At 72.3% G+C, this 54,191-nt stretch carries 55 protein-coding genes and 1 riboswitch (2 of these 56 only partly in view); of the genes, 28 read left to right on the top strand and 27 right to left on the bottom strand.

The features are described 5' to 3' along the window. Positions 1-60, bottom strand: the start of a protein-coding gene (locus ACZ6S8_RS01050; protein WP_469451287.1) for a CGNR zinc finger domain-containing protein. It extends 570 nt beyond the left edge of the window; only the first 60 of its 630 coding nucleotides appear in the window; the start codon lies at positions 58-60; the stop codon falls past the left edge of the window. Between the two features lie 81 nt (positions 61-141). Here ACZ6S8_RS01050 and ACZ6S8_RS01045 point away from each other — a divergent pair, with 81 nt between their 5' ends. Continuing rightward, the gene (locus tag ACZ6S8_RS01045) at positions 142-909 is read left to right on the top strand and encodes a methyltransferase domain-containing protein (protein ID WP_469451285.1); all 768 of its coding nucleotides are present in this window, start codon (positions 142-144) and stop codon (positions 907-909) included. 109 nt (positions 910-1,018) lie between these two features. On the opposite strand, the gene ACZ6S8_RS01040 is transcribed toward ACZ6S8_RS01045, so the two are convergent. The 3 genes from ACZ6S8_RS01040 to ACZ6S8_RS01030 are packed head-to-tail and all read right to left on the bottom strand — an operon-like array spanning position 1,019 to position 3,723. Beyond that, positions 1,019-1,783, bottom strand: coding sequence for an amino acid ABC transporter ATP-binding protein (locus tag ACZ6S8_RS01040; RefSeq protein ID WP_469451283.1), 765 nt, complete (start codon positions 1,781-1,783; stop codon positions 1,019-1,021). Beyond that, entirely contained in the window at positions 1,783-2,724 is a 942-nt protein-coding gene (locus ACZ6S8_RS01035; RefSeq protein WP_469451281.1) for an amino acid ABC transporter permease, read from the bottom strand. Before ACZ6S8_RS01035 ends, ACZ6S8_RS01040 begins: the two co-directional genes overlap by 1 nt. A gap of 39 nt (positions 2,725-2,763) precedes the next feature. Next, positions 2,764-3,723 (bottom strand): ABC transporter substrate-binding protein, encoded by a 960-nt coding sequence (locus tag ACZ6S8_RS01030; protein ID WP_469451280.1) that lies wholly within the window; start codon positions 3,721-3,723, stop codon positions 2,764-2,766. A 524-nt stretch (positions 3,724-4,247) separates the two neighbouring features. Between ACZ6S8_RS01030 and ACZ6S8_RS01025 the strand changes: the two genes are divergently transcribed. The 4 genes from ACZ6S8_RS01025 to ACZ6S8_RS01010 all read left to right on the top strand — a co-directional run bounded on the left by ACZ6S8_RS01025 (position 4,248) and on the right by ACZ6S8_RS01010 (position 7,472). Beyond that, positions 4,248-5,450 carry an NAD(P)-dependent malic enzyme gene (locus ACZ6S8_RS01025; RefSeq protein ID WP_469451279.1) on the top strand — a complete coding sequence of 401 codons (1,203 nt, stop codon included), beginning with the start codon at positions 4,248-4,250 and terminating at the stop codon, positions 5,448-5,450. A gap of 227 nt (positions 5,451-5,677) precedes the next feature. Further along, positions 5,678-6,640 (top strand): zinc-binding dehydrogenase, encoded by a 963-nt coding sequence (locus ACZ6S8_RS01020; protein ID WP_469451277.1) that lies wholly within the window; start codon positions 5,678-5,680, stop codon positions 6,638-6,640. 104 nt (positions 6,641-6,744) lie between these two features. Beyond that, positions 6,745-6,954: a helix-turn-helix domain-containing protein gene (locus ACZ6S8_RS01015; RefSeq protein WP_008741547.1), complete on the top strand. Its 210-nt coding sequence runs from the start codon at positions 6,745-6,747 to the stop codon at positions 6,952-6,954. Beyond that, positions 6,954-7,472: a Clp protease N-terminal domain-containing protein gene (locus tag ACZ6S8_RS01010; RefSeq protein WP_469451274.1), complete on the top strand. Its 519-nt coding sequence runs from the start codon at positions 6,954-6,956 to the stop codon at positions 7,470-7,472. The genes ACZ6S8_RS01015 and ACZ6S8_RS01010 overlap by 1 nt, the downstream gene beginning before the upstream one ends. Before the next feature lie 99 nt (positions 7,473-7,571). Here ACZ6S8_RS01010 and ACZ6S8_RS01005 read toward each other — a convergent pair whose 3' ends face one another. After that, positions 7,572-8,510, bottom strand: coding sequence for a PadR family transcriptional regulator (locus ACZ6S8_RS01005; RefSeq protein WP_469451272.1), 939 nt, complete (start codon positions 8,508-8,510; stop codon positions 7,572-7,574). Position 8,511: 1 nt separating this feature from the next. Further along, the gene (locus ACZ6S8_RS01000; RefSeq protein ID WP_469451270.1) at positions 8,512-9,453 is read right to left on the bottom strand and encodes a DUF4097 family beta strand repeat-containing protein; all 942 of its coding nucleotides are present in this window, start codon (positions 9,451-9,453) and stop codon (positions 8,512-8,514) included. Between the two features lie 150 nt (positions 9,454-9,603). Between ACZ6S8_RS01000 and ACZ6S8_RS00995 the strand changes: the two genes are divergently transcribed. Then, a complete protein-coding gene (locus tag ACZ6S8_RS00995; RefSeq protein WP_469451268.1) occupies positions 9,604-10,416 on the top strand; it encodes a hypothetical protein in 813 nt (270 codons plus the stop codon). Positions 10,417-10,516: 100 nt separating this feature from the next. Here ACZ6S8_RS00995 and ACZ6S8_RS00990 read toward each other — a convergent pair whose 3' ends face one another. Beyond that, positions 10,517-11,452 carry a LysR family transcriptional regulator gene (locus tag ACZ6S8_RS00990; protein ID WP_469451266.1) on the bottom strand — a complete coding sequence of 312 codons (936 nt, stop codon included), beginning with the start codon at positions 11,450-11,452 and terminating at the stop codon, positions 10,517-10,519. 214 nt (positions 11,453-11,666) lie between these two features. On the opposite strand from ACZ6S8_RS00990, the gene snpA reads away from it, so the two are divergent. Further along, a complete protein-coding gene (gene snpA / locus ACZ6S8_RS00985; RefSeq protein ID WP_469451264.1) occupies positions 11,667-12,323 on the top strand; it encodes a snapalysin in 657 nt (218 codons plus the stop codon). Positions 12,324-12,441: 118 nt separating this feature from the next. Here snpA and ACZ6S8_RS00980 read toward each other — a convergent pair whose 3' ends face one another. The 4 genes from ACZ6S8_RS00980 to ACZ6S8_RS00965 all read right to left on the bottom strand — a co-directional run bounded on the left by ACZ6S8_RS00980 (position 12,442) and on the right by ACZ6S8_RS00965 (position 16,372). After that, on the bottom strand, positions 12,442-13,026 hold the full coding sequence (locus ACZ6S8_RS00980; protein ID WP_469451262.1) for a dihydrofolate reductase family protein: 585 nt from the start codon (positions 13,024-13,026) through the stop codon (positions 12,442-12,444). 163 nt (positions 13,027-13,189) lie between these two features. Further along, positions 13,190-13,789 carry a GNAT family N-acetyltransferase gene (locus ACZ6S8_RS00975; RefSeq protein ID WP_469451260.1) on the bottom strand — a complete coding sequence of 200 codons (600 nt, stop codon included), beginning with the start codon at positions 13,787-13,789 and terminating at the stop codon, positions 13,190-13,192. 130 nt (positions 13,790-13,919) lie between these two features. Next, positions 13,920-14,975, bottom strand: a complete 1,056-nt coding sequence (locus ACZ6S8_RS00970; protein ID WP_469451868.1) for a family 2 encapsulin nanocompartment cargo protein polyprenyl transferase — start codon at positions 14,973-14,975, stop codon at positions 13,920-13,922. Then, positions 14,966-16,372 (bottom strand): family 2B encapsulin nanocompartment shell protein, encoded by a 1,407-nt coding sequence (locus ACZ6S8_RS00965; RefSeq protein ID WP_469451258.1) that lies wholly within the window; start codon positions 16,370-16,372, stop codon positions 14,966-14,968. The genes ACZ6S8_RS00970 and ACZ6S8_RS00965 overlap by 10 nt, the downstream gene beginning before the upstream one ends. A 227-nt stretch (positions 16,373-16,599) precedes the next feature. Between ACZ6S8_RS00965 and ACZ6S8_RS00960 the strand changes: the two genes are divergently transcribed. The 3 genes from ACZ6S8_RS00960 to ACZ6S8_RS00950 all read left to right on the top strand — a co-directional run bounded on the left by ACZ6S8_RS00960 (position 16,600) and on the right by ACZ6S8_RS00950 (position 19,168). Then, entirely contained in the window at positions 16,600-17,055 is a 456-nt protein-coding gene (locus tag ACZ6S8_RS00960) for an RrF2 family transcriptional regulator (protein WP_469451257.1), read from the top strand. Between the two features lie 171 nt (positions 17,056-17,226). Then, positions 17,227-18,423 carry a globin domain-containing protein gene (locus ACZ6S8_RS00955; RefSeq protein ID WP_469451255.1) on the top strand — a complete coding sequence of 399 codons (1,197 nt, stop codon included), beginning with the start codon at positions 17,227-17,229 and terminating at the stop codon, positions 18,421-18,423. Positions 18,424-18,577: 154 nt separating this feature from the next. Then, positions 18,578-19,168: an N-acetylmuramoyl-L-alanine amidase gene (locus tag ACZ6S8_RS00950; RefSeq protein ID WP_469451252.1), complete on the top strand. Its 591-nt coding sequence runs from the start codon at positions 18,578-18,580 to the stop codon at positions 19,166-19,168. Positions 19,169-19,188: 20 nt separating this feature from the next. Here the strand turns inward: ACZ6S8_RS00950 and ACZ6S8_RS00945 are convergent, their stop codons facing one another. Both ACZ6S8_RS00945 and ACZ6S8_RS00940 read right to left on the bottom strand, forming a co-directional pair. Next, on the bottom strand, positions 19,189-19,659 hold the full coding sequence (locus ACZ6S8_RS00945; protein ID WP_469451251.1) for an NUDIX domain-containing protein: 471 nt from the start codon (positions 19,657-19,659) through the stop codon (positions 19,189-19,191). Positions 19,660-19,663: 4 nt separating this feature from the next. After that, on the bottom strand, positions 19,664-20,404 hold the full coding sequence (locus ACZ6S8_RS00940; protein WP_469451250.1) for an XRE family transcriptional regulator: 741 nt from the start codon (positions 20,402-20,404) through the stop codon (positions 19,664-19,666). 310 nt (positions 20,405-20,714) lie between these two features. On the opposite strand from ACZ6S8_RS00940, the gene ACZ6S8_RS00935 reads away from it, so the two are divergent. Both ACZ6S8_RS00935 and ACZ6S8_RS00930 read left to right on the top strand, forming a co-directional pair. Continuing rightward, on the top strand, positions 20,715-20,942 hold the full coding sequence (locus ACZ6S8_RS00935) for a DUF7848 domain-containing protein (protein ID WP_469451248.1): 228 nt from the start codon (positions 20,715-20,717) through the stop codon (positions 20,940-20,942). Positions 20,943-21,074: 132 nt separating this feature from the next. Further along, positions 21,075-21,983: a 1-aminocyclopropane-1-carboxylate deaminase/D-cysteine desulfhydrase gene (locus tag ACZ6S8_RS00930; protein ID WP_469451246.1), complete on the top strand. Its 909-nt coding sequence runs from the start codon at positions 21,075-21,077 to the stop codon at positions 21,981-21,983. 64 nt (positions 21,984-22,047) lie between these two features. Here ACZ6S8_RS00930 and ACZ6S8_RS00925 read toward each other — a convergent pair whose 3' ends face one another. Further along, positions 22,048-23,631 carry a Na+/H+ antiporter gene (locus tag ACZ6S8_RS00925; RefSeq protein ID WP_469451244.1) on the bottom strand — a complete coding sequence of 528 codons (1,584 nt, stop codon included), beginning with the start codon at positions 23,629-23,631 and terminating at the stop codon, positions 22,048-22,050. Positions 23,632-23,686: 55 nt separating this feature from the next. Here ACZ6S8_RS00925 and ACZ6S8_RS00920 point away from each other — a divergent pair, with 55 nt between their 5' ends. From ACZ6S8_RS00920 to ACZ6S8_RS00910, 3 genes are all read left to right on the top strand, one after another. Beyond that, positions 23,687-23,947: a UBP-type zinc finger domain-containing protein gene (locus ACZ6S8_RS00920; RefSeq protein WP_469451242.1), complete on the top strand. Its 261-nt coding sequence runs from the start codon at positions 23,687-23,689 to the stop codon at positions 23,945-23,947. Between the two features lie 204 nt (positions 23,948-24,151). Next, on the top strand, positions 24,152-24,565 hold the full coding sequence (locus ACZ6S8_RS00915; RefSeq protein ID WP_033218654.1) for an ATP-binding protein: 414 nt from the start codon (positions 24,152-24,154) through the stop codon (positions 24,563-24,565). Positions 24,566-24,582: 17 nt separating this feature from the next. Continuing rightward, positions 24,583-25,590, top strand: a complete 1,008-nt coding sequence (locus ACZ6S8_RS00910; protein WP_469451867.1) for an RNA polymerase sigma factor SigF — start codon at positions 24,583-24,585, stop codon at positions 25,588-25,590. A 25-nt stretch (positions 25,591-25,615) separates the two neighbouring features. Here the strand turns inward: ACZ6S8_RS00910 and ACZ6S8_RS00905 are convergent, their stop codons facing one another. After that, positions 25,616-26,065, bottom strand: a complete 450-nt coding sequence (locus ACZ6S8_RS00905) for a hypothetical protein (RefSeq protein WP_469451240.1) — start codon at positions 26,063-26,065, stop codon at positions 25,616-25,618. Positions 26,066-26,149: 84 nt separating this feature from the next. Here ACZ6S8_RS00905 and ACZ6S8_RS00900 point away from each other — a divergent pair, with 84 nt between their 5' ends. Together ACZ6S8_RS00900 and ACZ6S8_RS00895 are read left to right on the top strand one after the other, a co-directional pair. Then, the gene (locus tag ACZ6S8_RS00900) at positions 26,150-27,115 is read left to right on the top strand and encodes a diacylglycerol/lipid kinase family protein (protein WP_469451238.1); all 966 of its coding nucleotides are present in this window, start codon (positions 26,150-26,152) and stop codon (positions 27,113-27,115) included. A 316-nt stretch (positions 27,116-27,431) separates the two neighbouring features. After that, positions 27,432-27,689, top strand: coding sequence for a WhiB family transcriptional regulator (locus tag ACZ6S8_RS00895; RefSeq protein ID WP_003953983.1), 258 nt, complete (start codon positions 27,432-27,434; stop codon positions 27,687-27,689). A 160-nt stretch (positions 27,690-27,849) separates the two neighbouring features. Here the strand turns inward: ACZ6S8_RS00895 and ACZ6S8_RS00890 are convergent, their stop codons facing one another. Next, on the bottom strand, positions 27,850-29,319 hold the full coding sequence (locus ACZ6S8_RS00890) for a sensor histidine kinase (RefSeq protein WP_469451866.1): 1,470 nt from the start codon (positions 29,317-29,319) through the stop codon (positions 27,850-27,852). A gap of 416 nt (positions 29,320-29,735) precedes the next feature. Then, positions 29,736-30,332 carry a TetR/AcrR family transcriptional regulator gene (locus tag ACZ6S8_RS00885; protein WP_469451236.1) on the bottom strand — a complete coding sequence of 199 codons (597 nt, stop codon included), beginning with the start codon at positions 30,330-30,332 and terminating at the stop codon, positions 29,736-29,738. Positions 30,333-30,417: 85 nt separating this feature from the next. Here ACZ6S8_RS00885 and ACZ6S8_RS00880 point away from each other — a divergent pair, with 85 nt between their 5' ends. Then, positions 30,418-31,179 carry an SDR family oxidoreductase gene (locus tag ACZ6S8_RS00880; protein WP_469451234.1) on the top strand — a complete coding sequence of 254 codons (762 nt, stop codon included), beginning with the start codon at positions 30,418-30,420 and terminating at the stop codon, positions 31,177-31,179. Positions 31,180-31,330: 151 nt separating this feature from the next. Beyond that, positions 31,331-32,116, top strand: coding sequence for a glucosamine-6-phosphate deaminase (gene nagB, locus ACZ6S8_RS00875; RefSeq protein WP_469451233.1), 786 nt, complete (start codon positions 31,331-31,333; stop codon positions 32,114-32,116). Between the two features lie 45 nt (positions 32,117-32,161). On the opposite strand, the gene ACZ6S8_RS00870 is transcribed toward nagB, so the two are convergent. Further along, a complete protein-coding gene (locus tag ACZ6S8_RS00870) occupies positions 32,162-33,367 on the bottom strand; it encodes an FHA domain-containing protein (protein WP_469451230.1) in 1,206 nt (401 codons plus the stop codon). A gap of 75 nt (positions 33,368-33,442) precedes the next feature. Between ACZ6S8_RS00870 and ACZ6S8_RS00865 the strand changes: the two genes are divergently transcribed. Beyond that, the gene (locus ACZ6S8_RS00865) at positions 33,443-35,353 is read left to right on the top strand and encodes a serine/threonine-protein kinase (RefSeq protein ID WP_469451228.1); all 1,911 of its coding nucleotides are present in this window, start codon (positions 33,443-33,445) and stop codon (positions 35,351-35,353) included. Positions 35,354-35,422: 69 nt separating this feature from the next. Here ACZ6S8_RS00865 and ACZ6S8_RS00860 read toward each other — a convergent pair whose 3' ends face one another. The 4 genes from ACZ6S8_RS00860 to ACZ6S8_RS00845 all read right to left on the bottom strand — a co-directional run bounded on the left by ACZ6S8_RS00860 (position 35,423) and on the right by ACZ6S8_RS00845 (position 40,242). Beyond that, complete coding sequence (locus tag ACZ6S8_RS00860) at positions 35,423-36,904, bottom strand: glycoside hydrolase family 3 protein (protein WP_469451227.1); 1,482 nt, start codon at positions 36,902-36,904, stop codon at positions 35,423-35,425. An 8-nt stretch (positions 36,905-36,912) separates the two neighbouring features. Beyond that, complete coding sequence (locus tag ACZ6S8_RS00855; RefSeq protein ID WP_469451865.1) at positions 36,913-37,716, bottom strand: carbohydrate ABC transporter permease; 804 nt, start codon at positions 37,714-37,716, stop codon at positions 36,913-36,915. 92 nt (positions 37,717-37,808) lie between these two features. Continuing rightward, positions 37,809-38,831, bottom strand: coding sequence for a carbohydrate ABC transporter permease (locus tag ACZ6S8_RS00850; RefSeq protein WP_469451225.1), 1,023 nt, complete (start codon positions 38,829-38,831; stop codon positions 37,809-37,811). A 127-nt stretch (positions 38,832-38,958) separates the two neighbouring features. Continuing rightward, the gene (locus tag ACZ6S8_RS00845) at positions 38,959-40,242 is read right to left on the bottom strand and encodes an extracellular solute-binding protein (RefSeq protein ID WP_469451223.1); all 1,284 of its coding nucleotides are present in this window, start codon (positions 40,240-40,242) and stop codon (positions 38,959-38,961) included. 287 nt (positions 40,243-40,529) lie between these two features. Between ACZ6S8_RS00845 and ACZ6S8_RS00840 the strand changes: the two genes are divergently transcribed. The 6 genes from ACZ6S8_RS00840 (at position 40,530) to ACZ6S8_RS00815 (ending at position 48,400) form a co-directional block, all read left to right on the top strand. After that, on the top strand, positions 40,530-41,294 hold the full coding sequence (locus ACZ6S8_RS00840) for a GntR family transcriptional regulator (protein ID WP_351279285.1): 765 nt from the start codon (positions 40,530-40,532) through the stop codon (positions 41,292-41,294). Between the two features lie 175 nt (positions 41,295-41,469). Further along, on the top strand, positions 41,470-43,689 hold the full coding sequence (locus ACZ6S8_RS00835) for a carbon starvation CstA family protein (RefSeq protein WP_469451864.1): 2,220 nt from the start codon (positions 41,470-41,472) through the stop codon (positions 43,687-43,689). Positions 43,690-43,784: 95 nt separating this feature from the next. Then, the gene (locus tag ACZ6S8_RS00830; RefSeq protein WP_469451862.1) at positions 43,785-43,973 is read left to right on the top strand and encodes a CstA-like transporter-associated (seleno)protein; all 189 of its coding nucleotides are present in this window, start codon (positions 43,785-43,787) and stop codon (positions 43,971-43,973) included. A gap of 137 nt (positions 43,974-44,110) precedes the next feature. Then, positions 44,111-44,608 (top strand): GNAT family N-acetyltransferase, encoded by a 498-nt coding sequence (locus tag ACZ6S8_RS00825; protein WP_469451221.1) that lies wholly within the window; start codon positions 44,111-44,113, stop codon positions 44,606-44,608. Between the two features lie 41 nt (positions 44,609-44,649). Continuing rightward, positions 44,650-44,783, top strand: a riboswitch (cobalamin riboswitch). A 165-nt stretch (positions 44,784-44,948) separates the two neighbouring features. Next, positions 44,949-47,384, top strand: a complete 2,436-nt coding sequence (locus ACZ6S8_RS00820; protein WP_469451219.1) for a ribonucleoside-diphosphate reductase subunit alpha — start codon at positions 44,949-44,951, stop codon at positions 47,382-47,384. After that, complete coding sequence (locus tag ACZ6S8_RS00815; RefSeq protein ID WP_405529153.1) at positions 47,384-48,400, top strand: ribonucleotide-diphosphate reductase subunit beta; 1,017 nt, start codon at positions 47,384-47,386, stop codon at positions 48,398-48,400. Before ACZ6S8_RS00820 ends, ACZ6S8_RS00815 begins: the two co-directional genes overlap by 1 nt. Positions 48,401-48,521: 121 nt before the next feature. On the opposite strand, the gene ACZ6S8_RS00810 is transcribed toward ACZ6S8_RS00815, so the two are convergent. Beyond that, positions 48,522-48,749, bottom strand: coding sequence for a hypothetical protein (locus tag ACZ6S8_RS00810; protein WP_469451217.1), 228 nt, complete (start codon positions 48,747-48,749; stop codon positions 48,522-48,524). Positions 48,750-48,830: 81 nt separating this feature from the next. Here ACZ6S8_RS00810 and ACZ6S8_RS00805 point away from each other — a divergent pair, with 81 nt between their 5' ends. Continuing rightward, complete coding sequence (locus tag ACZ6S8_RS00805) at positions 48,831-49,799, top strand: helix-turn-helix domain-containing protein (RefSeq protein ID WP_469451215.1); 969 nt, start codon at positions 48,831-48,833, stop codon at positions 49,797-49,799. A 183-nt stretch (positions 49,800-49,982) separates the two neighbouring features. Then, positions 49,983-50,183, top strand: coding sequence for a hypothetical protein (locus ACZ6S8_RS00800; RefSeq protein WP_469451213.1), 201 nt, complete (start codon positions 49,983-49,985; stop codon positions 50,181-50,183). A gap of 136 nt (positions 50,184-50,319) precedes the next feature. Here the strand turns inward: ACZ6S8_RS00800 and def are convergent, their stop codons facing one another. The 4 genes from def to ACZ6S8_RS00780 form a co-directional block, all read right to left on the bottom strand. Beyond that, on the bottom strand, positions 50,320-50,955 hold the full coding sequence (gene def / locus ACZ6S8_RS00795; protein ID WP_386522675.1) for a peptide deformylase: 636 nt from the start codon (positions 50,953-50,955) through the stop codon (positions 50,320-50,322). Positions 50,956-51,037: 82 nt separating this feature from the next. Further along, positions 51,038-52,045, bottom strand: a complete 1,008-nt coding sequence (locus ACZ6S8_RS00790; protein WP_383929199.1) for a tetratricopeptide repeat protein — start codon at positions 52,043-52,045, stop codon at positions 51,038-51,040. 105 nt (positions 52,046-52,150) lie between these two features. Then, the gene (locus tag ACZ6S8_RS00785) at positions 52,151-53,401 is read right to left on the bottom strand and encodes an HD-GYP domain-containing protein (protein WP_469451860.1); all 1,251 of its coding nucleotides are present in this window, start codon (positions 53,399-53,401) and stop codon (positions 52,151-52,153) included. Between the two features lie 89 nt (positions 53,402-53,490). After that, positions 53,491-54,191, bottom strand: the final stretch of a protein-coding gene (locus ACZ6S8_RS00780) for an HD-GYP domain-containing protein (RefSeq protein WP_469451210.1). Its footprint extends 889 nt past the window's final position; the window shows 701 of its 1,590 coding nt (coding positions 890-1,590); its start codon lies off the right edge, out of view — the gene reads right to left on this strand; the stop codon is at positions 53,491-53,493.

The raw sequence follows: 54,191 nt of genomic DNA, 5'->3' as shown, positions 1-54,191 counted from the left end.
GGCCGGCTCCTCGGTGTTGACCAGGCGCACGGCGTAGTCCGAGTAATGGGCCAGTTCCACTTGTAGTCCTTACGGCTGCGGATTATTGTCTCGGTAACAGCTGAGACGGATACGAGGGTATTACGTACGGAGGGGTTCGTGATGGCTGGAACGACGAAGAGCGGCACCGACTGGCAGGCCTGGCAGGACAGCTGGGACCGGCAGCAGGAGTGGTACATGCCCGACCGCGAGGAGCGGTTCCGGGTGATGCTGGACATGGTCGAAGCGGTCGTGGGGCCGGCTCCCCGGGTGCTGGACCTCGCGTGCGGTACGGGAAGTATCACGGACCGGCTCCTCAAGCGGTTCCCGGAAGCCACCAGTACCGGTGTCGACCTGGATCCGGCGCTGCTGGCGATCGCCCGCGGCCACTTCGCGGGGGACGCGCGGGTCTCCTTCGTCACCGCCGACCTCAAGGACCCCGACTGGCGCGCGGCCCTGCCGCACGAGGCGTACGACGCGGTCCTGACGGCGACGGCCCTGCACTGGCTGCCGAGCCGGGACCTCACCGTCCTGTACGGGCAGCTGGCTCCCCTGGTCCGTCCGGGCGGGGTGTTCATGAACGCCGACCACATGCCCGACCCGGCCACCCCGGGCATCGACGCCGCCGAGCACGCCCACCGGCACGCCGGGATGGACCGGGTGCGGGCCGCGTCCGGGGTGCCCGACTGGCGCGAGTGGTGGGCCCTGGCGGCCGCCGACCCGGAGCTGGCCGGGCCGGTGAAGGAGCGGTTCGCCCTCTACGGGGAGCACGCCGACGGCGATACCCCGCCCGAGGCCTGGCACGTCCGCACCCTCCTCGACGCGGGCTTCGCCGAGGCCCGCGCGGTCTGGCGCTCCCCCTCGGACGCCCTGGTCCTGGCCCTGCGGTGACCCGTCCGGCCCGGACCTGAGGACCGGCCCCGGGCGCGCGCCCGCCGCGGCATGACCGAGGGGCGGTACGGGAAACCCGTACCGCCCCTCGCCCGCCCGCCGGTGCCGCCTACAGCACCTTGGACAGGAACGCCTTCGTGCGGTCGTGCTGGGGGTTGCCCAGCACCTCGCGCGGGTGGCCCGACTCGACGACCACGCCGCCGTCCATGAAGACGAGGTTGTCGCCGACCTCGCGGGCGAAGCCCATCTCGTGCGTGACCACGATCATGGTCATGCCGTCCTCGGCCAGACCGCGCATGACGTCGAGGACGTCACCCACCAGCTCCGGGTCGAGCGCCGACGTGGGCTCGTCGAAGAGCATCAGCTTCGGCTCCATGGCCAGCGCGCGGGCGATCGCCACGCGCTGCTGCTGGCCGCCGGAGAGCTGGGCGGGGTAGTTGCCGCCCTTGTCGCCGAGGCCCACCCGGTCGAGCAGCTTGACGGCGCGCGCCCGGGCGACGGCCTTGCTCTCGCGCTTGACCATGACGGGGGCTTCCATGACGTTCTCTATGGCCGTCATGTGCGGGAAGAGGTTGAAGCGCTGGAACACCATGCCGATGTCCTTGCGCTGCGCCGCGACCTCGCTGTCCTTCAGCTCGTACAGCTTGTCGCCCTTCTGGCGGTAGCCGACGAGCTGGCCGTCGACGGAGAGCCGTCCGGCGTTGATCTGCTCCAGGTGGTTGATGCACCGCAGGAAGGTGGACTTGCCGGAGCCGGACGGGCCGACCAGGCAGAACACCTCACGCGGCGCGACCTCCAGGTCGATGCCCTTGAGGATGTGCGCGGCACCGTAGGACTTGTGGACGCCCTCGGCCTTCACCATGGGGGTCGTCATCAGGCCACCGCCTTGCGGTTCGAGAAGCGGGAGAGATTCGCCTTGATCTTCTGCAGCGGGGTGGGCGGCAGGGATCGCAGCGAGCCGCGGGCGTAGCGGCGCTCCAGGTAGTACTGGCCGACGCTGAAGACGCTGGTCAGGGCCAGGTACCAGATCGACGCGACGATGAACATCTCCATCACCGCGAAGGAGGTGGCGGCGATGTCCTGCGCGGCGCGCAGCAGGTCGGCGTACTGGACCGCGACCACCAGCGACGACGTCTTGAGCATGTTGATGAACTCGTTGCCCGTCGGCGGGACGATCACGCGCATCGCCTGCGGGAGCACGACCCGGCGCATCGTCTTCGTCTGGGTCATGCCCAGCGCGTGGGACGCCTCGCTCTGGCCCTCGTCGACGGACTGGATGCCGGCGCGGACGATCTCCGCCATGTATGCGCCCTCGTTGAGGCCCAGACCCAGCAGCGCCGCCAGGAACGGCGTCATGACCTGGGTCATCTCGTCCTTGTAGAACCCGAGGTTCAGGATCGGGAAGATCAGGGCGAGGTTGAACCAGATGAGGAGCTGTACGTAGACCGGGGTCCCGCGGAAGAACCAGATGTAGAACCAGGCGATGGTGCTGGTCACCGGGTTCTTCGAGAGCCGCATCACGGCGAAGAGCACGCCGAGGACCAGGCCCAGGAGCATCGAGCAGACGCTGATCCAGACCGTGCTCAGCATGCCGCTGATGATGCTGCTGTCGAACAGCTTGTCCGGGATGGTCTGCCAGCGGACGTTGCCCTGCGAGAAGGCGAACGCGAGGGCCACGACCAGGCCGATGACGACGATCCCGCTGACCCAGCGGCCGTAGTGGCGGACCGGGATGGCGCGGATGGCCTCGGGGGGGAGGCCCCCGGCCGGCGGGGTTGCCGCCGGCCCGGGGACCTTGTCGAGCTTGTCAGTCACAGTGACTGCCCTTCAGAGTGCTGCGGTGTCGCGCGGGAATCACTGACCTGCGTTGGTCTTGGCCTCGGTCACGGCGCCGGAGCCCGCGTTCCACTTGTCCAGGGCGGCCTTGTACGTGCCGTCCTTGATGGTCGCGTCGAGCGCGGCCTTGAGCGCGTCGCGCAGCTCGGTGTTCTTCTTGTCGACGGCGATGCCGAAGAGGCCCGCGTCACCGGGGTTGGCGATGGCCTCGAAGTCGTTGCCGCCGCCCGCGGTCTGCGCGATGTACGCGGCGACCGGGGAGTCGTTCAGGTCGGCGACGGCGCCGCCGGCCTTCACGCGGGTCTGCGCCTCGGCGTCGGTCGGGAAGGACTCGATGGAGATCTCGCCCTTGCCGGCCGTCTTGCACTTCTCGGACTGGTCCTTGGCCGACTGCTCGTAGGTCGTGCCGCGCTGGACGGCGACCTTCTTGCCACAGAGGTCGTCGAGGGTCTTGATGCCGTCCGGGTTGCCCTTCTTGACCAGGATGCCGGTCGACGCGGAGAAGTAGTCGACGAAGTCGACACCGGTACCGGTCTTGGCGCCCTTGTCGTCGAGGCCCTCCTGGCGGGCCTTGGTGTCGGTCAGGGAGGACATGACCATGTCGCTGCGACCGGTGGGCAGGCCGCCGAGGAGGGTGTCGAAGGTGCCGGAGGTGAACTCGAACTTCACACCGAGCTGCTTGCCCAGGGCCGCGGCGATGTCGGGGTCGACACCGACGATCTTGCCGCCCTCGGTGAACTCCATCGGGGCGTAGGTGGCGTCCGTGCCGACCTTGATCACACCCGCGTCCTGGATCTTCTTCGGCAGCTTGGAGAACAGCGGAGCGCTGTTCGCCTCACCCGACGGGGTCGTGGTGGAGCCCTTGTCGGTCTGGTCACCGCAGCCGGTGAGGATCAGGGCGCCGGCAACCGCGATGGCGCCGACCGCCGCGATCCGGGACCGGGCGGCGGTCGTACGACGAGTGGTGCTAGCGGTCATGAGCTGGTTCCTCCGGCAGGTGGAAAAGCATCCGAAAACGGTCGAGCACGCACCATCGAGTGTCGCGACCTTGTGTGATTACGGCATCTTGCCATTCGGACTGGCGCATTCAGGCTGCCCATCAGGTCAAAATCGCATAACGGGCGACCCCCGACACCGAACAGGACTGCGGGCAGGGCCCCTCGGGGCCGCACGATGCGCCGCCGCATCCCCTGTTTGGCGGACTATTTGCGGTCCGTCTCACCTACCGGGCTCAGCCTTTTGGACTTTTCGCCAAAACTAGGACAAGAGGCTTATGGTCGAGCTGGAATCGACTCGTCTGGGCGAGTGTTCTTCCGGTAGAACAGATCCTTACACCCCTCATCCGGGGCTCAGGGCGCGCGTGCGGCGCGCCCGCGCGTACGAACCTCCCCTCCGCGGAGACGGGCCAACCGTCGATGCGGAGCACGGACGCGGTGCCCGCCCACCCCTTAACCAGGAGTGGCCACCCTCAACGATTCAAAGGACTTAAGGGGTCACACAAAGTGGCAGCGGAGATCGTCAACCCTCGCAGTGACAGTGCGACGGACAACAACCCCGATGCGGTGTTCGCACTGCACCGGGGCGGCAAGATGGCCATCGTGGCCACGGTGCCCGTCCACGACAAGGACGACCTGTCCCTCGCGTACACCCCCGGCGTGGCGAAGGTGTGCAGCGCCATCGCCGAGCAGCCGGAGCTGGTGAACGAGTACACCTGGAAGTCGAACGTGGTCGCCGTCGTCACCGACGGTACGGCCGTGCTCGGCCTCGGTGACATCGGCCCCGAGGCCTCCCTCCCCGTCATGGAGGGCAAGGCCATTCTCTTCAAGCAGTTCGGCGGCGTCGACGCGGTTCCGATCGCGCTCGCCACCAAGGACACGGACGAGATCATCGAGACGGTCATCCGTCTCGCCCCGTCCTTCGGCGGGGTGAACCTGGAGGACATCTCCGCCCCCCGCTGCTTCGAGATCGAGCGCAGGCTCCAGGAAGCCCTGGACATCCCGATCTTCCACGACGACCAGCACGGCACGGCCATCGTCTCGCTGGCCGCGCTGCGCAACGCCGCGAAGCTCACGGGTCGCACCCTCGGCGACCTGCGTGCGGTGATCTCGGGTGCGGGCGCGGCGGGCATCGCCATCGCCAAGATCCTCGTGGACGCGGGCATCGGCGACGTCTGCGTCACCGACCGCAAGGGCGTCGTGTCCGCGGACCGCTCCGACCTGACGGACGTCAAGGCGGAGATCGCGGGCCTGACCAACAAGACCGGGCAGACCGGGTCCCTGGAGAACGCCCTCGCGGGCGCGGACGTCTTCATCGGCGTCTCCGGCGGCACGGTTCCCGAGTCCGCGGTCGCGACGATGGCGAAGGACTGCTTCGTCTTCGCCATGGCCAACCCGAACCCGGAGGTGCACCCCGACGTCGCGCACAAGTACGCGGCCGTCGTGGCGACCGGGCGTTCGGACTTCCCGAACCAGATCAACAACGTGCTGGCGTTCCCGGGCATCTTCGCGGGCGCCCTCAAGGTCCGGGCCACCCGGATCACCGAGGGCATGAAGATCGCCGCCGCGGACGCCATCGCCGGCGTCGTGGGCGACGAGCTCGCCGCCGACTACGTGATCCCCTCGCCGTTCGACGAGCGCGTCGCCGAGGCCGTCTCGGCCGCGGTCGCCGCGGCGGCGAAGGCCGACGGCGTGGCCCGCCTGGCCTGACCGTCACACCGCAGTACGCGCAGAGGCCCGGCCGGAGCGATCCGGCCGGGCCTCTGCGCGTCCGGGCGCCGTGGCCGCGGTCCCGGGGCGCGACGGCCGCGATCGGGGCGGCGGTGCGGCGCCGCGGCCGCGGTCGGGCGGCTGCGGGCCGGCGGTGCGGCGAAGACCTCACTTCCGGAGGGCCGGAGGGGCTGGAACCCGTACCTACCGAGCGGTAGCGTCGCGGCATGTTCGCTGCCTACGCCGCCAGAATCGACCGAGACCAGCCGCTGAACGGCCTCGTGCTGGGCGACCGCCCGGCCCCCGTGGCCCGCCCCGGCTGGGTGACCGTCAACGTCCGGGCCGCCTCCCTCAACCACCACGACCTGTGGTCGCTGCGCGGGGTCGGACTCGGCGAGGACAAACTGCCGATGATCCTCGGCTGCGACGCCGCCGGGACCGACGAGGACGGCAACGAGGTCGTCCTGCACTCCGTGATCGGCCAGAGCGGCCACGGGGTCGGCCCCGACGAGCCCCGCTCCATCCTGACCGAGCGCTACCAGGGCACCTTCGCGGAGCAGGTGACCGTCCCCGCCTGGAACGTCCTGCGCAAGCCCGCCGGGCTGTCCTTCGAGGAGGCCGCCTGTCTGCCGACCGCCTGGCTGACGGCGTACCGGATGCTGTTCACCAACGCCGGGGTCCGGCCCGGCGACTCCGTCCTGGTGCAGGGCGCCGGCGGCGGGGTCGCGACCGCCGCGATCGCCCTCGGCAAGGCCGCCGGTCTGCGCGTCTTCGCCACCAGCCGGGACGAGGCCAAGCGGGAGCGGGCCGTGGAGCTGGGCGCCCTGGAGGCGTACGAGCCGGGCGCGCGGCTGCCGCAGCGGGTCGACGCGGTGATCGAGACGGTGGGCGCGGCCACCTGGTCCCACTCGGTGAAGTCCCTGCGCCCGGGTGGCACGCTGGTCATCTCCGGCGCCACGAGCGGCGACCGTCCCGCGCACGCCGAGCTGACCCGGATCTTCTTCCTGGAGCTGAAGGTGGTCGGCTCGACCATGGGCACCAAGGACGAGCTGGAGGACCTGCTGGCGTTCTGCGCCACGACGGGCCTGCGGCCGGTCATCGACGAGGTCCTGCCGCTGGACCGGGCGCGGGAGGGCTTCGAGAAGCTCCAGTCGGGCGACCTCTTCGGGAAGGTCGTCCTCACCCCCTGAGCTCCCCGAGACTCCCTGCCCCCCGAGGCCCTGCCACCGGACCGAGCGGCACCGTCGTCAATCAAGGTTGACAACCCTCCTCGCGTCAACCTAAATTGACACACATGACGGAAGCTACCGATCTCGCCGAACGGGCCGGTGACCGCGACCCCCGCGTGGGCCTGCGCGCCGTGGCCGCCCTCCGCAGGCTGCTGGAGCAGCTGGAGGCCGTACAGGTGCGCAGTGCCCGCGCGCAGGGCTGGTCCTGGCAGGAGATCGCGGCCGAGCTCGGCGTCAGCCGGCAGGCCGTGCACAAGAAACACGGGAGGGTCTGATGTTCGAACGCTTCACCCGGGACGCCCGCTCCGCCGTGACGGGGGCGATGGACGAGGCCCGGCGGGCCGGGGCCGCCACCATGACCGAGGAGCACCTGCTCCTCGCGCTGCTGGCCCTCGGCGCCCTGGACCCGCTGGGCGTGGACCGCGCCTCCGTGGCGGCCGACCTCGCGGCGGCCCGCCGCCGGGGCGGCATGTCGCGGGCCGACGAGGAGGCCCTCGCCGGAATCGGCATCGACGTCACCGAGATCGTCGCCCGCGTCGAGGAGGCGCACGGGGAGGGCGCCCTGGCCGCCCCGGCACCGCGCCGGCGCGTCCTGGGCGGCTCCGCCCGCCTCACCGAAGGGGCGAAGAAGGTGCTGGAGCAGTCCCTGCGCATCGCCGTGGGCCGCCGCGACCGGCAGATCGGCACCCTGCACCTGCTGCTGGCCCTGCTCTCCCGCCCGGGCACGGTCTCCGAGGTCCTCGCGGACCACGGAGTCTCGTACGGCACGGCCGAATCGGGCCTCGCGGCCTGAGCCCGCGGCCCCGCACCCGGCCACCCCTCCGGGCGGCCGGGCAGCCGACCCCTCCGGGCGGCCGGGCAGCCGGCACTCGGGCACCCGGGCAGCCGATGCCTACGGCGTGCCCAGTGCCCCGGTGAGGCGGGAGGCCGCCGCCGCCAGGTGGGCGCGGGCCTCGGCCAGCCGGGCCGGGGTCACGCCGTGGTCGCGGGCCGCGTCCCGCACCTCGTCGCGGAACCGGTCCAGCAGCCGGTCCAGATCGCGCGCCGGGTCGGCGGTCGGCTCCAGGTCCCCGGCCCAGTCGGTGCCGTCGGCCGGGGCCGCGGAGCCCGCCGCGGGCCCGGAGGACCGCTCGGACCCGGCCGGCGGGCCGGACGGGCCGCCCGGTCCGGCGGCGGAGCCGCCGCTGCCGCCGAGCCAGGCTCCGGCCAGGCTCCCCAGCACCCCGCCCGACTTGGCGAGCTGGTCCTGCAGCTGGCCGGCGATCCGCTGGACCTCCTCGCGGGCCCGGTCCTGGGCCTCCTTCGCCTGGCGGCGGGCCTGCTGGGCCTCCTCGCGGGCCCGGCGGCTCTCGTCCTTCGCCCGGCGGGCCTGCTCCTTCCAGTCCTGCCGCGCCTTGCGCAGCTCCTCCTTGGCCGCCTGCCAGGACTCGTCCTGGACCTGCGTCGCCGACGCGGAGGCCGCGGCCCGCATCTCGCGCCGCAGGTCGCCGGCGGCTCCCCGGACGTCGTCGCGGATCTCGGCGGCCAGCTCGGTGACCGAGTCCCGGATCTCCAGCTCCAGGTCGGCCAGCTCGCCGCTGCGGTCGGCCAGTTCGGCGCGGCCCGCCTCGGTGATGGAGTACACCTTGCGCCCGCCCTCGGTGGCGTGCGTGACCAGCCCCTCGGTCTCCAGCTTCGCCAGCCGCGGGTACACGGTGCCCGCGGAGGGCGCGTACAGGCCCTCGAAGCGCTCCTCCAGCAGCCGGATCACCTCGTAGCCGTGGCGCGGGGCCTCGTCCAGCAGCTTGAGCAGGTAGAGGCGGAGGCGGCCGTGGGCGAAGACGGGCGGCATGTCAGAGCACCTTCTTGTCGAGCGTGAGGGGGGCGTCGGCGAGGGGGGCGTCGGCGTCGGCCTGCGGGCGGCGGAGCAGCGCGATCCCGCCCGAGACCGTGGTGGCCCGCAGGGTGCCGGTGCCGGAGCCGAGGGTGCCGGTGATCCGCTTGGCGCCCATCTGGCCGGAGACCCGCAGGTCCTCGAAGGCGTTGGACACGCCGCCGGTGGCGGTGTTGGCCTCGACGCGGGCGTCGGCGGGGTGCGGCAGGCGGATGGCGACCTGGCCGGATACGGAGTTCAGGGCGATGTCCACCGGACGGGCGGCGGCCGGGTCGAGGTCCAGGTCGATGAGCATGTCCCCGCTGACCGAGTCGGCCCGCACGGAGCCGCCCGCGCCGTCGACGACCGTCAGGCCGCCGGACACCGAGTGGAAGCCGAGGTCGCCCGTGACGGACTGGGCCTCGACGCTGCCGGAGACCGTGTGCGTCTTGACCCGGCCGGAGAGCCCGACGAGGGTGGCGTCGCCGGAGACCCCGTTCACGTCGGTGCCGCCGGAGATGCCGGAGACGAAGGTGGTGGCGCCGACCGCGCCGACGTGGACGCGCGTCGCGGCGGGGACGGTGAGGGTGACGGAGGCGCTGCGCTCCCAGGCCTTGCGGCCCGCGGAGGAGGAGCCGGACCACGCCTTCCACGGCTTGGCCTCGAACCACGCCTTGAATCCCTGGGAACCGTTCCAGGGCAGGTCCTCGTAGGAGACGGTGAGGACGCCGCCCTCCTGGACCACGTACAGCGGGGGCCCGTCGATCGCGGACGCCTCCAGGCGGGCCGGGCCCTCCTCGGCGGCGACGACGTTGACCGTGCCGCCCACGAGGCGGACGCGGAGCTCGGTGACCGGCTCCTCGAAGGTGAGCTTCTGCGGTTCGGCGATGTGCCACGTCGACGGTGACGCCTGCTCTGCCATGGTGCTGATCCTCCTCGTGCGTTCACGGACACGGGTCTCGACGCACGCAACATATCGCGTCTTCTCCAGAACACGATATATCGCGGTCGGGGGAAGTCAAGCGCGTGGTCCGAATCATCGGTATGGGGTGGTTTGCCTTAGCGTGTGGGCATGCCGATCCCCCAGAGCACCGCCGGCGGCCTCCTGCTCTGCCGCGCCGAACCCCTCGCCGCCCGCCCCGCGGCGCACCTGCTGCGCGTACGCCTGCTGCTGGCCCCGGCGGGCGGGTGGAGCGTCCTCGTCCCCGAGGGCAAGCCGTGGCTGGACGGCGAGGAGGACGTGGCGGAGGTGCTCGCCGGCTGGGGCGCGGCGGTTGCGGTCGGCGTCGGCTGGCCCGTGCTGAGCCTGTGGTGGGAGGACGGCCGGACCGGATTCTCCCTGGCGAGCGGGTTCCGCCGGCCGGTGGTCCACGCGTGGGACGCCGACGGCGGCCCGGTCGGCGAGCCCGACGCGATGCGGACCCTGGCGGCCCGGCTGGGTCTGGACCCCGTACTCGACCTGGAGGAGCTGGAGCGCCTGACCCGCCCCGACGCCGCGGCCGACGGGAACTCCCGGCTGCTCGGGCTGATCGCCCTGCTGTCCCGCGCCGGACTGACCCTGCCCCCGGGGCTCTCCCCGGGCGAACCGGCCGACCGGCTCCGCGAGGCCGCCCGGTACGCGCCGGGCGCCGGGACGGTGGAGTGGTCCGGCTGGCGCGACGCGGTGCGGGCGGAGCTCGACGTGGTGGAGGAGGGGCCGCTGGGGCCCTGGGTCCTCGGCCCGAAGGCCCGCCTGCTGGGCACGGCCCAACTCGCGGCGGGCGCCCCGCTGCTGCTCTGGGGCGCCCGGCACCGCAGCCCGGGCTGGCTGACGGCCGGCGCCGTCCTGGCGGCGCACGGGGCGCTGGCCCTGGCGTACGACCGCGCCCGGGCCCGCCGCGGCTGAGACCCGCAGGCCGTTCCGGGGGCGCGGCCCCCGGACCCCCGCGGGCCGCGTCAGGCCGCCTGGGACTCCCCCGGCGCCCCGCGCGCCCCGCGGTGAATCGTTACGCCACCTCCAGCAGCGGGCTCGCGTGGTGCCGCAGCCACGCCCGGTACGGCGGCGTGCTCATGGCCGCCTCGCGGTAGGCGGCCCGGAGGTCCGCGTAGACCTCGGCGTGCGCCCCCGGCCGGGTGGCCAGTAACAGCCGTACGGCGAGGGGGTCTCCGCACAGCGGGCGGATCGCCATGTCGTCGCGCTGACCGGAGGTCGGCTGGCAGGGGGCCACCGCCTCGCCGGACACGATCAGCGAGGTGGCCGTGTGGTAATCGGCGTGCAGCACCGGCGGATCGAGCCCCGCCCCGGCGAAGACGCGGCGCAGGCCGTCCCACTCGCCGTCGACCGACGGATCGACCGTCCAGCGGTCGGCGGCCAGGTCCCGTAAGGACACCACCGACTGACCCGCGGCCGGATGGTCCCGCGACATCGACACGAACTGCGGCTCCCGCTCCATCAGCACGTGCACCTCCAGCCCGGGCGGCACCCGCAGCGGGCTGCCCTCGACCTCGTGCACGAACGCCACGTCGAGCTGCCCCGAACCCGCCATCCGCAGCAGGGCGTTCGCCGAGACGTCCACCACCAGCGAGGTCTCCGTGTCCGGGAGCCTGCGGTGCAGCCGCCGCAGCCATCCCGGCAGCGCCCGGCTGGCCGTGGAGCCGATCCGCAGCCTCGGCCCGTGGGCCAGCGCGTGCGCCTCCGCCACCAGGGCGGCCATCTCGGCCAGCAGCGGCCGCGCCCGGCCCAGGACGGTGCGCCCGAACGGCGTGGGCCGGCACCCGGTCCGCTCGCGCAGGAACAGCTCGCCGTCCAGGGCCCGTTCGATCCGGCGCAGCTGGGTCGTCAGGGAGGGCTGGCTCACGCCGAGCTGCCGGGCGGCCTTGTGCAGGCTTCCGGCGTCGGCGATGGCACACAGCGCGCGCAGGTGCCTGACCTCAAGCTCCATGCCCCGAGAGTAGGCCGGGCCGGGTCGCCCGCACCAGCCGCCGATAGCCCCCCGAATCCCGCCATTCTCACTCCTGTTGGGCAACCGAAAACTTCCCGATAGGGCCGGGCTATCGGGGAGTGACATCATCCCCCGGCCCCGTCCGCTCCCCCAGACTCCGGTACCGAACGACCCACCCCCCACCGCATTACCGGACGAGTAGGAGCTCCCCCACATGCGCCACTCCCGTAAGGCCATGCTGTCCGCCGGCATCGGTCTCGGCCTCGCCGTCGCCCTCGGCGGCGTCGTCCCCGCGGCCGCCGCACCCTCCCCCGTCGGCAGTTCCGCCACCTTCGCCGCGTACGAGCGTTCCCAGGAGAACCAGGCCGCCACCAAGGCGTTCTTCGAGGCCGTGCAGCGCTCGGTCACCGAACAGCGCGCCGCGAACCCGGGCGCCCTCGCCGTGACCGTCACGTACAACACCCGCAGCGCGCCGAGCTTCCGCACCCAGATAGCCAGCTCCACCCGGATCTGGAACAGCTCGGTGACGAACGTGAAGCTCCAGGAGGTGTCCTCGGGCGGGAACTTCTCCTACCGCGAGGGCAACGACTCCCGCGGCTCGTACGCGAGCACGGACGGCCACGGCCGCGGCTACATCTTCCTGGACTACCGGCAGAACCAGCAGTACAACTCCACCCGCGTGACGTCCCACGAGACCGGCCACGTGCTGGGCCTGCCCGACCGCTACTCGGGCCCGTGCAGCGAGCTGATGTCGGGCGGCGGCCCGGGCACGTCGTGTCAGAACGCCACCCCGAACGCCACCGAGCGCGCGCGGGTGAACCAGCTGTGGGCGAACGGCCTGGTCGCCTCGGGTCTGGACGCGAAGGGCTAGTCCCACCGGCCCGGCCGGCCGGTCCGCCGGCCGCCGGGCCGCTCCTCGGCCTCCCCGTACGCCGGGCACGTCTGCTGCTCGTGCCCGGCCTGCGGGGCGCCCGTGCGTCCGGCGGGGGTCAGCGCCTGACGTCGTACGAGGTGACGACCTGCCCGCCGCCCAGGACGGTGCAGCCGGTCAGCTCCAGCGGGCGCACGCCGAAGCCCGCGCGGGACATCGGCATGCCGGTCCCCGCGACGACCGGGTAGGTCTTCACGACGTACTCGTCGATCTCGTCGGCCAGCTGCCCCGCGAGGTCGGCGCCGCCGCACAGCCAGATGCCGAGCCCGTCCCGCGCCTTGAGTCCGCGGACCGCGGCGGCCACGTCCCCGCCGATCAGCCGGACCGCCGGGTCGGGCGGGACGGTCAGGGAGCGCGAGACGACGTACTGCTCGCGCAGGTGGCCGTAGGGACTGGCCATGCCCGCCTTCAGGCCCGGCTCGTAGGTGTTGCGGCCCATGAGGACCGTGTCGAAGCGCCGGGGGGCGAGGTCCTCGATGCCGAGCTGCGCCCGGCCCTGGGAGGAGATCGTCTCCGGGTACTCGGCCACCAGGTGGCCGATGAACTCCGGGTCCAGGAAGGCGTAGAGGAAATCACCGTCGCCGTCGGGGGCGCCGATGAAGCCGTCGACCGTCGTGGCGATGAAGTACGTGAGCTTGCGCAAGCGGGTCTCTTCCGTCGGACAGTGCCACCGCACCGGGGCACGCCAGGCAAACTACTTCACTTGCAGTGGTTCGCCAAGCCCTTTACCGCCGCGCCCCGTTCGCGCCCCCGCGGACCGCCGGGGCTCGCTCCCGCACCCCCGTCCCGCACCTCACCCCCGCGCCTCACCCCCGCGGCTTGCGCCACATCGGCCACATCAGGGGCCCGTCGGGCAGTCGCACCGGCTCACCCGTCAGCTCCCAGCCCAGGCGCTCGTACAGCCGCATGCTGCGCTCGCTGCTCGCCTCCAGGTACGCCGGGACGCCCTCGCGGTCGCAGCGCTCCAGCACCGGCCGGATCAGCTCGCCGCCCAGCCCCTCGCCCTGGCGGTCCGGGGCGACGGCGATCATCAGCAGGTACTCGTGCTCCTCGGACGTCGGGTGCACCGCGCCCGTGAGTCGGCCCACCAGCTCGCAGCGCTCGTTGTCGGGGTCGGCCACCGCCCGCATCTTCGCCGGCACGTCGTCCTCGGCCCCCTCCTCCGGCTCGCCCGCCGGGATCCGCAGCCAGAGCGCGGCGGCGGAACCGTCCGCCGCGCAGTCGATCCGCCCCTCGGACAGCGCCACGTCGACGAAGACGCCCAGGAACTTCGCGTGCACCGCGGCCCGGTGCTCCGGGTCGGGGAAGACCCAGCTGCTCACCGGGTCGGTACGGAAGGCCTCGTCGAGGAGGCGCGCCACGGCGTCCCGGTCCGACTGCTCCGCTTGACGTATCTCCAGAACCACTGGTCACACCCTTCGCCCGAGCATCAACAACCTTGGGCGATCCTAGAGTTGGCCCCCACATGCGGAAAGGCCTGTTCCGGCACCATCCGGTGCCGGAACAGGCCTCCCCCCGAAGCCGCTCCCTACGGGGTCACCGCGTACGGCGCGTGACGAACTCCGCCAGCGCCAGCAGCCCGTCGGCCGCCCCCAGGTCCGGAACGGCCCGGGACAGCTGCTGCACCGCCCGGCCCATCCGGTCGGCGGCGTGGGCCTGCGCCCAGTCGCGGCCGCCCGCCCGGTCGACCGCGGCGGCCGCCTTGTGCACGTCGTCCCCGGTCATGGGACCCGCGTACAGGGCGGCCAGCTCCTCCCCCGCCGTGGTGCCCGAGGTCAGGGCGGCCACGACCGGGAGGGACTTCTTGCGGGCGATCAGGTCGGCCCCGGCGGGCTTGCCGGTGTGACCCGGATCCCCCCAGATGCCGATCAGGTCGTCGATCAGCTGGAAGGCCAGCCCGGCCTCCCGGCCGAAGGCGTCCATCGCGTCGACCTCGTCCGGCCCGGCCCCCGCGTACAGCGCGCCCAGCGCGCACGCGCAGCCCAGCAGGGCGCCGGTCTTGGCCGTGGCCATGGTCAGGCACTCGTCGAGCGAGACGTCCGGCCGCTGCTCGAACGCGCAGTCCGCCTGCTGGCCCGCGCACAGCTCGATGACGCAGGCCGCGAGCCGGGCCGAGGCCGCCGCCGAGGCCGGGTGCGGGTCCTCGGCGAGCAGCCGCAGCGCGAGCGCCATCATGGCGTCGCCGGTGATGATCGCGTCCGGTGTCCCGAAGACGGTCCAGGCGGTGGCCCGGCCGCGGCGCCGGGCGTCCTTGTCGATGACGTCGTCGTGCAGCAGCGTGAAGTTGTGCGCCAGCTCCACGGCGACCGCCGCCCGTACGGCGTCGTCCGCCCGCCCGCCCGGACCCTGCAGGGCCTGGGCGGAGGCCAGCACCAGCGCGGGCCGGATGGCCTTTCCGGCGTTGCCCGCGGCCGGCGTGCCGTCCGCGTGCTCCCAGCCGAAGTGGTACATCGCCACGCGCCGCATCGAACCGGGCAGGCTCTCGACCGTCCGGCGCAGTTCCGGGTTGACCGTTTCCCTCGTCCGTTCCAGGAGGACCGCGGCCTCCTGGCCCTCGCCGGTCGCGACGGTGCTCACCGCGCTCAGCGCCAGCGGCCGATCTCGACGTTCTCCAGCACGCCGAGCGCGTCCGGCACGAGCACCGCGGCGGAGAAGTACGCGGTGACCAGGTACGAGATGATCGCCTGCTCGCTGATCCCCATGAAGCGGACCGACGTGCTCGGCTCGATCTCGTCCGGGATGCCCGGCTGGTGCAGGCCGATCACGCCCTGCTCGTCCTCGCCCGTGCGCATGCAGAGGATGGAGGTGGTGCGGGCGTCGCTGATCGGGATCTTGTTGCTCGGGAAGATCGGCACCCCGCGCCAGGACGGGACCCGGCTGCCGCCGATGTCCACCGACTCCGGGTACAGGCCGCGCCGGTTGCACTCGCGGCCGAAGGCGGCGATGGCCTTGGGGTGCGCGAGGAAGAACTTGGAGCCGCGCCGCATGCTGAGCAGCTGGTCCATGTCGTCGGGGCTCGGGGCGCCGTCGTGCGGCTGGATGCGCTGGTCGTAGTCGGCGTTGTGCAGCAGGCCGAAGTCGCGGTTGTTGAGCATCTCGTGCTCCTGGCGCTCGCGCAGCGCCTCGACCGTGAGCCGCAACTGCTGCTCGGTCTGGTTCATCGGCTGGTTGTACAGGTCGGCGACCCGCGTGTGGACCCGCAGAACCGTTTGGGCGATGGAGAGTTCGTACTCGCGCGGGTGGGCGTCGTAGTCCACGAACGTGCCGGGGAGGACGGCCTCGCCCTGGTGGCCGGCCGAGAGGTCGATGGCGGCCTCGCCGTACTTGTTGGTCCGCTGCTCGGGCTGGGTCCGTACGTCGTCGACGTGCGCGCGCAGCGAGTCGACCCGGTCGGCGAGCAGCTGGAAGTCCTGCCGGGACAGGACGAGCGCGGTGCCGGAGGTGGCGGCGCGGGCGGTGTACTCCCAGATGGCCTCCTCGTCGACGAGGGCGTCCTCGCCGAAGTAGGCGCCGTCGGCGACGGTTCGCAGGACGGCGTCCTCGCCGTAGGGGCCCGGGCCGACCTGGTCGATGCGGCCGTGGGCGAGCAGGAACACCCGGTCGGAGGTGTTGCCGAAGGAGGTCAGCTCCTGGCCGGCCTCGAAGTCGATCTGCTGGCAGCGCTGGGCCAGCTCGCCCAGCACGTCGAGGTCCTCGTAGTCGCGCAGGAGCGGGAGCTCGCCGAGCTCGGCCGGAATGACCTGGACCTGGGTCCCCGTCTTGATGAACTCGATGCGTCCGTCACCGACCGAGTAGCTCAGGCGGCGGTTGACGCGGTACGTGCCGCCCTGCACCGACACCCACGGCAGCATCTTCAGGAGCCACCGCGAGGTGATCTCCTGCATCTGCGGCGCGGACTTGGTCGTGGTTGCCAAGTTCCGCGCGGCCGATGTCCCCAGACTGCGCTGCGGTGCCTGGGTCTCGGATTCGGAACCTGCCTGGACCGACATGTATTTCCCTTTCGATCACTCCATGGATCTGCGGGATGCAGCCTTCCAGTACGGAACGTGGTGGGACCATTACACAAAAGGGTGGGACTACTCCGTACGAGTGTGGGGAACCCTCTGAGGTTCAACTCCTTCACCACCCGCCTCCCCCACCCCGCCGGTTTCGGCCATCACCGCCTCCGACGCGCTTTTAATTTGCACATAAGATGCAACTTACCTACGGTGATCCCATGAGGCTGACCCGGTTCACCGATCTGGCACTGCGCGTCCTGATGCGCCTCGCCGTCGAGGAGACGGACCTCCCGACGACCCGGGACGTGGCGGCGACCATGGAGGTCCCGTACACCCACACCGCCAAGGTGGTGGCCCGGCTGCAGCACCTCGGCCTGGTCGAGGCGCGGCGCGGCCGCGGCGGCGGGCTCGCGCTGACCGCCGCCGGCCGCTCGGCGTCGGTGGGCGGGCTGGTGCGCGAGCTGGAGGGCGCCGGCGACGTCGTGGAGTGCGAGGGGAGCACCCCGTGTCCGCTGCGGGGGGCCTGCATCCTCCGCGGCGCGCTGCGCCGGGCCCAGGAGGCGTTCTTCGCCTCGCTGGACCCCCTGACGGTGAACGACCTGGTGGCGGCCCCGACCGGCCCCGTCCTGCTGGGGATCTCGGGAGGTTCCGGCACCCGGCCGGGCGGGCCCTGACCCCCGGGGGCCGGTGGCCGGTTCCCGCCGGGGACAGATCACCCCGTACCGCCCCGGCCCGCTTGACCGAACCTATGTACGAATAATTCCAGGGCCTCGCGCCCCTTGCGTTCCCCCGCACCCAAAAATACGCATCTCACATACCAATTAACCGACCGAGGAGTCCCGCCCATGCTGTCCGAGAAGTCGACCGCGACCGTACGCGCCACCCTGCCCGCCGTCGGGGCGGCGATCGGCGACATCACGGAGCTCTTCTACGCGAAGCTCTTCGCGGCCCACCCGGAACTCCTGCGCGACCTCTTCAACCGCGGCAACCAGGCCGCCGGCATCCAGAAGCAGGCCCTCGCGGGCTCGATCGCCGCCTTCGCGACGCACCTCGTGGACCGGCCGGACCAGCGACCGGACGTGATGCTGCACCGCATCGCCCACAAGCACGCCTCCCTGGGCGTGACCCGCGCGCAGTACCCGGTCGTCCACGAGCACCTCTTCGCGGCGATCGCCGAGGTCCTCGGGGACGCCGTCACCCCCGAGGTCGCCGCGGCCTGGGACGAGGTCTACTGGCTGATGGCGAACGCCCTCGCCGCCATCGAGGAGCGGCTCTACGCCGGCCGGCAGGTGGCCGCCGGCGACGTCTGGCGGGAGTGGACCGTGACCGGCCGGACCGAGGAGACCGCCGACTGCGCCACCTTCCGCATCGCCCCCGCGGACGGCTCCCCGCCGCCCGCGCACCTGCCCGGCCAGTACGTCTCCGTACAGGTCGAACTCCCGGACGGCGCCCGCCAGATCCGCCAGTACAGCCTGACCACCGCACCCGGCGCCCCGACCCGCGCGATCACCGTCAAGCGGGTCCACGGCCCGGCCGCCGGCGGTCCCGACGGCGAGGTCTCCCACCACCTGCACGCCCGCGTCCGCGCCGGCGACTCCCTGCGCGTGTCGGTCCCGTACGGCGACCTGGTCCTCCACGACGCGGCCGCCCCGGTCCTGCTCGCCTCCGCCGGCATCGGCTGCACCCCGATGCTCTCGATGCTGGAGCACCTCGTCGACACCGGGCACGCCGCCCCCGTCACCGTCCTGCACGCCGACCGCAGCCCGGCCGACCACCCGCTGCGCGACGACCACCGGACCCTGACCCGCAAGCTCGCCGACGCCACGGCCCGCTTCTGGTACGAGGAGTCGGCCGGGCCGGGCGACGGCGAGGGCCGCCTGGACCTCGGCGGCGTCCCGGTCGCGCCCGGCACCCGGGCCTACCTCTGCGGCCCGCTGCCCTTCATGCGGTCGGTGCGCGAGCAGCTGATCGCCAAGGGCGTCGCGGCCGCGGACATCCACTACGAGGTCTTCGGCCCCGACCTGTGGCTCGCCTCCGCGTGACGCGTGGTGCGCCTGATCCGATCCGGACGTGTCCGGATCGGATCGCACACCGTACGAACGCACTAGCCGCGGAAGGCCCGCCTCCACTAAACCGGAGCGTAACGAGTCGGACACACAGGGTGCCCGGCCGTGCACCGCAACGAAGGAGGCGGCCATGGCCGCACCCATGTCCGCGGACCGATTCCTCACCTCCCTGCGCGCCGAGGGCCTGACCGTCGTCGAGGTCGGCGCCTGGCGCACCCACAACCGCAACCACAAGGGCCCCTGGGGCCCGGTGCACGGCGTGATGATCCACCACACCGTCACCCGCGGCACCGCGTCCACCGTCCGGCTCTGCCGCGACGGCCGCTCCGACCTCCCCGGCCCGCTCTGCCACGGCGTCATCGCCAAGGACGGCCGGGTCCACCTGGTCGGCTACGGCCGCGCCAACCACGCGGGATCCGGCGACTCCGACGTCCTGGCGGCGGTGATCGCGGAGAAGCGGCTCCCCCCGGACCACGAGGCGAACACCGACGGCAACCGGCACTTCTACGGCTTCGAGTGCGAGAACCTCGGCGACGGCGAGGACCCGTGGCCGCCGGCCCAGCTCGACGCGATCGCCCGCACCGCGGCGGCCATCTGCCGCTTCCACGGCTGGACGGCCCGCTCGGTCATCGGCCACCTCGAATGGCAACCGGGCAAGGTCGACCCCAGAGGCTTCACGATGTCCGCACTTCGCACCCGCGTGACGGAGCGCCTGAAGTAACCCGGAGCCGGCCACCCCCCTCACCCGAGGTACGGCACGGGACGGCACTCCAGGAAGTGGCGGAGACGCAGGCGCTGCGTGTGGTGCAGGGGCAGCGCGTCGAGATCGGCCGGCGCCACGAACCGCAGTTCCGTGCTCTCGTCGGACAATGACAGCTCACCGCCCGTGATCCGGGCGGTGAAGCAGACGTTGAACTGTCGCCTGACCTCGCCGTCGCTGTACTCGATGATGTGCCGGGGGTCCGTGTACGTGCCGACCAGTCCCGTGATCTCCACGTCGAGCCCGGTCTCCTCCTTGACCTCGCGGACAGCCGTGCCGGGCAGCGAGTCGCCCAGGTCCATCCCTCCGCCGGGCAGCGCCCACAGGCCGTTGTCCCGTCGCCGTTGCAGCAGGATGCGGCCCTCGGCGTCGGTGACCACCGCCGATGCCGCCACGACCATGCTGTTCGGCTCGGGCGCATGGGGATCGTCGTAGTACTCGGTCCGGGCCATCCGGTCATGCCTCCACGGGGAGCGCTGTCTCCCACACGGCATCGAAGCTGTCCGCGTAGGTGTCGAACATGCCGCCGGAGCCGTGGCGGCGAAGGTGCCACACGGGCGCACCGTACGCGTTCACACCCCAGACGTGGGCATTGACCAACACCTGATCATCGGCCCGGTACGAGCTGTTGTAGAGCGTCGTGCCATGTGTCCGAAGCTCGATGCCCGGCACGCTCGCCAACGGCCGATAGTGCAGGAGAGCGAGGCGACAGCGGGATTCGATGCCGTGCCCGAACTTCTCTTCCTGTCCTCGCTGCCGGACGTTCTCGCTGTCCGCGTCGCCGACTGCGATGCGTACCGCGCACCCGTCGGCAGCACGCTCCCGCAGGAGATCGTTCAGCCGGGGATACGCCTCGTGCAGGAACACCGCCGCGTAGACCAGGACGTCGATGCGCTCGCGCGCCGCCGAGAGGAGATCCGCGAACACGGATACGGGAAGGTCTGCCCGCTGGTCGTACAGACCGACCAGTTCCGGACTGACGGCCCGCGCTGCCCGTGCTTGCCGGAGCGCCGGCCACAGGGCGTGGATGTCCTCGCCCAACGTCTCCGCCGCCTTGAGTGCGGTTGCCCGCCTTGGGGTGCGCCCGAGGTTGACCCAGCGTTCCACGCTCTTCGGGTCCACGCCGGTCACGCTGGCCAATGAGGCATGAGTCCAGCCGCCGGATGCCATGACAGCCCTTAACCGCTCGTTCTGCATGGGGACGTTCTACAGGCTGTGGGACGTCCCGAAGTGCCGAACGTACGAGGTTCCCCCGTCCTGATCATCGGCGGGACGATCGCGGCACCAGCGGACGGTGAAGGGGAATCGGAATGGTGCGGGGACTGTGGCAGCAGGTCGAACAGCGTGATCCGTTCCCGGTGCCCGACCCCGATCCTGCGGACCCCGACTGCGACGTGTGCGGGGCGCTGGTCACTCAGCGCACTGAGTGCCACCGGCGCCGGGACCTCTCGGGGGTCGTGGACTGCAACGTGGAGATTCGCCAGCACCCGCACACGGAGGTGAGTCGATGACCCGCGCCGTGATCCGCTACGTCCCCCACACGATCCGGCACGCCCCCGAAGGCGGGGTGACGTACGAGGCGTTCTGCGTCGCCCAGGGCTGTGGAGCCGAGTCCGGCGCTCACGACGAACAGGCGGACGCGCAGGACTGGGCGCTCCGGCACGCCGGGCGGACCGGGCACGAATTGTTCAGGCGGGTGTTCACGGATCACGCGCGGGTCACCCGCGAGGCATAGGCCCCGGCCCGCTGGGCGACGGCGTGCAAGACGGGCCAGCGCGCCGGCTCCGGCCCCGCTCACACCACCCGAATGGCGTGAGCGGGCCTCTGACGTGCGACGGCACGGGCAGGAGCGCCCCACAATGGACGGGTGAATCGCCCCGCGAACGTTGACGTGCTCTTGGAGCCGCGCCCGCCGTCCCCCTTGCAGGAGATCCGCGACGACAGGTTCGAGCGGCACGGCGTACGGCTGCTGCTGAAGCGGGACGACCTCGTGCACCCCGAGCTTCCCGGCAACAAGTGGCGCAAGCTCGCGCCCAATCTGCGGGCGGCGCTGGCGGCCGGGTGCGGGGTCCTGGTGACCTTCGGCGGCGCGTACTCCAACCACCTGCGCGCCACCGCGGCCGCCGGGCGGCTGCTCGGGCTGGAGACCGTCGGCATCGTCCGCGGCGACGAACTCGCCGCCCGGCCGCTGAACGACTCCCTCGCCCGCTGCGCGGCGGACGGCATGCGGCTGCACTTCGTCTCCCGCGCCGACTACCGGCGCAAGTCCGAACCCCAGGCGCAGGCCCGGCTGCTGGAGGCGGCCGGCGCCACCGGCGCGTACGTGATCCCCGAGGGCGGCAGCAACGCCCTCGCCCTCCTGGGCTGCGCCGAGCTCGGCCGCGAGCTCCGCGGCGGGGCGGACGTGGCCGCGGTGGCCTGCGGTACCGGCGGCACGCTCGCGGGCCTGGCCGCCGGGCTGGCGCCCGGGCAGCGGGCCCTGGGCGTTCCGGTGCTGGCGGGCGGCTTCCTGGAGGCGGAGATACGTTCCCTCCAGGAGTGCGCCTTCGGCGCCCCGGCCGGCGACTGGGCCCTGGCCGAGGGCTTCCACCACGGCGGCTACGCCCGCGTACCGGCCGCCCTGGAGGCCTTCGCCGCCGACTTCGGGACCCGTCACGGGCTCCCCGTCGAACGGGTCTACGTGGCCAAGCTCCTCTGGGCCCTGACGGAACTCACCGCCGCCGGCACCTTCGCCCACGGCACCACCCTGGCCGCGGTGGTCACCGGCCGACCCTGAGCCGCCCGCCCGTGAGCCGCCCGCCCCGGAGCCGCCCGCCCGGCAGGGGCCGCCCCGCGCCGGGTCAGGCCGCCTCCTCGCGGTAGGCCGCCGCCTCCTCCAGGTCCAGGCGGCGCAGCAGCACCCGCAGCATCTCGTCGTCGATGCGGCGCTGGTCGCGCAGGGCCACGAACACCTCCCGCTCGGCCTCGATCATGTCCCGGGCCAGGCGCCGGTAGACGTCGTCCGCCGACTCGCCCGTCTCCGCGTTGACCTCGCCGAGCCGCTCCCACACCGCGTTGCGGCGCCGTTCCAGGACCGTGCGCAGCCGGTCGGCGAGCGGCGGGGGCAGGGTCCGGTTCTCCGGCTCCTCCAGCAGCTCCCGCAGCCGTTCCTCCGCCGCCCGCGAGGCCTCGCTCTGCGCCTGCGCCTCCGCCAGCGTCTCCGCGTGCAGGTCCCGGGGCGGCAGCCGCAGCAGCCGGATCAGCGGGGGCAGGGTCAGCCCCTGCACGACCAGCGTGCCGATGACCGTGGTGAACGTCAGGAACAGGATGAGGTTGCGGTGCGGCACGCCCATCGGGATGGAGAACGCGATGGCCAGCGAGACCACCCCGCGCATCCCCGCCCAGCCCACGATCACCGGAGCCTTCCAGGTGGTGTCCGGCTCCCGCCGGCGCACCCGCTCCGACAGCCACCTCGGTACGAAGGTCGCCGGGAAGACCCACAGGAACCGGGCCGCGACCACCGCGAGGAAGACGAAGACCGCGTACCAGGCCAGGGCCCCGCCCTCGTACTCCCCGAGCCCCTTGAGGACCACCGGCAGCTGGAGCCCGATCAGCGCGAAGACCACCGATTCCAGGACGAAGGAGATCACCTTCCACACCGCCTCCTCCTGGAGCCGGGTGGCGAAGTCGACCTGCCAGTTCCGGTGGCCCAGGTACAGGGCCACCACGACCACGGCGAGGACTCCGGACGCGTGGACCCGCTCGGCCGCCGCGTACGCCACGAAGGGGATCAGCAGCGAGAGCGTGTTCTGCAGCAGCGGCTCCTTGAGCCGCGTGCGGAGCTGGTGGATCGGGACCATCAGCAGCAGTCCGACGCCGATCCCGCCCACCGACGCGAGCAGGAACTCGGCGATGCCGCCCGCCCAGCCCGCGCTCACCCCGACCGCCGCCGCGACGGCCACCTTGTAGGCGGTGATGGCGGTGGCGTCGTTGACGAGGGACTCGCCCTGGAGGATGGTCGTGATCCGGTGCGGCAGCCCGAGCTTGCGCGCGATGGCGGTCGCGGCGACGGCGTCCGGCGGCGCGATGACCGCGCCGAGCACCAGCGCCACCGTCAGCGACAGGCCCGGGACCACCAGGTAGGCCGCGTAGCCGACGGCGAGCGTCGCGAAGAGCACGTACCCGACGGAGAGCAGCCCGATGGGGCGGATGTTCGCCCGCAGGTCCAGGTACGAGCTGTCCACGGCGGCCGTGTGCAGCAGCGGCGGGAGCAGCAGCGGCAGCACGATGTGCGGGTCCAGAACGTACGCCGGCACGCCCGGGACGTACGCGGCCACCAGCCCGGCGGCGACCAGCAGCAGCGGGGCCGGCACCGGGGTCCGGCGGGCCAGCCCCGCCACGACCGCACTGCCGGCGACCAGCGCCACCAGCGGCAATACCTCCATGGAAGATCCATCCTCATCCGTCGCGCGCGCACGCCCTGGTCGTACGCTGGCCATCATGAGCGAGTGCACCCACGTTGCCGAACTGCCGCGCCCCGAGCCCGCCCCCTCTGCCCTGACCTGCCCTGAATGTCTGGCGGTCGGCAGCCATCCCGTGCAGTTGCGGATGTGCCTGGGGTGCGGTCATGTGGCCTGTTGCGATTCCTCCCCGTTTCGGCACGCCTCGGCGCACCACCGGGAGAGCGGCCATCCGGTCATGCGGAGCTTCGAGCCGGGCGAGACCTGGCGCTGGTGTTTTGTCGACGGTTCGATCGTCTGAGGTGGGGTAGGTCAACCCTCCGCCGGTTCCCCCGATTTGACCCCGCAGACCCCTAGCCACTGTGCGTACCCGTGGGCTTACCATCAGTCACTGGCCGTGCACGAGGGTGCTCACAGCGGGCGCCGCGAGGGGTGCCGCGACACGATCACCCGGATCGCGATAGCGTCACCGGCGAACAGAGCTCGTACCACCTTGGAGGTGAGGGTGTCCCAGATCGCAGGCGAGCCCGGGACCCAGGACTTCGTGGAAGTCCGGCTGCCCGCTGCGGGTGCCTACCTGTCGGTGCTGCGAACGGCCACGGCCGGCCTCGCGGCACGTTTGGACTTCACCCTCGACGAGATCGAGGACCTCCGCATCGCGGTGGACGAAGCCTGCGCGATCCTGCTCCAGCAGGCCGTGCCCGGCTCCGTCCTCAGCTGCGTCTTCCGGCTGATCGACGATTCGCTGGAAGTGACCGTCTCCGCACCCACGACGGACGGGCGCGCTCCCGAGCGCGACACGTTCGCGTGGACGGTCCTGTCGGCCCTGGCCGGCAAGGTCGAGGCCACGGTCGAGGAGAACAAGACAGTGAGCATCAGCCTCTACAAACAACGCGGCGCGGGACCAGGACCGGCGTGAGCGGCGGGGAGATCCCGGTGCGGGGCGGGGATCGGCCCCGGGTACGGCACGAGGTCGACGGCGGCATCCCGGAACAGCAGCACGCCCGGCCGCACCCGGCGGAGACGGATGCGGAAGACGGCTTTTTGGACTCGGCGGAGCGACGGGCGGGCCCTATGAGCGACAACCAGCACGAAGAACCACAGGCATCACAGCCACCCGAGGCCGCTGCCACGGCCCCGGAGGCCCCTCCGGCACCGGTGTTCCACGCGGCACCGGCCCTGCCGGACCCGCGCGACCGCAGCGGTGCGCGGGCCCTGTTCATCGAACTGCGGGCGCTGCCCGACGGGTCGGTGGAGAAGGCGGAGCTGCGCAACCGGCTGGTGCGGATGCACCTGCCGCTGGTCGAGCACCTGGCGCGGCGGTTCCGCAACCGCGGCGAGCCGCTCGACGACCTGACGCAGGTGGCGACGATCGGCCTGATCAAGTCGGTGGACCGGTTCGACCCGGACCGCGGTGTCGAGTTCTCCACGTACGCCACGCCCACCGTGGTCGGCGAGATCAAGCGCCACTTCCGCGACAAGGGCTGGGCGGTACGGGTGCCGCGGCGCCTGCAGGAGCTGCGGCTCTCGCTGACGACCGCGACGGCCGAGCTGTCCCAGCAGCACGGCCGCTCCCCCACGGTGCACGAACTGGCCGAGCGGCTGGGGATCTCCGAGGAGGAGGTGCTGGAGGGGCTGGAATCGGCCAATGCCTACAGCACGCTCTCCCTGGACGTCCCGGACACCGACGACGAGTCGCCGGCCGTCGCGGACACCCTGGGCTCGGAGGACGAGGCCCTGGAGGGGGTCGAGTACCGGGAGTCTCTCAAGCCGCTGCTGGAGGGGCTGCCGCCGAGGGAGAAGCGCATCCTGCTGCTGCGGTTCTTCGGCAACATGACCCAGTCGCAGATCGCCCAGGAGGTCGGCATCTCGCAGATGCACGTCTCCCGGCTGCTGGCCCGCACCCTGGCCCAGCTCCGGGAGAAGCTCCTCGTCGAGGAGTGACCCGCGCCACGGGAGGTCGTACGGGTTATCGGGCCTCTTCCCGGGGCCCGATCCCGAGGGCCTGCGTGGCCGTCGGGTTCACCAGCAGTACGACGACGGCCACGGCGGCCACCGCCAGGGCGGCCGCGGCGGCGATCATCGCGCCGCCCGCGCCGTACAGGGTCCAGGCCACCGGGAACGCCAGCAGCTGCGTGATCAGCGCCGGGCCGCGGCTCCAGCGGCGGCCCAGTCGCAGCCCGCGGGCCGCCACCAGCGGCAGCGCGGCGAGCGCGAGCAGCGTGATCCCGCCCGTCTCGGCCTGCTGCGGGGAGTCGGGGTCGCCGGCGATGCCCACGAACAGCATGTAGACGCCGAGGCCGGCCAGGGCCAGGCCCTCCAGGGCGGTGAGCGCGGCGGCGGCGGTCAGCCGCCCGGGCGGCGCGGGGCTCTCGGCGGCGGCGGTGGCGGGGGCGCTCTGGGGCTGCTTCGTACTCACCCCAGCAGCGTAGCCGCGGGCCGGCGGACCCGGAGGGGACGGCCAGTAGGCCCGGCTTGTGAAGGGGTGGGTAGTCTGGCGCTCATGCGTGCACTTCTCGTGGCCAACCCAGCAGCGACGACGACCAGTGCGCGCACGCGTGACGTCCTGACCCACGCCCTGGCCAGCGAGATGAAGCTGGAGGCGGTGACGACCGAGTACCGGGGCCACGCCCGGGACCTGGGCCGCAGGGCGGCCGAGAGCGGCATCGACCTCGTCGTCGCCCTCGGCGGCGACGGCACGGTCAACGAGGTGGTCAACGGGCTCCTGCACAACGGGCCCGATCCGGATCGGCTGCCCGGGCTGGCGGTGGTCCCCGGCGGTTCCACCAACGTGTTCGCCCGGGCCCTCGGGCTCCCCAACGACGCGGTCGAGGCGACCGGCGCCCTGCTGGACGCACTGCGGGAGCAACGCGAGCGGACGGTGGGCCTGGGCCTGGCGGCCGGCACCCCCGGCACCGAGGACGAGTCCGTTCCGGCGCGCTGGTTCACCTTCTGCGCGGGCTTCGGCTTCGACGCGGGCGTCGTGGGCCGGGTCGAGCAGCAGCGGGAGCGGGGCAAGCGTTCGACACACGCCCTGTACGTACGACAGCTGCTGCGCCAGTATCTGGAGGAACCGAACCGGCGGCACGGCACGGTCACCCTGGAGCGCCCCGGCGCGGATCCGGTACCGGACCTGGTGCTGTCGATAGTGTGCAACACCTCCCCGTGGACGTATCTGGGCAATCGTCCGCTTTACGCCTCGCCGGAGGCGTCGTTCGATACCGCGCTTGACGTATTGGCACTCAATCGTTTGTCAACTCCGGCGGTCGCCCGGTACGCCACGCAGCTCCTGACCTCGACTCCTGAGCGGGGTCCGCACGGCAAGCACGCGGTGTCTCTGCACGATCTGACGGACTTCACCTTGCATTCGAAGGTGCCACTTCCGTTCCAGATGGACGGTGACCACCTCGGCCTGCGGACCAGCGTTCAGTTCACAGGCGTACGCCGCGCACTGCGTGTGATTGTGTGAGTGGAAGGGCCTAAAGTCCTTTCACTCGAACGTTTACACGCTGGTCCACCCCTAGGAACTAGGGCTGTGACCTAGTAGACACCGACGAATCAAAAAAAACTTTCCGGAAGGGGTTGTATCCCCGTCCGAGGTTTGCGAATCTCTACATGGCGGTTGGGACAGCCCGCACAACCCGGCACCCACACAGACCGCCAGAACCCCTCCACGAATCCCTGACTCCGGGCAACCGGGCGGTCGACCTTCCCTCACGGGGGGATTCGTGAAAGCGTTCACATTCACAAGCAACCTGCCCGCAATACAAGGAGATGGAGCAGCCATGGACTGGCGTCACAACGCCGTTTGTCGTGAGGAAGACCCGGAACTCTTCTTCCCCATCGGCAACACCGGTCCTGCGCTGCTGCAGATCGAGGAAGCCAAGGCCGTCTGCCGCCGCTGCCCCGTCATGGAGCAGTGCCTGCAGTGGGCGCTCGAGTCCGGCCAGGACTCCGGTGTCTGGGGCGGTCTGAGCGAGGACGAGCGCCGCGCGATGAAGCGCCGCGCCGCTCGCAACCGGGCGCGCAACGCAAGCGCCTGACAACGACTTTCGAGCCTCGACGCGCAGCGCGTAGTACCTGCCACAAGCGCTTAGCAACGTGCTCTTGAGCCCCGGACCGGGAAGATTCGGTCCGGGGCTCAGTGCTGTCCGGAGTCCGGCCGGGGGCCCGGGGCCGTCACCCAGGGTGACGGTCCCGGCGCTACTTCTGCGGGCTGGACGGCAGGTCGAGCACGACCTTGGTGCCGCGCGGCTCGACCCGGAGCATGTCGAACGTTCCGCCGAGCTCCCCCTCCACCAGGGTGCGCACGATCTGCAGCCCGAGGTTGCCGGCCCGCTGCGGGTCGAACCCCTCGGGCAGGCCGCAGCCGTCGTCGAGCACCGTGATCAGCAGCCGGCCGTCCTTGCGGCCGACGCCGGTGCGGGCCGCGGACACCTCCACGGTGCCGCCCTCCCCCTGGGTGAAGGCGTGCTCCAGGGCGTTCTGCACGACCTCGGTCAGCACCATCGACAGCGGGGTGGCGACCTCCGCGTCCAGGATCCCGAACCGCCCGGTGCGGCGGCAGTCGACCCGGCCCGGCGAGATCTCCGAGACCATCGCGATCACCCGGTCGGCGATCTCGTCGAACTCGACCCGCTCGTCCAGGTTCTGAGACAGCGTCTCGTGCACGATCGCGATCGAACCCACGCGGCGCACCGCCTCGTTGAGCGCCTCGCGCCCCTGCGGCGAATCCATCCGGCGGGCCTGGAGCCGCAAGAGGGCGGCCACCGTCTGGAGGTTGTTCTTCACCCGGTGGTGGATCTCCCGGATGGTCGCGTCCTTGGTGATCAATTCACGTTCGCGACGGCGCAGTTCCGTGACGTCGCGGCAGAGCACCAGGGAGCCGATGCGGGTCCCCTTCGGCTTCAGCGGGATCGCCCGCAGCTGGATGACCCCGCCGTTGCCCTCGACCTCGGTCTCCCGGGGCGCCCAGCCGCTGGCCAGTTTGACCAGGGCCTCGTCGACGGGGCCGCGGGAGGGGGCCAGTTCGGTGGTCGTGTCGCCCAGGTGCTGGCCGACCAGGTCGGAGGCGAGGCCGAGCCGGTGGTAGGCGGACAGGGCGTTCGGGGACGCGTAGGTCACCACGCCGTCGACGTCGACCCGGATCAGGCCGTCGCCGACCCGCGGCGAGGCGTCCATGTCGACCTGCTGGCCGGGGAACGGGAAGGAGCCCGCCGCGATCATCTGGGCCAGGTCGGAGGCCGACTGGAGGTAGGTCAGCTCCAGCCGGCTCGGTGTACGCACGGTGAGCAGGTTGGTGTTGCGCGCGATGACGCCCAGCACCCGCCCCTCGCGCCGCACGGGGATCGACTCGACGCGGACCGGCACCTCCTCGCGCCACTCCGGGTCGCCCTCGCGCACGATCCGGCCCTCGTCGAGCGCGGCGTCGAGCAGCGGGCGGCGGCCGCGCGGGATCAGGTGGCCGACCATGTCGTCCTGGTAGGAGGTCGGACCGGTGTTCGGGCGCATCTGGGCGACCGAGACGTACCGGCTGCCGTCGAGGGTGGGGACCCACAGCACGAGGTCGGCGAAGGACAGGTCGGAGAGCAGCTGCCACTCCGAGACCAGCAGGTGGAGCCACTCCAGGTCGGTTTCACTGAGAGCGGTGTGCTGGCGTACGAGGTCGTTCATGGAGGGCACGTGGCGAGCGTACCCCGGGTACGGCCGATGACTTTCCCCGCGGGAAATCCCAGGAGTACCCAGGAGCGGGCCGAGCGGCGTAGTGTTGGAGGAAGTGACGGGATGACCGGTGCCGTCATTGGATGGACAGAACAGAATGGTCTAGTCCACAATTGCCTTAAGCTTCCGCCCTCCCCGCACAGGAGGACGGATCGAGGTAACCCGCGCGCTCTGCCCTGACCGCGCAGGCTCCTCCCACCGGCCGCCGGGAACCGCACACCCGACGGCCGTAAGTACTCCGGGCTACGGTGCCGGATGGGCTGAGGGTCCCGTCCTGCACCGTGGCCCAGAGGAACGTGCGGCACGAAGCGCCGCAGGAAGTGCCCGGCGAACGCGCCGCGAGGGCGTCGCCGCCCGGCCGCTCGGGCCTACTGCCCCGGCCAGGCCCGCAGGGCCAGCGCCGCCACCGCCTCCAGCTCCTCCCGCGTCGCGCCGTCGCGCGACTGCTGGGACATCCCCTGAAGCACGGCCCCCGCGTAGCGGGCGAGCGCCCGCGCGTCCGTGTCCGCGGGGAGGGCCCCCGTGGCCACGTCGGCCCGGATGCGGCTCTCGAACAGGGCCAGGTTGGCGTCGCGCCGCTCGCGCAGGGCCTGCGCGACCTCGTCCGACGTGGTGTTGACCGCGGCGCTGATCACCATGCAGCCCGGAGGGTGGGCCGGATCGGTGTAGACCTCGGCGGCCTCGTGCAGGACCCGGCCGACGGCCGCGCGGGCGGTGGGCTCCTCGGCGAGCGCCACGGCCGCGAAGTCCGCGTACCGGCTGCCGTAGACCACCACGACCTCGTCGAAGAGCTTGCGCTTGTCCCCGAAGGCCGCGTAGAGGCTCGGCGCCCCGATGCCCAGGGCCCGGGTCAGGTCGGCGATGGAGGTCGCCTCGTAGCCGCGCTCCCAGAAGGCGAACAGGGCTTTGTCGAGGGCCGCGTCCCGGTCGAAGGAGCGGGGCCTGCCACGCTGTCCGGTCACCATGCGCAGATTCTATAGCGGTCGCTAGGGAATCTGGTACGTTCCTTTCTGTAGCGATCACTCCACATGTACCGAAGGGGGGCGCGCCATGGGCGTGCTCAAGGGGAAGACGGCACTGGTCACGGGCGGCAGCCGGGGCATCGGCCGGGCCGTGGCCCGGCGCCTCGCGCGGGACGGGGCACTGGTGGCGGTGCACTACGGGCACGACGGGGAGGCCGCGCGGGAGACGGTGGAGTCCATCGAGGAGGCCGGCGGGCGGGCCTTCGCGATCCGGGCGGCGCTGGGGGTGCCGGGGGACGCGCAGGCGCTCTGGGCGGCGTACGCGGCCCACCCCGCGCACACCGCCGGGGTCGACATCCTGGTGAACAACGCCGGGGCGGCCGCCTTCGCGGGCATCGAGGAGACCGACGAGGAGGCGTACGACCAGATCCACGCACTGAACGCCAAGGCCCCGTTCTTCGTGATCAAGCACGGGCTGGAACGGCTGCGCGACGGGGGCCGGATCGTGAACGTCACCGGCACGCCCGGGATCGCCCTGCCCGCGATCCTGGCCACGGTCATGGCCAAGGGTGCGGTGAACACCCTGACCCGGTCCCTTTCGGCCGCCCTCGCCCCGCGCGCCATCACCGTGAACTCGGTGGGCCCCGGCATCACCGCGACCGACCTGAACGCCGCCTGGCTGGCCGATCCGGCCGCCCGGGCCCACGTGGCCTCCCGCTCGGTCTTCGACCGGATCGGCACGGTGGAGGAGGTCGCCGACGTGGTGGCGTTCCTGGCCTCACCGGACTCCCGCTGGGTGACGGGCCAGCACCTGGACGCGACCGGCGGGCTGCAGCTGGCGCTGCTCTAGACGGTGTCGGCCGCGGCCGTCCCGGGAGGCCGCGGCCGGAGTTCCGGACCACCATGGAGAGGAGTGCGCGGAGCCGGACACGGGGGGTCCGGCTCTGCTAGATTGGTCTATACCACAACACGCCCACACCTCTCAGATCGGCAGGCCCCGCGTGGAAGTTGTCATCGTCCCGGACGCCCAGGCAGGCGGCGAGCTCATCGCGGAGGCCATGGCCGCACTGGTCCGCCGCAAGCCCGACGCCCTGCTCGGCGTGGCGACCGGCTCCACCCCGCTGCCCGTCTACCAGTCCCTCGCGGCCCAGGTCGCCGACGGCCGGGTGGACGCCTCCCGGGCCCGGATCTGCCAGCTCGACGAGTACGTGGGCCTGCCGGCCGGGCACCCCGAGTCCTACCGCGCCGTCGTCCTGCGCGAGGTCGTGGAGCCGCTCGGCCTGTCCGAGTCCTCCTTCATCGGCCCCGACGGCTCCGCCGAGGACATCGTCGGCGCCTGCGAGGCGTACGACCGCGCCCTGGCGGCCGCCGGCGGCGTCGACCTCCAGCTGCTGGGCATCGGCACCGACGGCCACATCGGCTTCAACGAGCCGTGCTCCTCGCTCGCCTCCCGCACCCGGATCAAGACGCTGACGGAGCAGACCCGCGTGGACAACGCGCGCTTCTTCGACAACGACATAGACCAGGTGCCCCACCACGTCATCACCCAGGGCATCGGCACCATCCTCGACGCCCGCCACCTGGTGCTCCTGGCCACCGGCGAGGGCAAGGCCGAGGCCGTCGCGCAGACCGTGGAGGGCCCGCTGTCCGCTCTGGTCCCGGCCTCCGCCCTGCAGCTGCACCGGCACGCCACCGTCGTCGTGGACGAGGCGGCCGCCTCCAAGCTGAAGCTGGCGGACTACTTCCGCCACACGTACGCGAACAAGCCCTCCTGGCAGGGCCTGTAGAACGCGGTCCGCAGTCCGTGCGGCGCCGAAGGGCCGGGCCCCCCGTCAGGGGGCGCCCGGCCCTTGCGCGTCCCCTCCCGCGCGTCCCGCGCGCGGGACGGGCAGGTCCGCGCGCCGGGTGGGCTCGGCCGCCCTCGGCGGTACGGGCCCGCGCCCGGCCTCCGCGCGCCAGGCGTCGGCCAGCTCCGCGGGGAACCTGCGCCCGCTGCGGGTGAGGACCACGCCCGGCGCGAGCTCCACCTCGTCACCGGGCCGGAACGGCCGGTCGGCCCCCGGGGGCAGCCGCTCCCACGGCCCCAGACCGCCGCGCCCCACGACGGTCCGCATCCGGGTCCCGTAACTGCTGACGTCCCGGACCAGCACCGACCCGCCGTGCGCGGACACGGCCACGTGCGCGCGGCTGACCTGCGCGGCGACCCGCTCCGACAAGAGGCTGTGCAGCGCGATGCCGTCCGGGCCGGGGAACCGGCCGACCTGGGCGCGCGCGCCCTCGTCGAGCGTGTAGCGGGCCACGCAGACGCCGTCGACCACGGCCTTCAGCTGGGTGGTACCCCGTCGCGGGCCGTCGTCCGCCAGGGCCGTCCCGTGCAGCTCGCAGGTCGGTACGCCCCGGCGCATCCGGGGCAGCAGCACCCGGTCGCCGCGGCGGCTGTCGTAGAGGCCGCAGCGGGGCTCGGGGCAGCGCCAGGACCGCATGACCACCCGGGTCAGCGGGGTGCGGGAGGCGCCGAGCAGCCCCTGCTTCTTCAGCGCGGCGAGCTCCATGCGGACGGAGATCTCCGCCGCCGAGCGCACCCCCATGTCCATCGGGACCAGGGCGACGGAGCCGTCCGCGCGGGGCTCGGGGCGCAGGAACTGCCAGGTGTTGCCCTGGATCCACGGGTGTTCGAGGCGGTGGTCGACGTACCGGTCGCCGGTGACGACCCGGGTCCCGGTCATCCGGGCCAGCTCCAGGATCCGCTCGTCGGCGTCGGCGACCTCCTCGACCAGCCCGTCGGCGACCCAGCGGCGCAGCCGCCGTACGTGCGCGGGGTCCGCGAACTCCCGGTGTCCGCCCAGCAGGCTGGTGTCGGCGACCGGGTGGACCGAGACGTCGGGGTCCCCGGTCTGCTCCATCAGGGCCCGCAGGACGAGCCCGAGGCGGCTCAGGGACCTCGGCCCGCGGGGTCCGATGTCGGTCTGCCGGACGACGTTGGAGAGCTCGACGAGGTAGTCGGCCCGTTCCGCCGAACCGGCCAGGTGGTGTTCCATGCGTCCCCCGGACTGAGGCGGGCGGCGTTCCCGGTTTCCCTCCGGGAGCCCTGAGCCAGATATAGCATCGCTGCCGTGAGCGGGGAGGATGATCGCATCAACACCACAGGCACAGGGCCGCAGTTGGAACCCCTGGGACCCGACGACCCGCACGAGGTGGCGGGTTACCGCCTGGTGGCCAGGATCGGCGAGGGCGGCATGGGGACGGTGTACCTGTCCCGGACCCGGGGCAACCAGCCCGTCGCCCTCAAGGTGATCCGCCGCGAGTACGCCCAGGACCCGGAGTTCCGGCGCCGGTTCGAACAGGAGGCGCGGGCGGCCCGGCAGGTGCAGGGCTACCACGTCGTCCCCGTCGTCGACCACGACACGAGCGGCCCCCGGCCGTGGCTGGCCACCGCCTACGTGCCCGGACCCGCCCTGGACGGCGTACTCGCCTCCTACGGGCCGCTCCCGCTGTCCTCGGTGCTCCAGCTCGTCGGGTGCACGGCGGAGGCCCTGCACGCGGTGCACCGGGCGGGGGTGATCCACCGCGACCTGAAGCCGAGCAACGTGCTCATCGGCCCGGACGGGCCGTGGGTCATCGACTTCGGCATCGCGCGGGCCGCCGACGCCACCCAGCTCACCCGCAGCGGCGGGTTCATCGGCACCCCGCAGTTCATGTCGCCCGAGCACGCCAACGGGCAGCCGCTCACCCCGGCGACCGACGTCTTCTCGCTCGGTCTGGTCGCCGCGGTCAGCGCGACCGGACGCCATCCGTACGGGGACGCCGGCGCCATCACCGTGGCCGCGCAGATCGCCAACACCGAGATCCGGCCGCCGGACCTGACCGGGTACCCGGATCCGCTGCGGGGCCTGCTGGAGCGCTGCCTCGCCGCCGATCCCCGGGCCCGCCCCGCCCCCGCGGAGCTGGCCGGCCTGTGCCAGGAGCTGAGCGGACGGCCGCTGCGGGAGTTCGCCGGGTGGCTGCCCGTCCCGGTGGCGGCGGACGTCGCCCGCCGCGCGCTGGCCGCGGAGCGCTTCCCGGACCCGGCCGCGGGAGCCCGGACGGTTCCGCCCGAGGGGTACGGGTACGGCACCGGGACGGGTTCGCCCGCGGGGCCCGGCACCGGGACGGGTTCGCCCGCGGGGCCCGGCACCGGGACGGGTTCGCCCGCGGGGCCCGGCACCGGGACGGGTCCGCCCGCGGGGCCCGGCACCGGGACGGGTCCGCCCGCGGGGCCCGGCGCCGGCGCCGGTGCCGGCGCGGGCGCCGCCGCCGCACCCCCGGCGGGGCACCGGACCGTGCCGCCGGCCGGGCCCCCCACCGCTCCCCCGGTTCCGTCGGGGCCGCCGCGGGTCCCGTACGGCGATGGCCCGGCGCCCCGGTCCGCGGGCCGCCGCCGGGTCGCACTGGCCGCCGGCGCGGTGGCGGCGGCCGCGGCGCTGGTCCTCTCCGGCTGGCTGTACGGGCACTGGGCCGGTGCGGACCGTACGTCCGGGTCCGGCAAGGACGGGGCCGCGCGGCCCGGGGCCTCCGGCGGTGCGCAGTCCCGGGCCCCGGGTGCGGGCACCCCGGCCGCGCAGAAGGGCGCCGCGTACAAGGTGGTGTTCCAGGACCGGCCGTTCGCGCTGCGCTGGCCCTCGACCGGCTACACCCGCTTCGACCTCGACACCGCCAAGGCGATGCCGCTCGGCGCCGACTTCGCCGTGAGCGACTGGGCGTACTCCGACCCCGGAGGCCCCGGCGACAGCTACGAGATGGACTTCGCGACCGCGACGGGCTTCAGCGACGACACCTCGCCCGAGGGCTGCCGGACGGCGGCGGGCGCCAACGCCCTGTCGTCCCGGCTCGACGCGGCCCAGGTCGACCGGCGGATCACGGTGGGCACGGTCCTGTGCACCGTCACCAAGGAGGGCCGGGTCGCGATGGTGCGGGTCACCGGGGTCGAGGACAACGACGGCAAGCCCGACTTCCTCACCCAGCTGACCGTCTGGGAGAAGGCCTGACCGCGACGGACGGCGGCGGAGCCGGGCACCCCCCGTGACGGGTTGCCCGGCTCCGCCGCGCACGGGGTGCTACGCGCCGGCGATGACCTCGGCCGCGGCGCGGCCGCAGACCCGCGAGGCGCCGTGCGTGGCGATGTACAGGGCCCCGCGGGGCTCGGCCCGCGGCAGGCCCATCTCGACGACGACCGTGTCGGGGCGGGCCGCGACCAGCGCGTCCACGGCCTCGGCCATCCACGGGTGCCGGTGGGCGTCGCGCACCACGGCGACGACCGTGCGCTCCCCCGCGTCCGCCAGTACGTCCGCGGCGGCGGCCCCCTCCGGGTAGACGCCGGAGGCGGTTCCCGGGAGCAGCGAGGCCAGTTCGGCGGCCACGCCCCACGGGGTCTCGTCGCCGACCGCGATGTTCGCGACGGGCGCGAGCGTGGCCACGTACGGCGCCGTGATCGGGGCTGCCGTGCCGGTGACGGCCACCGCGCGGCGGGCCGCCGTGAGCCCGATGCCGGACGCGCGGCTCCCCTCCGGCCGCGCGTCCGACCGGGCCGCGCCGGTCCATTCGGCCAGTGCGCGGACCCGGGCGGCGGCGTCGGCGAGCCGCTCCTCCGGAAGGGTCCCCTCGCGCACGGCGGCGACCAGCGCGTCGCGGAGCCGGAGCACGGTGGCCTCGTCGGCCAGGCCCCCGCCCACGCAGATGGCGTCGGCGCCGGCCGCGATGGCCAGGACCGAGCCGCGTTCGATGCCGTACGTCCCGGCGATGGCGTGCATCTCCATGCCGTCGGTGACGATCAGGCCCTCGTAACCGAGCTCCTTGCGCAGCAGGCCGGTCAGGATCTGCGGGCTGAGCGTGGCGGGGCGGGTCGGGTCGAGGGCGGGCACCAGGATGTGCGCGCTCATCACGGCCTTCGTGCCGGCCGCGACGGCCGCCCTGAAGGGGACGAGCTCGCGGGCCTGGAGGGTGTCCAGGTCCACGTCGATGCGCGGGAGCGCGTGGTGCGAGTCGACGCTGGTGTCGCCGTGGCCCGGGAAGTGCTTGGTGCAGGCGGCGACGCCGGCGGCCTGGAGGCCCTCGACGTAGGCGGCGGTGTGCCGGGCGGCGAGGTGGGTGTCGGCGCCGAAGGAGCGGACGCCGATCACCGGGTTGTCCGGGTTGGAGTTGACGTCCGCGGACGGGGCCCAGTTGAGGTCGACCCCGCACTCGGCGAGCCGCAGGCCCAGCTCGTGGGCGACGGCGCGGGTCAGGTCGGTGTCGTCGACGGCGCCGAGGGCCAGGTTGCCGGGGAAGGACGAGCCGCCGCGGACCTCCAGGCGGGTGACGTCGCCGCCCTCCTCGTCGATGGCGACGAGGACCCCGCCCCGCTCGGCGCGCAGCTGCGCGGTGAGCGCGGCGAGCTGCTCGGGCGAGGTGATGTTGCGGCCGAAGAGGCCGACGCCGGTGAGGCCTTCGGCGACCTGGCGCAGCAGCCAGTCGGGGGCGGTCGTGCCCTCGAAGCCGGGCTGGAGGACGGCGAGCGCGTCGCGGGTCACCGTATCGGTGCGGTGCGCAAGGACAGTCATGGCGGCCGTTATCCCTTCACGGCGCCGGCGGTCATGCCGCCGACGGCCTTGCGCTGGAGGAAGATGAAGATGATGAGCACCGGGACCGCGAAGAGCGAGGAGGCGGCCATCGTGGCGCCCCAGTCGTTGCCGAAGGCGCTCATGAATTCGGTCAGCCACAGGGGCAGGGTCTGCGCGGACTTGTCCTTGTTCAGGATCAGGACCATCGCGAACTCGTTCCAGGCGGTGATGAAGCCGAAGAGCGAGGTGGACATCAGGCCGGGAGCCAGCAGGGGGAAGATCACCTTGCGGAAGGCCTGGCCGCGGGTGCAGCCGTCGATCTGGGCGGCCTCCTCCAGCGTCACCGGGACGGCGGCGATGAAGCCGCGCAGGGTCCAGATGGTGAAGGGGAGGATCATCACGAAGTAGATCGCGGTCAGCAGCGGGAGGCTGTTCAGCATCTCGCTGTCGCGGGCGATCATGTACATCGCGATGACCATGACCTCCCAGGGGGCCATCTGCGCCATCATCACGGTCAGTACGAGGCCCTTGCGGCCCTTGAACTTCATCCGGGCGATCGCGAAGCTCGCGGCGAGGGCGACGAGCAGCGACAGCAGGACGGCGCCGACGGTGACCAGGACGCTGTTGGTGACGTACGTCCAGAAGTTCTCGACCCCGATGGCCTTGGTGAAGTTGTCCATCGTCGGGGTGAAGAAGAAGACGGGGTCCTTGGCGAGCATCTGGTCGGCGGGCTTGAGCGCCGACGAGAACATCCAGTAGACCGGGAAGACGAAGACGAGTGCCAGGATCAGCGCGCCGGCGTTCTTGGCCACGGCTGCGGGCCGGACCGGCCGGCGGGTGCGGAGCCGCTGCGCGGGCTTCGCGGACGGGGCCGCGGGCGCGGGCTTCGGGGCGGTGGTCGTGCTCACTGCTCCTCCTCCTGCTTCAGGATCAGGCGGAAGTAGAAGGACATGACGATCACGAGGATGAGGATCGTCAGGACGGAGATCGCGGCGGCGAGGCCGTAGTGGGCCTGGCTCTGGCCCTCGACGTAGGCGAAGACCGGGAGGATCTCGGAGGCGCGGTCGGGGCCGCCCTTCTTCATCGCGTACACCTGGGTGAAGGCCTTGAAGACCCAGATCACCTCGAGGAAGGTGGTGATGAGGAAGAAGGGCTTGAGGTTCGGGAAGACGATCTTCCAGAAGGTCTGCCAGCCGTTGGCGCCGTCCATCCGGGCGGCCTCGTACAGTTCGCCGCCGACCGTGGTCAGTCCGGCGTACATGTTGAGGGCCACGAAGGGGATGGAGCCCCAGACCACCAGGATCGTGACGATCGTCAGGGTGGAGAGGCCGGTGTCGAACCAGTTGTGCTGCTCGTAGCCGGAGAAGCCGGCGGTGCGCATCACCCAGTTCATGACGCCGAACTGCTCGTCGAACAGCCACTGGAAGACCTGGACGGAGGCGACGATCGGCATGGCCCAGGCCATGACGAGGGCCATCGACAGGACCAGGCGCATCCACTTGCCGAGGCGGTTGAGCAGGATGCCGATGAGGCTGCCGAGCACCATGATCAACAGGACGTTGGAGAAGGTGAAGGCGAAGCTTCGGACGACGACGGTCCAGAACGTCGTGTCGCCGAGCAGCTCGGTGTAGTTGGAGAACCCGGCAAACGGGTACTTCCGCTGGATGAACTCGATCTTGTTGATGTCCTGGAAGGACAGGATCACGTTCTTGATCAGCGGGTACAGCAGGAGCGTCGCGAGGCTGAGCACCGCGGGCCCGACCAGCAGGTAGGGCAGCCACCCCGTGGGGAGCGACCTTCTGCCACCGCGAGGAGTCTTATGGCTGGAGCCGGGTGCGGTCACGGGCACCTTGGGCGGCCGTCCGGCGGACTTCGGTGGTGCGTCCTGTGGAGCGCGGGTCGTCGCTCCCTGGGAGTGCACGGTCATGGCTTGGCTTCCTCGCGGTTGACTGTGGAGTCAAATGCGCGACCGGGGGCACGGCAGGCGCCCGGGCGCCTGCCGCACCCCCCGGTGCGTTCACACTGCTGGGTCGTGCGGGTACTGCCGGGTGGGACTACTTGTTGATGCGGTTCGCGATTTCCTTGTCCGCGTCCGCGCCCGCCTTGGCGGCGTCCTCACCCTTCAGGACCTTGGTCATGAACTCCTTGATGGGGTTCGGCTCGGTCTCGACGTTCGCCCAGCCGGCCGTGACCGGGGTGATCTTGCCGTTGAGGCCGGCCTTGGCCATGGCCTCGGCGAAGGAGCCCGCCGGGGCGGCGAAGTTCGCGCCGGCCTGGTTCGGGAGCAGCGCGCCCTTGGTCTCGGCGGCGTACTTGGTCATCTGGTCCTTGCCTGCGGCGAGGGCCAGCCACTCCTTGGCGAGCTCCTTGTTCTTGGAGCGCTCGGAGACCGCGAGGTTCGAGCCGCCGAGGAAGACGGTGCCGGACTTGTCGGCGGTCTTGCCCGGGATCGGGAAGTAGCCGAAGTCGGCTTCCTTGCCCGCGTCCTTCAGCGCCTTCTCGGCACCGCCGGCCTCCCAGCCGAGACCGATCCAGGAGGCGACACCGCCCTTGGGGACGACGTCGGTGGACTGCTGCGGGGTGGCCTCGTCCTTGTCCTTGGGCGCGGTGGAGAACGACTGGAGCTTCTTGTAGAAGTCCATCGCGGAGGCGGCCTGCGGGGTGCCCAGCTGGCCCTTCCACTTGTCGCCGTCCTTGACGGCGAGGTCGGTGCCCTCGTCCCAGACGAAGCCCGCGAGGACGTACCAGCTCTGACCGGGCAGGTAGATCGGCTGCGAGGCCGGGTCCGAGGCCTTCAGCTTCTCCAGGCCGGCGACCCACTCGTCACGGGTGGTCGGCGCGGATATGCCGGCCTTGGCGTAGGCCTTCTTGTCGTAGATGACGACGCGGTTGGCGGCGTACCACGGGGCGGAGTAGAGCTTGCCGTCGACCTCGGCCGAGGCGAGCATGCTCTTCTGCCAGGCGTCGGCACCGAGCTTGGCCTTGTCGCCGGACAGGTCGGCGAGTCCGCCGGTGACCGCGTAACCCGCGGTCTGGGTGTTGCCGAGCTCCAGGACGTCGGGCGGGGTGTTCTCGGAGAGGGCGGTGGTGATCTTCTCCTGGATCCCGGTCCACTTCTGCTCTTCGACCTTGACCGTGACACCGGGGTGCTTGGCCGAGAACTCCTTGTTGACCTCGTCGATCCAGGCCTTGGGCGCCGAGCCGTCCATCACCCATACGGTGATTTCCTTGGGGCCGGCCGCGTCGGTCTTACCCTTGTCGTCGCCGCCGTTGCCGCACGCCGCGACTCCGACCATCATGCCCGCGACACTGACCGCCGCGATGAGCTTGCGCTTCACGCCACCCTCCTCAGGGATGCTGCCTGCAACTTCCCTCGCCCACCGCGGTGACGTACCAAGTACTCCCGTGGGGCCGGGATCTGATCCATATTGGTTTAGACCAGTAGCTGGAGCTTGGCCTAGACCTTTAGGGGTGTCAAGGGTCTAATGAGCGGGTGCTCGGTCCGTTATCGGACCGACACCTGGGCAGAGAGAAGGCCCGTCCCCCCACACGTGTCACGATGTGACCGCACATATCGGAGGAGCCGGTGACGGCAGCGAAACTGGAGTCGGGAAGGCGGGCGGCGATGGCCACCGAAGGGGCACTCACGGAGCCGGAGGGCGGGGCTGCGACCCGCACGGCACGTGTACCCAAGTACTACCGACTCAAGCGGCACTTGCTCGACATGACCGAAACCCTGCCGCCCGGCACACCGGTACCGCCGGAGCGCACGCTCGCGGCCGAATTCGACACCTCCCGGACCACCGTCCGGCAGGCCCTGCAGGAGCTCGTCGTGGAGGGCCGCCTGGAGCGCATCCAGGGCAAGGGCACCTTCGTCGCCAAGCCGAAGGTCTCCCAGCCGCTCCAACTCTCCTCGTACACCGAGGACATGAGGGCCCAGGGACTGGAACCGACCTCCCAGCTCCTGGACATCGGATACGTGACGGCCGACGACACCCTCGCCGGACTCCTCAAGATCACCACGGGCGGACGGGTCCTGCGCATCGAGCGGCTGCGCCTGGCCAGCGGCGAGCCGATGGCCATCGAGACCACGCACCTCTCGGCCAAGCGCTTCCCCGCGCTGCGCCGTTCGCTGGTCAAGTACACCTCCCTCTACACCGCGCTCGCGGAGGTGTACGACGTCCGGCTCGCCGAGGCGGAGGAGACCATCGAGACCTCGCTGGCCACCCCGCGCGAGGCCGGCCTGCTCGGCACCGACGTCGGGCTGCCGATGCTGATGCTGTCCCGGCACTCACTGGACGCGGACGGCGAACCGGTCGAGTGGGTGCGCTCGGTCTACCGCGGCGACCGCTACAAGTTCGTGGCCCGCCTCCAGCGGCCGGCGCTCTGACGGCCGGGCGGCCCGCACGCCCGGCCGCCCGACCCGTCACCCACCCACCCGTCCGGCCACCCGGCCGGCCCCGCATCCGTACGTACCGATATACGGACGGGGTCTTACGTTCACCGGGCAATCCCCCGTAGATTCCCTGCCGCTTACGCAGATGATCGACGAGGGGACGAAGGTCATGCCCAAATCGGAATCAACGGGAACAGAACGGGACACGGCGAGTCCGGGCACCACGCAGGGCTCGCCCTCTCCCAGGTCCATCGCCGTGTGGGTGCTCGTCGGACTCGTCGGTGCCCTCGGCTGGGGAGTGCTGGCCCTCTCCCGCGGCGAGGAGATCTCGGCCGCGTGGCTCCTGGCCGCCGCGCTGGGCTCGTACGCCATCGGCTACCGCTTCTACTCCCGCTTCATCGCGCACCGCGTACTGAAGGTGGACAAGACCCGGGCCACCCCGGCCGAACGCCTTGACAACGGTGTCGACTTCCACCCGACCGACCGCCGCGTGCTCTTCGGCCACCACTTCGCCGCCGTGGCCGGCGCCGGCCCGCTCGTCGGTCCCGTGCTCGCCGCACAGATGGGCTACCTGCCCGGCACGATCTGGATCGTCGCGGGCGTCATCTTCGCCGGCGCCGTCCAGGACATGGTGACGCTCTTCTTCTCCACCCGCCGCGACGGGCGCTCGCTGGGCCAGATGGCCCGGGACGAGATCGGCCCCGTCGGCGGAGCGGCCGCGCTGGTCGCCGTGTTCGCCATCATGATCATCCTGCTGGCGGTGCTGGCACTGGTCATCGTCAACGCCCTGGCCCACTCGCCGTGGGGCGTCTTCTCCATCGGCATGACCATCCCCATCGCCCTCTTCATGGGCTTCTACCTCCGCGTGCTGCGGCCCGGCCGGGTCACCGAGGTCTCCGTCATAGGGGTCGCGCTGCTGCTGCTCGCGATCGTCGCGGGCGGCTGGGTCGCCGAGTCCTCCCTCGCCGACACCTTCACCCTGGAGAAGGAGACGCTCGTCGTCTGGATGGTCGCGTACGGCTTCGTCGCCTCCGTCCTGCCCGTGTGGATGCTGCTCGCGCCCCGCGACTACCTCTCCACCTTCATGAAGGTCGGCACGATCGCGCTGCTCGCGCTGGGCGTGGTCATCGCGATGCCCACGCTGAAGATGCCCGCGGTCACCGAGTTCGCCTCCCGCGGCGACGGCCCCGTCTTCGCCGGCTCGATGTTCCCGTTCGTCTTCATCACCATCGCGTGCGGCGCCCTGTCCGGGTTCCACTCGCTGGTCGCCTCGGGCACCACCCCGAAGATGATCCAGAAGGAGACCCAGGTCCGGGTCATCGGCTACGGCGCCATGCTGACCGAGTCCTTCGTCGCCATCATGGCGATGATCGCGGCCTGCATCATCGAGCCCGGCCTGTTCTTCGCCGTGAACTCGCCCCCCGGCGTCATCGGCACCACCGTGGAGAGCGCCTCGCAGGCGGTGACGAACTTCGGCTTCGCCATCAGCCCGGAAGCCCTCGCCCAGGCCGCGAAGGACGTCGAGGAGACCAGCCTGCTCTCCCGTACCGGTGGAGCACCGACCTTCGCACTCGGGATGTCGGAGATCTTCTCGGCCGTCATCGGCGGCGCGGGCATGAAGGCCTTCTGGTACCACTTCGCCATCATGTTCGAGGCGCTGTTCATCCTGACCACCGTCGACGCGGGCACGCGCGTCGGCCGGTTCATGCTCCAGGACACCCTCGGCAACGTCCACAAGTCCTTCAAGGACGTCAGCTGGAAGCCCGGCGTCTGGTTCGCGAGCGCCATCGTCGTCGGCGGCTGGGGCTACTTCCTGTGGGTCGGCGTCAAGGACCCGCTGGGCGGCATCAACCAGCTCTTCCCGCTGTTCGGCATCGCGAACCAGCTGCTCGCGGCGGTCGCCCTGGCCGTCTGCACCACCCTCCTGGTCAAGTCCGGGCGGCTCAAGTGGGCCTGGGTGACGGGCGTGCCGCTGGTGTGGGACGTGGCCGTCACGCTCACCGCCAGCTACCAGAAGATCTTCTCGGAGGACGTGAAGGTCGGCTTCTTCGCCCAGCGCGACAAGTACCAGGCCGGCATCGACGCCGACAAGGTCCTGCCGCCCGCGAAGACCATGGGCGAGATGGAGACCGTGGTCACCAACGCCACGGTGGACGGCGTGCTGTGCGTGCTGTTCGCGCTCCTGATCGTCGTCGTACTGGTGGACGCGGCCCGGACCTGCTTCAAGGCGATCGCCGACCCGGCGTCCGTGAAGCTCTCCGAGGTCCCGTGGACCGAGTCGAAGATCGTCGCACCGGCCGGACTGGTCCCGACCGCCGAGGAGCGCGCCGAACTCGCGGCCGCCGGACTGGACTCCAGCGGCGGCCGGACCAGGGAACCGGTCGCGTGAGCCCCGCGGCGCCCGGCGCCGGCGGCATCGGCACGAGCGGTACCGGCGCGGGCAGCGCCGGCGCGGGCGGTACCGGCCGGGCCGGGCCCGGGCGGCTGCGCCGGGCGCTGGCCCGGGCCCGGTACTTCGTACGGGAGTTCTCCGGCGAGGCCGCGTACGACCGGTACGTCGCACACGCCCGCTCCCACGACCCCGACGCCGCGGTCCCGACCCGCCGGGCCTTCGAACGGGCCCGCACCGACGCGCGCGAGGCGGACCCCCGCGAGGGCTTCCGCTGCTGCTGACCCGCCCGCCCCGAAGGCCCCGCCGCTCCCCGCGGCGGGGCCTTCGGCGTCCGGCGCCGCGGCGGGGACCGCCCGGCCGACCGGCCTTGCCCGCCCGGCGTCCCGGCACCCCGCACCCGTCCTGCACACTCGACCGCATGGACATGGTGATCAGGGCGGCGCTGCCCGCCGAGTACACGGAGCTGGGCGAGATCACGGCGCAGGCCTACCTCGCCGACGGGCATCTGGACCCGAACGAGAACGACGACTACCTGAACGTCCTGCGCGACGTGGCCGGCCGGGCCGCCCGCGCCGAGGTGCTCGTCGCCGAGCGCGGCGGGCGGATCCTCGGCGGCGTGACCTTCGCCGCGCCCGGGAGCCCGCTCGCCGACATCGCCGGCCCGGACGAGGCCGAGTTCAGGATGCTGGCCGTGGCCCGGGAAGGCCGCGGGCAGGGCGCCGGCGAGGCGCTGGTACGGGCCTGCCTGGACCGGGCGCGGGCGATCGAGGGGGTTTCCGCGATGGTCCTGTCCACCCAGCGGAGCATGGCCGGGGCCCACCGGATCTACTCCCGGCTCGGTTTCGAACGTACTCCGGAGCGGGACTGGGCGCCGATCGAGGGCCTCACCCTGCTGACGTACCGGCTGAAGCTGTAGCCACGCCGACACAACATGTGGGGGCTTCCGCAGACAGCCGCCCCCACATGTATGCTCAGGGCTGCTGTCGCCGCAGGGGAATCCGGTGCGAATCCGGAACTGTCCCGCAACGGTATGAAGTGCACCGATTGGTGTACCTGCAAGTCCGAGGACCTGCCGACAGCGCACCCGGCTCGACCGAACCGGGTGCCGATACGTCCGGGCCTCGCGGTTGGGCCGGTGGACGCCATGCGGTGCACGAGCCGTCTGCCCTGCCCGGGCCGGCCCGTGCGCTGTCCCGCATGCGCCCCTCGCACCCCGCCCCGCCGATGACCGGGCCGAGCGAGGGAGAGCAACCCCCGTGACCATCGCGCCTTCCGCACCGCGCGCCGAGTCCGTTCCGTCCACGGCTCTTCATGGATCTGGCGAAGGTCCCGGGGCCGCACTCCTGCGTACCCTCACCGAACTGACGGCCGACCTGCCCGACACCGACCCCGGCCGGGTCGCCGCCGCCGCGCTGCGCGGCCGCAGCTCCATCGCCGACGAGGCCGAACTGCGCGGGCTGGCCACCGAGGCCGCCGCGGGCCTCATCTCCGAGGACCCGGCGTACTCCCGCCTCGCCGCCCGGCTGCTGACGCTGGCCGTGGCCGGGGAGGCCGCCGGCCAGGGCGCCACCTCGTTCTCCGCCTCCGTCGCCGTGGGCCACCGCGAGGGCCTGATCGCCGACCGCACCGCCGAGTTCGTCAGGGCCCACGCGGCCCGCCTGGACGCGCTGGTCGAGCACACGCTCGCCGAGGGCGCCGACGACCGCTTCGGCTTCTTCGGCCTGCGCACCCTGCACAGCCGCTACCTGCTGCGCCACCCGATCACCCGCCAGGTCGTGGAGACCCCGCAGTTCTTCATGCTGCGCGTGGCCTGCGGCCTCGCCGAGAACGACAGCGTCCAGGCCGTCGAGGAAGTGGCCTCGCTGTACCGGCTGATGAGCCGCCTCGACTACCTGCCGTCCTCCCCCACGCTGTTCAACTCCGGCACCCGGCACCCGCAGATGTCCTCCTGCTACCTGCTGGACTCCCCGCTGGACGAGCTCGACTCGATCTACGACCGCTACCACCAGGTCGCGCGCCTCTCCAAGCACGCCGGCGGCATCGGCCTCTCGTACTCCCGCATCCGCGCCCGCGGTTCGCTGATCCGCGGCACCAACGGCCACTCCAACGGCATCGTCCCGTTCCTGAAGACCCTCGACGCCTCCGTCGCCGCGGTGAACCAGGGCGGCCGCCGCAAGGGCGCCGCCGCCGTGTACCTGGAGACCTGGCACGCGGACATCGAGGAGTTCCTGGAGCTCCGCGACAACACCGGTGAGGACCAGCGCCGTACGCACAACCTGAACCTCGCCCACTGGGTGCCGGACGAGTTCATGCGCCGTGTCAACGCCGACGCCGACTGGTCGCTGTTCTCCCCGGCCGAGGTCCCCGAGCTGGTGGACCTGTGGGGCGACGACTTCGACGCCGCGTACCGCAAGGCCGAGGCGGCGGGCCTGGCCCGCAAGACCATGCCCGCCCGCGAGCTGTACGGCCGGATGATGCGCACCCTCGCGCAGACCGGCCAGGGCTGGATGACCTTCAAGGACGCCTCCAACCGCACGGCGAACCAGACCGCCGAGCCGGGCACGGTCGTCCACTCCTCCAACCTCTGCACCGAGATCATCGAGGTCACCAACGACGGCGAGACGGCCGTCTGCAACCTCGGTTCGGTCAACCTGGGCGCCTTCGTCCTGGCAGGCGCCGGTGACGGAAGCGAGCGGATCGACTGGGAGCGCCTGGACGAGACCGTCCGTACCGCGGTGACCTTCCTGGACCGCGTGGTGGACATCAACTTCTACCCGACCGAGCAGGCGGGCCGCTCCAACGCCCGCTGGCGGCCGGTGGGTCTGGGCGCCATGGGCCTCCAGGACGTCTTCTTCCGGCTGAAGCTGCCCTTCGACTCCCCCGAGGCGCAGGCGCTGTCCACGAAGCTGTCCGAGCGGATCATGCTCGCGGCGTACGAGGCCTCCTGCGACCTCGCCGAGAAGAACGGCCCGCTCCCCGCCTGGGAGCAGACCCGCACCGCGCGCGGCGTGCTGCACCCCGACCACTACGAGGTCGAGCAGAACTGGCCGGAGCGCTGGGACGCGCTGCGCGCCCGCATCGCGAAGACCGGGATGCGCAACTCGCTGCTCCTGGCGATCGCCCCGACGGCGACGATCGCCTCCATCGCGGGCGTGTACGAGTGCATCGAGCCGCAGGTCTCCAACCTGTTCAAGCGCGAGACGCTGAGCGGTGAGTTCCTCCAGGTCAACGCATACCTGGTGGACGAGCTGAAGCGGCTCGGCGTGTGGGACGCCCAGACCCGCGAGGCGCTGCGCGAGGCGAGCGGCTCGGTCCAGGGCTTCGGCTGGATCCCGGCCGAGGTGCGCGCGCTGTACCGCACGGCGTGGGAGATCCCGCAGCGCGGCCTGATCGACATGGCGGCGGCCCGGACCCCGTACCTCGACCAGTCGCAGTCGCTGAACCTGTTCCTGGAGACGCCCACCATCGGCAAGCTCAGCTCGATGTACGCGTACGCCTGGAAGCAGGGCCTGAAGACGACGTACTACCTGCGCTCGCGCCCGGCGACGAAGATCGCCCGCGCGGCGTCCGGTTCCGCCGTCCCGGCGCCCGCCGCCGTCCCGGCATCCGCCGCTCCGCTTCCGCAGGCCGTCGACGCCGACGCGCTGGCCTGCTCCCTTGAGAACCCCGAGTCCTGCGAGGCCTGCCAGTAATGAGCTCCAACGACACCAAGAACCTGCTGGACCCGGGCTTTGAGCTGACGCTCCGCCCGATGCGCTACCCGGACTTCTACGAGCGCTACCGTGACGCGATCAAGAACACGTGGACGGTGGAGGAGGTCGACCTCCACTCGGACGTCGCGGACCTCGCGAAGCTGACCCCGTCGGAGCAGCACATGATCGGCCGGCTGGTCGCGTTCTTCGCGACGGGCGACTCGATCGTCTCGAACAACCTCGTGCTGACGCTGTACAAGCACATCAACTCCCCGGAGGCGCGCCTGTACCTGTCGCGCCAGCTGTTCGAGGAGGCCGTGCACGTCCAGTTCTACCTGACGCTGCTCGACACCTACCTGCCCAACCCGGACGACCGCGCGGCCGCGTTCGACGCGGTCGAGGAGATCCCCTCGATCCGCGAGAAGGCGCAGTTCTGCTTCAAGTGGATGGACTCGGTCGAGAAGATCGACCGGCTGGAGACGGCCGCCGACCGGCGCCGCTTCCTGCTGAACCTGATCTGCTTCGCCGCGTGCATCGAGGGCCTGTTCTTCTACGGCGCCTTCGCGTACGTGTACTGGTTCCGCTCGCGCGGCCTGCTGCACGGCCTGGCCACCGGCACGAACTGGGTCTTCCGCGACGAGACCATGCACATGAACTTCGCCTTCGAGGTCGTGGACACCGTCCGCAAGGAGGAGCCGGAGCTCTTCGACGACGCCCTCCAGCAGCAGGTCACCGACATGCTGCGAGAGGCCGTTGAGGCGGAGCTGCAGTTCGGCCGCGACCTGTGCGGCGACGGCCTGCCGGGCATGAACACCGAGTCCATGCGCGAGTACCTGGAGTGCGTCGCGGACCAGCGCCTGGTCCGCCTCGGCTTCCCGCCGGTGTACGGCTCCCAGAACCCGTTCTCCTTCATGGAGCTCCAGGGCGTTCAGGAACTGACGAACTTCTTCGAGCGCCGCCCGTCGGCCTACCAGGTCGCGGTCGAGGGCACGGTCGACCTGGACGAGGACTTCTAGTCCGCGTCGCCGGCCGGGCCGGCCGGCACGCGCGCGTCCCCGTTCCCGGGAAGTCCGGGGGCGGGGACGCGCTGCTGAGCGGGGACGAACGGCGGCGGGAACGCGCTGCCGGGCAGACGGTTCAGCGCCCCGGCGCGTGCCGTACCGCCAGGCGCGGCGCCGCCGGACGGGGCTCCGTGCGCGTACGCCCGAACCCGGCCCGGACGGTCCGCGGGCGCTGCGGCCCCCGCCCGGCGGCGGTGCGCAGTTGGCGGTCGGTGCGGTGGTCGGCGAGGGCTCCGTGGAGGGCCGGGGCGACGAGGAGGGCCGCGACGGCGAGGACGGTCAGGTAGTCCAGGAACGTGTTCATGACTCCACTCTCGCGAGTGCGGCAAAGATCGAACAGTGGCAGGACTGTCATGGAAGTGCGAATTACTGCCACACTGGCGTCATGCTGAACAACGTGGCCGTGGCCGTGGTCAACGGCGTCGCCCCCTTCGAAATGGGCATCTTCTGCGAGGTCTTCGGGATCGACCGCAGCGCGATGGGCCTGCCCACGTACGACTTCGCCGTCTGCGCGATGGAGGACAACCCCCTCTCCGTCGGCGACGGCCACTACAGCCTCACCCTCCCCCACGGGCCCGACCGGCTGGAGGAGGCGGACCTGATCTGCCTGCCCGCGGACCGCGACGCACCGACCCGCGACTATCCCCGCCCGCTGCTGGACGCCCTGCACCGGGCCGTGGACCGCGGCGCGCGCGTGCTGAGCGTGTGCAGCGGCGCCTTCATGCTCGGCGCCGCCGGCCTGCTCGACGACCGGCGCTGCACCACGCACTGGATGCACGCCCCCGCCCTGGCCGGCCGCTACCCGCGGGCGCGGGTCGACCCCGACGTGCTGTACGTGGACGAGGGCCCGGTGATCACCTCGGCGGGCACCGCCTCCGGGATCGACGCGTGCCTGCACGTCGTACGGCAGGAGCAGGGCGCCGAGGTGGCCAACACCATCGCGCGCCGCATGGTCGTCCCCCCGCACCGGGACGGCGGGCAGGCCCAGTACATCCAGCGGCCGCTCCCCCGCACCTCCTGCGACACGGTCGGCGAGGTCATCGCGTGGATGGCGCGCCACCTGGCGGACGAGATCACCGTCGAGCAGCTCGCGGAGCGCGCCCACCTGTCCCCGCGCACCTTCGCCCGCCGCTTCCTGCAGGAGACCGGCAGCACCCCGTACCAGTGGGTGCTGCGGCAGCGGGTGCTGCTCGCGCAGGAGCTGCTGGAGTCCACCGACGAGACGGTCGACGCGATCGCCGGGCGCTGCGGCTTCGGCAACGCGGCCGCGCTGCGCCACCACTTCCTGCGCGCCCTGGGCACGACCCCGAACTCCTTCCGCCGGGCCTTCCGGGGGCCCCGGGCGGTGGCCTGACCGGGGCCGCGCACCCCCCGGGCCCGGTCGCGTGACCGATATGCGACTGGCCGAAACCTTGAGCACACTTGACCCGAACCGACCCCATTCGTAGCCGTTCGATGACGTACGGTGAGCATGCCCGGCCCGACCGCCCGCACAGCGCCCGGGCCCCGCACCTCTCACCAAGCCCAGGGGGCCTGCATGTCCCGTACGAGCCGTACCGCTCGCATTCTCACCGCCGCCGCGTTCGCCGCGCTGCTCCTCGGTGGTGCGGCCGCCACCGCGTCCGCGGACAGCGGCTGGGGCGCCGCGCCCGCCGACAGCAGCCGGGGGCCGAAGCCCTCCGACAGCGGCTGGGGTTCGGCCCCCGCCGACAGCGGCTGGGGCTCGGTGCGGAAGTAGCCCGCCTCCCGGTCGCCGCCCCGGCCGTCTCACCGGTCGTCGCCCCGGCGCCCGTACCGCACGTCGACAGGGCCCCGCTCCTCACCCGGAGCGGGGCCCTGTCGACGTGCGCGGCGGCCGTCGCGGCCGGGACGGTCTACGCGTTCGGGACGGTCTCGTAGCGCGGGGTGCCCTCTTCCATCTGCCGCAGGGCGTCCTTGCGGTCGCGCTTGGAGAGCCGGTCGATGTACAGGTACCCGTACAGGTGGTCGGTCTCGTGCTGCAGGCAGCGCGCGAAGTAGCCGGTGCCGCGCACCTTGATCGGGTTGCCCTGAGCGTCCTGGCCGGTGACCTCGGCGTAGTCCGGGCGGGCCAGCGAGGCGTACGCCGTCGGGACCGACAGGCAGCCCTCGTTGGAGTCGTCGAGCACCCGCGCGCCCGCGGGCAGCTCGACGAGCTTGGGGTTGACCACGACACCGGTGTGCCGGTTGCCGTCGTCGTCCGGGCAGTCGTAGACGAAGACCTTCGCGTCCACGCCGATCTGGTTCGCGGCCAGGCCCACGCCCTCGGCGGCCTTCTGGCTGGCGAACATGTCGTCGATCAGCTGCGCCAGCTCGTCGCCGAACTCCGTGACGTCCTTGCACTCCCGGTGCAGGACCGGGTTGCCGACCACCGTGATCGGACGGGCGGTGCCACGCTCGCGGTGGGCGAGCTCGCGCTCCGCACAGCCCTCGGTGTCCACGACGTACCCGTCGTTCAGGTTCTCGACGACCTCGTTCTCCTGCTGCGCCATGTCCGCCGTACGCCTTCCGTAAGTCCTGGCACCGGTGGTCGCCAATGGCCACCGATGTGCCCGTACAGCCTACGGCCCCGGCTCAGCAGACTTCTTCGAGATCCCGCCACTCGCGGCTGTCCGGACTGTCGGCGACCCAGCCGTCGAGCAGCCCGCGCACCAGCCCGGCCGGCGCCGCGATCCCGCACTCCCGTTCCGGCACCCACAGCGAACCGGAGCCGGCCGTGCGGTGCCCGAGCGGCCCGGGGTGCCCCGGCTCGCTGTGGTCGTGGGGGTCCAGGTGCTCGCCGTCGCCCTCGTCGCTCGGCATCTCGCTCTCCGAGCAGGTACGGCACAGCAGCCGCACCGACGAGGACCAGTCCTCGGCGGCGAAGCCCGCGTCGGAGGCCAGCTGCTCCAGCGCGTCACGGTCCGACTCGGTGGCCGCCTCCAGCAGCACCACCCAGGTCGGCACCGGCGACGGCGCCCACAGCTCGATCTCGTCGAAGACCGGGTAGGAGGGACCGGCCGCGGTCACCCGTTCCCCGTGCGGCACCCCGTCGTGGAGCACGACCTCGCCCCAGCGCCGCCCGGACGACGGCAGCGGGATCGACAGGACCTCCAGCCGGGCCGGGTCCAGCCGGCGGCCCCAGACCACCTCGGCCTCGCCCTCGGGCGACAGGCGCACGGCGGCGCTGCCCAGCTCCATGCCGACCGGCTCGCCGCCGGACTTCCCGCCCGCGCCCGAGCCGTGGGAGTCCCCGGGCACCTTCAGCCCGTACGCCTGCCAGGCCCTGCGGGCCAGCGGCCAGTCCTGCAGCGCGGTGGCCGCGATGCCGACGTTCCACCAGTCCGGGGCGCCGGCCTCCCGGTCCAGCAGGGCCACGGCGCGCAGCCCGGCGGCCCGCGCCTGCTCCCAGTCGTGGCGGAACTTGTGCAGCAGGGCCAGATTGAACCAGGACTCGGACAGCCACGGTTCCAGGTCCGCCGCTCTGGTCAGCAGCGCTCCCGCGTCCTCGTACCGACCGTCTCCGATCAGCGTGAACGCGCGGTCGGTGGCCTGCCGCCACGAGGCGGAGGGCCGATGCCGTACCTTCCCGAAGATCCTCACGTTTCCCGCCTGCCGGTCCAACGGTGCAGCCTTGCGGACACTGTCACGGTCACTCTTACTGGCATCCAACCATGCCCGCTCGGACGGCCGCTCATTACCCATGGGTTACCCAGGCGGGACGGGAACAACTCTGTCACGCCCCTCCCTGGCCAGAACCCTCGCCAGGGACTCCACGACCTCCGGCTCGTAGTCCTGCCCGGTGCCCAGCCGCAGCTGCTCCAGGGCGGCCAGTGAGCCGCCCGGGTGACGACTGCCCGCGACCAGGTCGTCGTACGCGTTCACCGCGCGCACGATCCGGGCGGCCACGGGCTGCTCCCGGTACGGGTCGGCCTGCAGTTCCACGACCACCGCGACCTCGGCCGGCACCCCGGTCTGGCGGGCCACCGCCCCGCCGAGCCCGGCGATGCGGCGGGCCTCGGCGGGGGGCAGCTCGGCGGTCGCCCCCTCCGGGACCGGGTCGACCAAGGACAGCTGGCCGATGTCGTGCATCAGGGCGGCGTACTCCAGCACCGTGAGGTCCCGCTCCGAGAGGCCCAGCTCCCGGCCCACGGCGCAGCTCAGCGCGGCGACCCGGCGGGAGTGGCCCGGCCGGGTGTATCCGGCGATCTCGGTGGCCCGGGCGAGGGAGGTGATGGTCTGCCGGTAGGTGGTGCGGACGGCGGCGATCCGGTGGAAGGACATCTGGGTCAGCAGCAGGGGCACGCTGAAGACGGGCAGGGCCCACAGCCCGGCGACGGCCACGCCCAGGGCCATCACGACCCCGGTGGCGCAGATCGCCGAGCCGATGCCCAGCTGGGCGCGCAGCTCGTCGCGCAGCAGCGGCCCGTACGGCCATCCGGTCCGGTCCCCGGCCAGGGCGGCGGCGAGCACCGCGTCGCACAGGGCGGTGAGGAAGAGCAGGAAGAGGAGGAAGAGGACCAGGTACGGGCTCTGCCCGAGCCACTGCTCCAGCCGGCCGGAGTTGTACAGCGGCTGGAAACAGGCGGCGGCGAACGCGACGGTCAGCACCCGCCGGGCGACGTGGTCGAGGGCGGGGCCGCTGCCCCGGGCGATGTGCGGGACCACCCCGACGAGGGCGGCGGCGACCACGACGGCGACGGTCTGGAGGACCCCGTGGTGGGAGGGCTGCCCGGCGATCTGGCCCAGCAGGGCGTACGCGAGGGCCCCGGCGGAGCCGAGCGGCGCGGGCCGGCGGTCCTCGGCCGCGCCGGGCCCGGGGCGGTCGGGGCGGCCGTCGGTGCGGCGGTCGCGGCGGGCGAGCTCGCCGACCGCGACCAGGGCGCCGAAGGCCAGGGCCGGGCCCGGGTCCAGGACCCCGGTCCACAGGGTGTGGCCGAGGGCCGCGACGGTGACCAGCGCGGCGGCCCCGCGGACGCTCCACGCGGCGGCCCCGCGCAGGCCCGATGCGGCGGCGCCGCGCAGGCCCCGCGCGGCGCCGGTCCCCTTCACGCTCCCGCTCCCGGCCCGCGCCGCTCGTCGGGCGGCCGGAAGGTTCCTGCTCCGGGGCCGCCGGGCGGCGCCGCGGGGGCCGCCGCCGGCCGGCCCGCCCCCTGGAAGGCGGCCCGCCCCCCGTCGCCCGGCCGGTCCGGGGCCGCGTCCCGGCCCTGCCCCGGGAGCCCGGGGAGCCCCGGCCCTGTGGCGGGGGCGGCGGGGCCCGCGCCCGGGGCGGCGGCGCCGATCACCTGGAGGTCCTCGTCGGAGGTGACCACGGGGTGCCAGCCGTGCCGTCCGATGGCCTCGGCCAGCGCCAGCACCATGGCCGGGTCGAACTGCGCCCCCGCGCACCGCTCCAGTTCCGTCAGGGCGGCCGGAACCGGGCGGGCCCGGCTGTAGGAACGGGTGGAGGTCATCGCGTCGAAGGCGTCGGCGACCGCCACGACCCGGGCCAGTACCGGGATCTGGTCGCCGGTCAGCCCGTACGGGTAGCCGGAGCCGTCGACCCGCTCGTGGTGGTGCAGGATCGCGGACCGCGCCTCGCCCAGGAAGCCGATGCCGCGCACCATCTCGTGGCCGTACTCGGGGTGCAGTTCGATGATCCGGCGCTCCTCGGGGGTGAGCGGCCCGTCCTTGCGGAGCAGCCGGGTGGGGACGCCGAGCTTGCCGACGTCGTGCAGGATCCCGGCGATGCGGACGACTTCGAGGCGGT

The organism is Streptomyces sp. NPDC048461, from assembly GCF_055587105.1.
The sequence above is the reverse complement of the archived record's forward strand: the minus strand, read 5'-3'. Positions and strand labels throughout refer to the sequence as shown.

What these genes read in the sequence shown, in the direction of transcription:
- ACZ6S8_RS01040 (WP_469451283.1), bottom strand. Translation starts at nt 1,783, where the DNA reads ATGACGACCCCCATGGTGAAGGCCGAGGGCGTCCACAAGTCCTACGGT.
- ACZ6S8_RS00835 (WP_469451864.1), top strand. Translation starts at nt 41,470, where the DNA reads ATGCCCAAATCGGAATCAACGGGAACAGAACGGGACACGGCGAGTCCG.
- ACZ6S8_RS00925 (WP_469451244.1), bottom strand. Translation starts at nt 23,631, where the DNA reads ATGGAGGTATTGCCGCTGGTGGCGCTGGTCGCCGGCAGTGCGGTCGTG.
- ACZ6S8_RS01020 (WP_469451277.1), top strand. Translation starts at nt 5,678, where the DNA reads ATGTTCGCTGCCTACGCCGCCAGAATCGACCGAGACCAGCCGCTGAAC.
- ACZ6S8_RS01015 (WP_008741547.1), top strand. Translation starts at nt 6,745, where the DNA reads ATGACGGAAGCTACCGATCTCGCCGAACGGGCCGGTGACCGCGACCCC.
- ACZ6S8_RS01000 (WP_469451270.1), bottom strand. Translation starts at nt 9,453, where the DNA reads ATGGCAGAGCAGGCGTCACCGTCGACGTGGCACATCGCCGAACCGCAG.
- ACZ6S8_RS00880 (WP_469451234.1), top strand. Translation starts at nt 30,418, where the DNA reads ATGGGCGTGCTCAAGGGGAAGACGGCACTGGTCACGGGCGGCAGCCGG.
- ACZ6S8_RS00965 (WP_469451258.1), bottom strand. Translation starts at nt 16,372, where the DNA reads ATGTCGGTCCAGGCAGGTTCCGAATCCGAGACCCAGGCACCGCAGCGC.
- ACZ6S8_RS01005 (WP_469451272.1), bottom strand. Translation starts at nt 8,510, where the DNA reads ATGCCGCCCGTCTTCGCCCACGGCCGCCTCCGCCTCTACCTGCTCAAG.
- ACZ6S8_RS00955 (WP_469451255.1), top strand. Translation starts at nt 17,227, where the DNA reads ATGCTGTCCGAGAAGTCGACCGCGACCGTACGCGCCACCCTGCCCGCC.
- ACZ6S8_RS01030 (WP_469451280.1), bottom strand. Translation starts at nt 3,723, where the DNA reads ATGACCGCTAGCACCACTCGTCGTACGACCGCCGCCCGGTCCCGGATC.
- ACZ6S8_RS01045 (WP_469451285.1), top strand. Translation starts at nt 142, where the DNA reads ATGGCTGGAACGACGAAGAGCGGCACCGACTGGCAGGCCTGGCAGGAC.
- def (WP_386522675.1), bottom strand. Translation starts at nt 50,955, where the DNA reads ATGGCGCAGCAGGAGAACGAGGTCGTCGAGAACCTGAACGACGGGTAC.
- ACZ6S8_RS00885 (WP_469451236.1), bottom strand. Translation starts at nt 30,332, where the DNA reads ATGGTGACCGGACAGCGTGGCAGGCCCCGCTCCTTCGACCGGGACGCG.
- ACZ6S8_RS00900 (WP_469451238.1), top strand. Translation starts at nt 26,150, where the DNA reads ATGCGTGCACTTCTCGTGGCCAACCCAGCAGCGACGACGACCAGTGCG.
- ACZ6S8_RS00945 (WP_469451251.1), bottom strand. Translation starts at nt 19,659, where the DNA reads ATGGCCCGGACCGAGTACTACGACGATCCCCATGCGCCCGAGCCGAAC.
- ACZ6S8_RS00950 (WP_469451252.1), top strand. Translation starts at nt 18,578, where the DNA reads ATGGCCGCACCCATGTCCGCGGACCGATTCCTCACCTCCCTGCGCGCC.
- ACZ6S8_RS00840 (WP_351279285.1), top strand. Translation starts at nt 40,530, where the DNA reads ATGGCCACCGAAGGGGCACTCACGGAGCCGGAGGGCGGGGCTGCGACC.
- ACZ6S8_RS00935 (WP_469451248.1), top strand. Translation starts at nt 20,715, where the DNA reads ATGACCCGCGCCGTGATCCGCTACGTCCCCCACACGATCCGGCACGCC.
- ACZ6S8_RS00895 (WP_003953983.1), top strand. Translation starts at nt 27,432, where the DNA reads ATGGACTGGCGTCACAACGCCGTTTGTCGTGAGGAAGACCCGGAACTC.
- snpA (WP_469451264.1), top strand. Translation starts at nt 11,667, where the DNA reads ATGCGCCACTCCCGTAAGGCCATGCTGTCCGCCGGCATCGGTCTCGGC.
- ACZ6S8_RS00805 (WP_469451215.1), top strand. Translation starts at nt 48,831, where the DNA reads ATGCTGAACAACGTGGCCGTGGCCGTGGTCAACGGCGTCGCCCCCTTC.
- ACZ6S8_RS01010 (WP_469451274.1), top strand. Translation starts at nt 6,954, where the DNA reads ATGTTCGAACGCTTCACCCGGGACGCCCGCTCCGCCGTGACGGGGGCG.
- ACZ6S8_RS00960 (WP_469451257.1), top strand. Translation starts at nt 16,600, where the DNA reads ATGAGGCTGACCCGGTTCACCGATCTGGCACTGCGCGTCCTGATGCGC.
- ACZ6S8_RS00810 (WP_469451217.1), bottom strand. Translation starts at nt 48,749, where the DNA reads ATGAACACGTTCCTGGACTACCTGACCGTCCTCGCCGTCGCGGCCCTC.
- ACZ6S8_RS00860 (WP_469451227.1), bottom strand. Translation starts at nt 36,904, where the DNA reads ATGACTGTCCTTGCGCACCGCACCGATACGGTGACCCGCGACGCGCTC.
- ACZ6S8_RS00815 (WP_405529153.1), top strand. Translation starts at nt 47,384, where the DNA reads ATGAGCTCCAACGACACCAAGAACCTGCTGGACCCGGGCTTTGAGCTG.
- ACZ6S8_RS00940 (WP_469451250.1), bottom strand. Translation starts at nt 20,404, where the DNA reads ATGCAGAACGAGCGGTTAAGGGCTGTCATGGCATCCGGCGGCTGGACT.
- ACZ6S8_RS00800 (WP_469451213.1), top strand. Translation starts at nt 49,983, where the DNA reads ATGTCCCGTACGAGCCGTACCGCTCGCATTCTCACCGCCGCCGCGTTC.
- ACZ6S8_RS00990 (WP_469451266.1), bottom strand. Translation starts at nt 11,452, where the DNA reads ATGGAGCTTGAGGTCAGGCACCTGCGCGCGCTGTGTGCCATCGCCGAC.
- ACZ6S8_RS00890 (WP_469451866.1), bottom strand. Translation starts at nt 29,319, where the DNA reads ATGAACGACCTCGTACGCCAGCACACCGCTCTCAGTGAAACCGACCTG.
- ACZ6S8_RS00850 (WP_469451225.1), bottom strand. Translation starts at nt 38,831, where the DNA reads ATGACCGTGCACTCCCAGGGAGCGACGACCCGCGCTCCACAGGACGCA.
- ACZ6S8_RS00870 (WP_469451230.1), bottom strand. Translation starts at nt 33,367, where the DNA reads ATGGAACACCACCTGGCCGGTTCGGCGGAACGGGCCGACTACCTCGTC.
- ACZ6S8_RS00995 (WP_469451268.1), top strand. Translation starts at nt 9,604, where the DNA reads ATGCCGATCCCCCAGAGCACCGCCGGCGGCCTCCTGCTCTGCCGCGCC.
- ACZ6S8_RS00920 (WP_469451242.1), top strand. Translation starts at nt 23,687, where the DNA reads ATGAGCGAGTGCACCCACGTTGCCGAACTGCCGCGCCCCGAGCCCGCC.
- ACZ6S8_RS00825 (WP_469451221.1), top strand. Translation starts at nt 44,111, where the DNA reads ATGGACATGGTGATCAGGGCGGCGCTGCCCGCCGAGTACACGGAGCTG.